This window comes from Mycolicibacterium sphagni (assembly GCF_002250655.1).
GTDB classification, from domain to species: domain Bacteria; phylum Actinomycetota; class Actinomycetes; order Mycobacteriales; family Mycobacteriaceae; genus Mycobacterium; species Mycobacterium sphagni.
In genome coordinates this window covers 57,672-115,342 of record NZ_NOZR01000011.1, presented here as the reverse complement: position 1 = coordinate 115,342, position 57,671 = coordinate 57,672, and the positions used below count along the sequence as shown (strand labels likewise).

The following is a 57,671-nucleotide window of genomic DNA, read 5'->3' as shown; positions in this document are numbered from 1 at the left end:
CTGGGAGATATACCGCGACACCGTGATCGAGCAGTGCGAGCAGGGTGTGGACTATATGACGGTGCACGCCGGCGTTCTGCTGAGCCATATCCCGCTGACCGTCAAGCGCGTCACCGGGATCGTCAGTCGCGGCGGATCCATCATGGCCGCCTGGTGCCTGGCCCACCACCGAGAGTCGTTCCTGTACACCAACTTCGACGAGCTCTGCACCATACTGGCGCGCTACGACGTCACCTTCTCACTGGGCGACGGCCTGCGGCCGGGTTCGATTGCCGATGCCAACGACGCGGCCCAGTTCGCCGAGCTGGCCACCCTGGGTGAACTGACCAAGGTCGCGAAAGCCGCTGGGGTGCAGGTGATGATCGAGGGGCCCGGCCACGTGCCGATGCACAAGATCGTGGAGAACGTCCGCCTCGAGGAGGAGCTGTGCGACGAGGCGCCGTTCTACACTCTCGGACCGTTGGCCACCGATATCGCCCCGGGCTATGACCACATCACGTCGGCGATCGGCGCGGCGATCATCGCCCAGGCCGGCACGGCGATGCTGTGCTACGTCACCCCGAAAGAACACCTCGGGCTGCCGAACCGCAAGGACGTCAAGGACGGCGTGATCGCGTACAAGATCGCCGCCCATGCCGCCGACCTGGGCAAGGGGCACCCGCGAGCACAGGAACGCGACGATGCGCTCTCCCGGGCCCGGTTCGACTTCCGCTGGCACGACCAGTTCGCCCTGTCCCTGGATCCCGACACCGCCCGCGAGTTCCACGACGAGACGCTGCCGGCCGAACCGGCCAAGACCGCACACTTCTGTTCGATGTGCGGACCGAAGTTCTGCTCCATGCGCATCACGCAGGACATTCGCGATGCCATGGCGGCCAAATCCGAGGAGTTCGCCGCACACGGCAACCGGGTGTACATCCCTCTGGAAAACTGACTGCCGTGGATTTCCTCACCCTGACCCCGCCCGGCCAAACCCCGCTGCGGGTCCTGACGATCGCCGGCTCCGATTCCGGTGGCGGCGCAGGCATCCAGGCCGACATGCGGACCTTCGCACTACTGGGTGTGCACTCACTGGTGGCCGTCACCGCCGTTACCGTGCAGAACTCGTTGGGCGTCAAGGGTTTTCACGAGATCCCGACGGATGTAATCGCCGGCCAGATCGAAGCGGTAGCCGGCGACATCGGTGTTCAGGCGGCCAAGACCGGCATGCTGGCCTCCTCGCAGATCATCGAGACCGTCGCGGGCACCTGGCGTGACCTGGGGCTGGCCGGCGCCACCCCGTTCGTCGTCGACCCGGTGTGCGCGTCCATGCACGGCGACCCGCTACTGCATCCCTCGGCGCTGGAGACGTTGCGCACCGAACTCTTCCCGCTGGCCAGCTTGGTCACACCCAACCTCGACGAGGTGCGGCTGCTGGTCGGAATCGAGGTCGTCGACGAGCAGACCCAGCGCGCCGCCGCCAAGGCGCTGCACGCACTGGGCCCGCAGTGGGTACTGGTGAAGGGTGGCCATCTGCGGGGCTCGGCGCACAGTCCCGACCTGCTCTACGACGGCACCGACTTCCACGAGTTCGACGCCCCCCGGGTGGACACCACCCACGACCACGGCGCCGGCGACACACTGGCCGCGGCCACCGCATGCGGCCTGGCGCACGGGTATTCGATGCCCGAGGCCGTGGCGTTCGGCAAAGCCTGGGTCACCGAATGCCTGCGGGCGGCCTACCCGCTGGGCGGTGGCCACGGTCCGGTGTCGGCGCTGTTCCGGTTGCAGGCGTGAGCATCGAGGACATCGCCGGGGTCGCTCACGAGCCGAACGGCACACCGGCGGGCGTCGTGATGTTGACCCACGGGGCCGGCGGCAGCCGGGAGTCGCCGCTGCTGGTCCGCATCTGCGACGAGTGGGCGTCCCATGGCTGGCTGGCGGTGCGCTACAACCTGCCCTACCGGCAACGCCGCCCGAAGGGACCGCCGTCGGGGTCGGCGGCCGGCGACCGCGACGGCATCGTCGAGGCCCTCACCTTGGCCCGCACGCTGGCCGACGGCCCGGTGGTCGCCGGCGGCCACTCCTACGGCGGCAGGCAGACCTCGATGGTCGTCGCCGAACACGCCGGCCTCGTGGCGCTGCTGACGCTGTTCTCGTATCCGCTGCATCCGCCGGGCAAGCCGGAGCGGCTGCGCACCGAGCACTTCGGCGCCATCACCGTGCCCACGGTGTTCACCCACGGCACGTCTGATCCGTTCGGGAGCATCGAGGAAATTCGCGACGCGGCCCGTGCGATCCCCGGGCCTGTCGAGATCGTCGAGGTCACCGGGGCGCGCCACGATCTCGGCTCCAAGTCGCTCGACGTCCCCGCGCTGGCGGTCGACGCGGGACTATCCGCCCTGCCCTAGCCCGCTACCCGCTCGCTACCCCCGCGACGGTCTCGGGCACGAAATCCGGTACGGTGAACGAAATTCGGCTGGCCGGCGGCATCTCGATGCGAATCGGCATTTTGGCTAGACGCCACTACACATTCGTTCTATGCTCTGGACGGAATTTGCGTGGCCCTGTTCCAGCTAATACACATAGCTAACGGTTGTTCCGGGGGGAGAACATATGAATCTGCTTGCTGCGGCAAAGAATACCGACCTTCAAGAGCTTTCCGATGGCCTCGTTCGGTCCAGTATTCGTTCCATCGTGAACCATGGTGAAGGTAGCTATTCAAACCTGATTTGCTGGGCCGGAGCGTCCGCAGTGGCACTCGGTCTAGGCCTGGCGATCGCCTCGACTCCGGCGGTCGCATCTGCCGACACCACCGGTTCGAGCGGCAAAACGAGCAGCACGTCGAAATCGGATTCGTCCACGGCCGGCCCATCGAAGTCGTCGCCGAAGCCGTCGACGACGGCCTCCTCCGCACGCGGCTCCGGCACGGACACCGCCACATCGGTAACCGGCTCGGCGTCGGCGTCGGCATCGGCGCCGAAGACCGTTCCAACGCGCCGTGATTCGAGCACCGGCGCCGCCAAGCGGACGGCGAGCGTCCCCGCCACGGCCGCGGACTCAGCCGCCTCATCGGCCAAGCCGGCAACGGCTGTCGCCGATGTGCAGGTCACTTCAGCCACCACGGCAGTGACCACCACACCGCGCTCCGCCGCGGTGGGTGCGCTGGCCGGATTCGAGTCGATCGTCAGCCTCTTCTTCGGCAATGGCACGGCCGCTCATCCCAACGGCGGGCTGATCATCGGCAACGGTTACTCCTGGACGGCCGGCACCTGCACGGGCGGCGCCGTCTGCAACGGCGGTAAGAGCGGAATCTTCGGCAACGGCGGCAACGGCTTCAACGGCGGCAACGGTGGCGCGGCGGGCTGGTTTGGAACCGGCGGAACCGGCGGCGCGGGCGCGGATGCCGTCTACGCGCAAGACGGAACCCTGGTCAGCGCGGCGACCCGAGGCGGCAACGGCGGCAACGGCGGCCTGCTGGCGGGTAACGGCGGTGCCGGCGGCGCGGGCGGCTGGGATATCAACGGCCCGACAGGTGATGCCATCGCCGGCGACGGCGGTAATGGCGGCAACAGTGGTCTGCTGGGCATCACCGGAGATGGCGGCGCCGGCGGTACTGCCTACTCGGCCGATGGCACAGCGGCCGGCGGCAACGGCGGTGCCGCGGGCAACGGAGTGTTTGGCATTAGTTCCCGTGGCGGCGACGGCGGGATGGCCGTCGCGGACGCCGGAACCGCACTCGGCGGCAGTGGTGGCAGCGGCGGGGCCAACGTGTTCGGCCAGGCCGGCAGCGGTGGCACCGGCGGGGTCGCCGAAGCCGAGAGTGCCGATCCAGACGATGTCGCCGCCGGCGGCGACGGTGGTCGGGGTGGCAGCACTGCCTTCGGCCTCGGCGGGCACGGCGGCGAGGGCGGCGACGGTTCGGCATACAACGCGGCCGGCGCTCTCGGCGGGTATGGCGGAGCCGGCGGCGATGCGGCGTTCGGCGCGGGTGGCAGGGGCGGCCTGGGCGCCGATGGCTACTCCGACGACGGCGATGCCCAGGGCGGCTCCGGAGGTGACGGCGGCCGCGTGCTGATTGGTTTGGGTGGCGACGGCGCCAGCGGTGGCGTCGCGGTCGCCTATAGCAACGGGAATGCCCAGGGCGGCGATGGCGGACTCGGTGGCGGTGGTTTGCTGACAGCGGTCGGCGGTCGTGGTGGCCGTGGCGGCGATGCCGACGCGTTCGGCACCGGGACCGCGATCGCGGGAATTGGTCAATCAGGTGGTGGCGGTGGACTATTCGGCCTGCGAGGCAGAGGTGGCGACGACGGCACCGTCCCGGCGACTGATGGCGACACCACCACCGCGCAGATCGTTGCGGCCGCGAGCGTGCGAGCTGCGGCGGCTGCGGCCGGTGACCCAGTCACCGACGACACGATGCGCGCCTACCTCGAGCAGGTGGCGTCGATCGAGCGAGCCAACGATATTGCGCTCAAAAATTGGCAAGCCCAGGTTGACTACGTCGACCGCCAGTACAAGGCCAACTACGCCAATTACGTCAACCGGTTCAACTACATCAAGAAGCTCAACACGCAGAACTACAACAACTACCTGAAGCGGTATAACGCCTGGGTGAGAAACCGTCAGCGCGGGCCGAGGCCGACCTGGACGAAGTACCCGCCGCCATCGCCGCCGCAGCGTGCTCCGTACCCGCTCGAGCCGGTCCGGAAACCGCTGCCGCCGGCGCCCATCACGAACAACTGACTGGGGCTGACGACCAGCCCGAGTTCGACGACATTGGTCCCGGCGACTCGGGCCCAACGGACGTATATTACTCGTGAGTAAGATACGGTATTCTGACGGCATGCCATCGATGCAGCTCGACGCGATCGTCGTCGGCGCCGGTTTCGCAGGAATCGGTGCGGCAATACAGCTCAAACGCCTGGGGTTCGACAATTTCGCCGTGTTGGACCGCGAGGACGATCTGGGCGGCACCTGGTATGTCAACCACTACCCAGGGCTCACCGTCGACGTCCCGACCACCACGTACTCGTACTACTTCGAACCCAATCCGAACTGGAACCGGCTGTTCTCCACGGGGTCGGAAATCAAGCAGTACGCCGACACTGTCGCCGACAAGTACGACATCCGCCGCCACATTCGCTTCAACGCGACCGTCGAGAGCGCGCGGTGGGACGAGGAAGCCACGCTGTGGAAGGTCACGCTGGCCGACGGCGACATTCTGACGGCGCGCTACCTGATCACCGCGACCGGGTTCCTGTCGCAGCCGTTCACCCCGGAGATCGCCGGCATCCACAGCTTTGAGGGCAAGGTCGTCCACACCGCCGACTGGGACGACAGCTACAACCCGGCCGGCCGGCACATCGGCATCATCGGCACCGGCGCCACCGCCGTCCAGCTCATCCCCGAGCTGGCCAAGGACGCCGCCGACCTCACGGTCTACCAGCGCACCGCGATCTACGTGGTGCCCAAGGTCGACATCAAGTTCTCGGCGCGGTCCAAGCGGCTGTTCGCCCGCTTCCCATTCACCCAGCGCGCCGTCCGCGCAGTCACCGACGCGCTTTACGAGTGGATGATCGCCGTGGGGGTGTTGCGCTACATCCCGCGCATCACCATCGCCGCGGCCGACCTGGCCAAGATGTGGCGATTCGCCACGATCCGGGACAAGGCGCTGCGCGAAAAGCTCACCCCGGACTACGACTTCGGCTGCAAGCGGCCGACGTTCTCCAACAAGTACTACCGCTCGTTCACCAAACCCAACGTGCACCTGCAGACCAACGGTATCGACCACGTCGAGGCCGACGGCATCGTGGCCAACGACGGCACCAAGGCCGTCATCGACACGCTGGTACTGGCAACCGGCTACGACATCTGGGAAGCCAACTTCCCGGCCTTCGAGGTGATCGGCCGCGACGGCCGCAACCTCGGAAAGTGGTGGCGGGAAACCCGATTCCAGGCCTACCAGGGCGTCGCGGTGCCGTATTTCCCGAACTTCCTGAGCCTGGCCAGCCCGTACGCCTTCCTCGGGTTGAACTTCTTCAACTCGATGGAATACCAGATGCGGCACATGGACCGGATCTTCGGCGAGCTGAAGCGCCGCGGGGCAACCACATTCGAGGTCACCGAGGAAGCCAACACCCGCTACCTGGACCGGATGACCGAGCTGCTCGGGTGCACTTTGTTCACCCAAGGAAACTGCGCATCGGCGCGGTCGTACTATTTCAATCCCAGTGGTGAACCGACTCTGCTGCGGCCGATGTCCACGCGTAACGCAGTGCGCGAGGCCTCGACCTACCCGTTGTCCGACTACCACATCAGTTGAAAGCCGAGAGGACGTCGATGTCTGCAGAGCCGTTGATCAAGTTGACCGGGGTCGTCGTGGCCGTCACGGGTCTGTCGCACTTCGTGCGCCCCGAGCTGTTCGAATCGGCCACCAAGTCGGCGTTCCCGGAGAACACCCGGCAGCACACCTACATCGACGGTGGCATCGAGACCGCGATCGGGCTGGCGTTGGTGGCGCCCAAGTCTCGCAAGTTCGCCTTGGCCGGATTGCTGGCCTACGGCGCATACCTGGGCCTCAACGTCGCCCGTAATCGCTGATCCGCGAAGGGATCTCGGGCTGCCTGAACTGACAGGCACCGCTGGCCCGGAACGGTTCCGCCAGCTGCCGTAGGTAGGCCTCGGGATAGTCCGGCTTGGCAGCCATCCCAAGGTCGTCTGTGCTGAACCGGCGTTGCGGGTCGAAGGCGTACGTGCGGTAAAGGTGATCCCAGATCAGGGTGAATAAGCCGAAGTTCACATCCCCCACGCCGGCCCATTTCAGGTGGTGGAATCGGTGGCCTTCGTTGAGGGCGAGCACGGACCGCAACGGTCCGACGCGGTAGTCGACGTTGGCGTGTTGAAGCAGCAGCTGTACCGCCACACAGACCGAGAGCGCCGACGCGACGTGGACCGGGAGCCCCAGCAGGATCAGGGGCAGCACCCCCGCGGCCATTTCGACGGCCTGATGCACGGGATGCTTCATCAGCCCGTTGAGCCCGTAGAACCGCCTGATGCTGTGGTGCACCGCGTGAAACCGCCACAGCCAGCCGATCCGGTGGCTGGCCAAATGGACCGTGGTGATTCCGAAGTCCGCGATCAGAATCGCGAACAACAATTGCGCGACGAACGGCCAGCCGGCCGGCCACAACGAGCGCGACGGCATGATCGCGGCCAACACCGGGATGACCGCGACGCTGGCCAGAATGAACGCTTCGTTGACGACGGCGTGGGCCGAATCCCGCCCGGCGTCGTCGAGCGGAGAGTTCCACTGTCGACGGTAGGGCAATAGTCGCTCAGCGGCGAATGAGCACGCGACGGCAGTCACGATGAGTGCCACTGCCCACAGTTCAGAGGCGCGGACGGCCCCCAAGTATGCAGCGGCACTATTGATTCCGATCAGCATGAAGGGCACATAGCCCCATCGAACAAGCGTCGTCATGGCAACTACCGTTGCTCACGACGGCACCGCGGCGCTTGTATGGATCGATCATGTTCACGCCCAGACGAGCTGCCCGCTGGCCTGAGTGGGTGACAGGCCGAACATCTCGTGGCACACCCGATTGGCGTGCGCGCTATCGGTGAATCCCGCCGCATGGGCGGCGTCGGTCAGTGAGGCGCCCACTCGTAGCGCGTCGATCGCCAATCTGAGCCGCGTCCACCGCACATAGGCGGGGAACGATTGCCCCAACTGATCGCGGAAGAGACGGCTGAGCCGACTTGGTGACAAGGCGACTCCGGTGGCGATCTCCCCGAGCGTCACCGGTTCCGGCAGCCGCTGCGATATCAACTCCACCGCCGCATGTAAACTCCGGTGCAAGTTGTCATGCCCCAGTTCCGTTGCAGCCGAAAGACTTCCCTTCAGTTTCGCGAGAAGCTCTGCTGGAAAAGGAAATTCAGCCTGGGTCCAGTTCTGGAGCACTTCGCCCGCCGCAAACCACCTCCGGACGTCGTCGGTGCCGTCGGCCATCGTGCTGAGCTGCTTGCCGACAACGGTTCGCGGATCAACGAACAACAAGAAGCCCGAACACGGTTCGACTATGCGAATGGAATGGTGGCAGCCGGAGGGAATGATCGCCGCGGTGCCAACACATTGCCGACCCTGCGCGTCAGTGAGTTCGAACGAGCCTGACCAGGCCCGAATCAGTTGGGTAGCCACGTGGTGGTGACCGCACGCATACGCCAGTGACCCGAGATAGCACAGGGCGCCATCGTCGACAGCCAGTGCTCCTGACCAGGGCATCAAGGGAGATGTGTGCGCACACATGCACTCATTGTCCTCCACCCGCAAGGTCACAAATCCGACAAGTTTTACGATGCCGTCAGATTTTGCCCTTACATTGATCGAGCACGGCGACGCGTAGTCGTTGATTGTGAGGATGCCACGCGAAATATGGGTCGGGGAACCGTGCCGGACCGGCGTGAGTGCGGGCGACCATGCCCACGCCGGTCCGCATTTCACTTTCGGGGCTTACCATCCCGGCCGTGAGTAACCTGCAGCGACGCCTCGGCCTCACCGATGCGGTGATCATCGGACTGGGCTCGATGATCGGTGCGGGGATCTTCGTCGCACTGACCCCCGCGGCCGCAGCCGCAGGGTCGTGGTTACTGGTCGGCCTGGCGATCGCCGGTGTGGTCGCCTATTGCAACGCCATGTCCTCGGCGTGGCTGGCCGCCCGCTATCCGCAATCGGGCGGCACATACGTCTACGGCCGGGAGCGCCTGGGCGATTTCTGGGGCTATCTGGCCGGCTGGAGTTTCGTGGTCGGCAAGTCGGCATCCTGTGCCGCCATGGCGCTGACGGTCGGGTTCTATGTGTGGCCGGCATACGCGCACGCCATTGCGGTGGCCGCGGTCGCAGCGTTGACCGCCGTCAACTATCGCGGTATCCAGAAGTCGGCGCTGCTGACCCGCGCCATCGTCGCCGTCGTGCTGGCAGTGCTCGCCGCCGTCGTGGTGGTCGTGGCGCGCTCTGGGCGGGTAGACGCCGCCTACCTGCAGCTGTCCGGCGGCACAGCGCTCGGGGTTCTGCAGGCGGCCGGGCTGCTGTTCTTTGCGTTCGCCGGCTACGCACGGATCGCCACGCTCGGCGAGGAGGTGCGCGACCCATCCCGGACCATCCCGCGGGCGATCCCCGTTGCGCTCGGTCTTGCCCTCGTCGTCTACGCGGCCGTTGCCGTCTCGGTGCTTGCAATACTGGGCCCGGACCGATTGGCAACGGCGGCAGCGCCGTTGGCTGAAGCGGTGCGGGCCGCCGGGGCCGGTGGCCTTGAGCCGGTCGTCCGCGTCGGAGCGACAGTGGCGGCCCTGGGCTCACTGCTGTCGCTGATTCTGGGGGTGTCGCGGACCACGTTGGCGATGGCGCGAGATCACCACCTACCGGCTGGGTTGGCCCTCGTGCATCCGCGCTTCGGTGTGCCGCACCGCGCCGAAGTCGCGGTCGGAGTGGTGGTCGCAGCGCTGGCTGCGGTGGCCGATCTCCGTGGGGTGATTGGGTTTTCGTCGTTCGCGATCCTGGTGTATTACGCGGTCGCCAATGCCTCGGCCTGGACGTTGGGGCGCCACCTGGTCCCCACGATCGGGCTGATCGGGTGCGTGGGACTGGCCGTCGCGTTGCCGCCCCAGGCCGTGGTGTTCGGGGTGGCGTTGCTCATGCTCGGAGCCCTCACTTACGTGGTCAGGCGGTTACGGTAGGTCCGTGATTCCGATGCACTGGACGCCGGTCGAAAGCCGCGCCGACGAGAACTTCGTCGTCGCCCCGCACGAGCGGCTGAGCTGGTCGCGGACGTTGGGGATCGGCGCCCAGCACGTGGTGGCCATGTTCGGCGCCACCTTCCTGGTTCCGGTACTCACCGGCTTCCCGCCCGCCACCACGCTGTTGTTCTCCGGGATCGGCACGCTGCTGTTCCTGGTGATCACCGGCAACCGGCTGCCGAGCTATCTGGGGTCCAGTTTCTCGGTGATCGCCCCGGTGACTGCGGCGGTCGCCTCGCACGGCGCCGGCAGCGCGCTGGGCGGACTGATCGCCGTCGGTGTGCTGCTGATCCTCATCGGCGGCGCAGTACACCTGGCCGGCACCCGCTGGATCGACATCGCGCTGCCCCCGGTCGTCACCGGCGCCATCGTCGCGCTGATCGGATTCAACCTGGCACCGGCCGCCAAGACGAACTTCGTCAAGGGACCGATCGTCGGCATCGTCACGCTGGTGCTGCTGGTGGTGGTGCTGGCATTTTTCCGCGGCATGATCGGGCGGCTTGCGATCTTCGTAGCGGTCGCCGCTGGGTATCTTCTCGCGCTGGCACTCGGCGAGGTGGACACCTCGGGCATCGCCGCGGCAGGCTGGATCGGCCTACCCAGGTTCCAGACGCCAACGCTGAATCTGTCCGTGCTGCCGCTATTTCTGCCCGCGGTGATCGCACTGGTCGCCGAGAACATCGGACATGTCAAGTCAGTGGGGCAGATGACCGGCGTGGACACCGATCCGCTGACCGGCCGGGCGCTGGCCGCCGACGGTATCGCGACCGTGCTGGCGGGCTTTGGCGGCGGCTCGGCCACCACCACCTACGCCGAGAACATCGGCGTGATGGCCGCAACCCGCGTCTATTCCACCGCTGCGTACTGGGTGGCCGGCGTGACGGCCATCGTTCTGGCGTTGTGCCCCAAGGTCGGAGCAACGATCTCGGCGATCCCACCCGGTGTGCTCGGCGGGGCGACCGTCGTGCTCTACGGGCTGGTCGGGGTGCTCGGTGTGCGGATCTGGCTGACCAACCACGTGGACTTCGGACTGCCGATCAACCAGATGACCGCCGCCATCGCGCTGATCATCGGCATCGCCGACTTCACCTGGCAAATCGGCGATCTCACGTTCACCGGTATCGCGCTGGGCTCGATCGCCGCGCTGGTCGTCTACCACGGCATGCGCGCGCTCGGGGTGCTGCGCGGCGCGCGGCCCTAGCCAACTTCCAGTCAGCTCTTACGACGAAGTGATCAGGTGGCGAGTACGGTCGGCGCGCAGCGGAATACCGTTGCGGCCGTCCATGTCCTGGGCGTACAGGCCGACCGAGTAGACGACTCCCCCACCAAGAATGCCCAGCGCGGATTTGTCGACGTGGTCGAGAGTATCAGTGCTCTTGTGATAGTTCGGATCGAACGGAGCATCAGCCATGCCACCCCAGAGTTTCTGCTGATCGGCGGTCTTGTTCTCCTCAGCGCCGGAGAAAAGCCCACCGGAGGGCACCCCAGCCTGGGTGAAGGCGTCATAATCCGACCGGCCGTCGAAAGATGTGTCCTGGGCCGTCTTTCCAGCTGATTGCAGATAGGCGACCAGTGTCCGCTCGATACCCGCCGACCCTTCCGGCACCCGCGGAATCCGGCCGCCTCGCCCCGGCGCCGTGGACTGGTCACCGTCGTAGGTGAAATAGCCGGGGTTGGGAGAGCCAATCATGTCGTAATTGAGGTACAGCGCAATGTCTTTGAGCTGTTCGACGCCGAGTGATTGGATGTACTTCTTCGACCCTACCGTCCCGAGTTCCTCGGCTCCCCAGAAGGCAAACCGCACAGCGTTTTTCACGTCCGGATTGGGACCGAGTTGCACGGCGGTCTCCAGCACCGCCGCCACCCCTGAACCGTTGTCGTTGATACCCGGCCCCTCCGGCACGCTGTCGAGGTGGGCGCCGACCATCACGACGTCACTGGCCGATCCGGTCTTGGTCTGGGCGATCACGTTGCGGGCGGTAATGGATTTGGTGTCGGCTTCCACCTTGAGCGTGACCGGGCCCAGGCTCGCCCGCAGCCGCGCCCCATCGGACTTCGTCACGCCGACCACCGGGAGCCTGAAGTCGGTGGCCTCGCCCAGCGTGGCACCCATCTGCGGCTCGTCGATGTTGTCGGCGATAACGAGCGCGACGGCGCCGAGTGTGGCAGCGATGGTCTGCTTGTCGGCGAAGGGGCAGCTGCCCCGGTCCACCAGCACCACTGCACCCTTCACCGGCAGGCCGTCATAATCGGCCGGGGCGCAGCCGGGTGTCTCATCGGCGGGCGCGGCGACCAGCGGCCCGCTGATCCCCTGCGGCGGGGTGGGCAGACTGAACTCGACGACGCGTGCGGTCACGCCGGCACCGCCGACCTGAAGATCGGTGTGCCCGGGCTGGAAGACCTTGGCCTGGAACTCCGGAGTCTGCACGTCGAAACCCTTCTCGCGCAGCACGCCCGCCACATGGTCGACGCTGGCGTCGAAACCCGGTGTGCCGACGGCCCTGGTGCCGTTGTTGGCGTTGGCGATGTCTTGAAGCTTCTGCAGGTGGGCGACCATGGCGTCGGTGGTCACCTGCTTGCGCAGCCCGTCGGCGAACTGGGCGGCGGGCGAGTGTGCGGTACCTGACTGAGCGGAGTTGGCCGGGTGACTGCATCCCGCCACGGCAAGGATTGCGGCAATCACCCTGGTGGCAAGCAGGTATCTGTGCTTCACCGCGCCCAGGGTAGACGTCGCGGCCGGTGTCCAGGTTCGGGTGGCACGATGTGCTCGATGACCGTGACCGCCCCGCGCCGCCGCCTGGTGACCTCGACCGAGGTTCTGGTGGCGGGACTAGTGGTGTGTGCACTGGTAGGCACGTGGATGCGCGACGCGGTTGTCGGCAGCGCCCGGCTCTCGACCGCAGGCACGGTGTTCGCCGGGGTGTTTCTCCAGGCGGTGCCGTTCCTTGTGCTCGGCGTGGTGATCAGTGGGCTGATCGCGGCGTTCGTCTCTCCCGAGCGACTGGCCCAGCTGTTACCCAAGCGGGCGCCGGCGGCAGTGCTGGTCGCCGGAGTGGCCGGTGCGGCGCTGCCCGGCTGTGAGTGCGGGTCTGTGCCGGTGGCCCGACGCCTGTTCGGCGATGGGACGGCGGGTGCGGCGGCGTTGACCTTCATGCTCAGCGCACCCGCGATCAATCCGGTGGTTCTGGTCGCTACCGCCGTGGCCTTCCCCGGCCAACCCCAGATGGTGGCGGCGCGTTGCGTCGCGTCGCTGGCCACCGCGGTGGTGATGGGGGTTTTGTGGTCCCGGTGGGGCCGGCCCGGCTGGGTGACCCGCAGGCTGCCCCGTTCCGGCGACGACGACCAGTCGCGCTGGACGGTGTTCACCGAGGCCGCCCGGCACGACTTCTTGCAGGCAGGCTCGTATCTGGTGATCGGCGCTGCGGCGGCGGCAACACTGCGAGTTGTGGTGCCGCCGTGGATGTTCGAGCATGTGGCCAGTCACCTGGTGATCGGCGTGGTCACCATGGCGCTGCTGGCGTTCGTGCTGGCGCTGTGCTCGGAGGCCGACGCCTTCGTCGCGGCCAGCCTCACCATGGTGCCGCTGGTGCCGCGGCTGGTGTTCCTGGTGGTCGGTCCGGCGGTTGACGTCAAACTTGTTGCCATGCAAGCAGGTATGTTCGGGCGACGTTTCGCGCTGCGCTTCGCCCCGGTCACGCTGGTGGTCGCCACGGTGCTGGCGACCGCGGTGGGCCTGGTGCTGCTGTGAAGCGCGAAACCGAGAACATGCTGCTGCTGATCGTCGGGATCGCCCTGGTGATGGTGTCGATCACCGGGGCATACACCCGCTACGTCAAGCCGGCCATGCTGCCGTGGCTGTCCATATCGGCGGCCGTGCTCATCGGGCTGGCACTGCTGTCGATCATGCGCGACATCCGCAGTGGCGGTGCCGATCAGGAGCACGAGCACACCGGCCATGTTCACCGCAACGGCATCGTCTGGCTGCTGGTGGTGCCGGTGGTGATGCTGATCTTCGTGGTGCCGCCGGCGTTGAGCGCCACGGCCGCCACGCCCGCCACCGTCACCGGCGCGCGCTCGTTTCCGCCGTTGCCCGGCGGACCCGCGCCGACGGTGTCGCTGCCCGAAGTGCTGATGCGGGTCGCGGTCGGCAAGGTCGGCGGCCTGGACGGCAGGCAGGTCACCACGACCGGTTTCACCATGCGCGACGGCGATCGGGTCGACCTGGCCAAGATCGTCATCGTCTGTTGCGCCGCTGACGCGCAGCTGGCCCGGTTGCACCTGTCCGGTCCGGCGGCATCGGAGGCAGCCTCTTTGCCGGACAATACCTGGCTTCGGGTCGAGGGCACGGTGCCGCCCGGCCAAACCTATTCAGGCACTTCGTCGATACCCACGCTGGACGTGTCGAGTGTGGTGCGGATCGGCCCGCCGGCCAATACCTACGGCTGACGAAACCGCGCCGCGATGAGGTCGGCGACCGCCCGCATGCCTGCGGCGTTGGGGTGAAACGGTTTCGGCCGCCAAGGCAGCAGTGAGCCGGCGCCGACTGTCCACGGGTCAACCGACCAGGCGTGGTGATCGCGGCTGACCTCGGCGGCGTGGACCACCTCACAGCCGGTGGCCTGAGCCGCTTCGAAGGTCTGCTGAGCCAGCCGCTTTGCGACGTAGCGGCCGAGGTCGGCGACATCGTCGGGCAGTGGCGGGGCCGACGTGCCGTGCGGCGGCAACAGGGTCAGGTAGTCCACGAACATGATTCGCGCTCGCGGCGACCGCTCGCGCAGCACCTGGCCGACTTCCCGCAGTGACGCGCCGACCTGATTCAGCGCCTCCTCGCGGGCAGCAGGGTTCTGCAGTTCGCGCAGCCGATCGCCGAGCACCGGGACTGCGCGCAGCACCGCCGGCAGCGTCGCCGCGAACAGCAGCGGGACGTAGCCGACGTCATTGCCGCCGATCGTGACGGTGACCAGGTCCTCCGAGCCGTTCAGGGCGTAGATCTGCGGCGGTGCGCTGTGCTGCCGTTCGCGCAGCACATTAGCGGTGGTGGCCCCGGAGTAGGTGACGTCGACCAAGTCGAGGCCCAGCTGCTCGGCGGCCAGATGTGGGTAGTTGCGGGCCGACCGGCCCGCGGCCAACGGCGAACCCGCTGCCCGCGGCCTGATCCCCGGGCCTGCCGCCATCGAGCTGCCGAGCGCGACATAACGCTGCGCTCCTCCTGGGCTCTCTCCGTTCATGGCCCGACTGCTCATGCGAGGCTCGGGCTCGACGCCTGTGCCCAGAACCGCTTGGGGATACGCCCGGCATGCCGGGCCAGCAGACCAGCCGTCACCGCGGCGGCCATCGCGGCAGCCATCGCCGGCGGATCCGCGGCGCGCGTCACTGCGCTCGCCAAAAGGACTGCATCACAACCCAACTCCATGGCCAGCGCGGCATCACTCGCGGTGCCGATCCCGGCATCCAGGATCACCGGCACACCCGCGGCCCCGACGATCATCTCGATGTTGTGCGGGTTGGAGATTCCCAGCCCGGTGCCGATCGGTGAGCCCAACGGCATCACCGCCGCGCAGCCGGTGTCTTCGAGCCGGCGGGCCAGCACCGGGTCGTCGTTGGTGTAGGGCAGAACCACGAACCCGTCGTCGACCAATTGTTCTGCCGCACGCACCAATTCAATGGCGTCAGGCAGCAGTGTCCGCTCGTCGGCAATCACCTCGAGCTTGACCCAGTCGGTGCCCAGCGCCTCGCGGGCCAGCTGCGCGGTCAGCACCGCTTCGGCCGCGCCCCGGCAACCCGCGGTGTTGGGCAGCGGGGTGATCTCCAGCCGGGCAAGCAAGTCCAGCACGCCGGTGCCGCCCTCGGAATCCACCCGGCGCATTGCCACGGTCGTCATCTCGGTACCCGACGCCACCAGCGCCTCTTCCAGCACCGTCAGATTCGGTGCGCCGCCGGTACCCAGGATCAGCCGTGAGCCGAACGTGCGACCCGCGATCGTCAGCTGCTCAACCACCTTGCACCGCCGTCACGACCTCGACTCGGGCACCCTCCGGCACCGCCGAATTCCATTGCGAGCGAGGCAAAACCGTCCAGTTCACGGCGACTGCGATGCCGCGGTCAGGAAACCCGAGGGCCTCCAGCAACCCCCACACCGTGGTGTCGGCGTCGAATTCCAGTTCCTCGTCGTTGACCATCACCTTCACGCCCGTGCTCCCATCAACTCGGCGGCGATGTGCTCGGCGGTCCACGGCGCCAACAGGAATCCCGACCGGCCGTGTCCGGTGGCCACGAGTGTGCGCCCGTCGAGCCGCCCGACGATCGGCATGTTGTCCGGGGTCATCGGCCGCAGCCCCGCAGCGCATTCGGCCAACTCGTACTCCCCCAGAGCCGGCATCACCTCGCAGGCGTCGTCGAGCAGCTCACGTACGCCGCTCACCGCAGGGGCGGTGTCCCGGCCGTGTTCGTACTGCGTCGCGCCGATCACGACCCCGTCAGCCCTGGGCACCAGGTACACCGAGCGGCCGTGCACCCTGGCCCGAACCACGCGCTGCGGCAGCGGCATACAGCCGCGCCGCCAGCGCAACCGCAGCACCTCACCCTTGACGGGCCGGACCGCAAGCCCGGGCCAGAGCGCCGGAGCGTCGATCCCGTTGGCGATGACGACGGTGTCGACGCCGTCGCGGGCGTCGTCGAGCTGCTCCACCGGCGCCGCCCACCGAACCCCGAGCTGTTCGCAGTGCGCCTCCAGGGCGGCCACCAGCTTGCGATTGTCCACTGCCAGCTCGTCGGGGGCGATGAAACCGTGGCGAATACCTTGGGCTAGAAGCGGTTCGGTATCGCGAGCGGTGGTCGTCACGGCCACCGGGTGGCCCTGTGCCGACAGCCAGTCCGCGACGGTGCGCAGGTCCGCGGCGTCGGCTCGGTCGACGCCGACCACCAGTGATTCGCGTGCGGTCACCACATCGTCGGGCAGGCCGTCGAGAAAACCGCCGTGCCACAGCCGCAGCGACTCCAGGCCCAGCTGCAGCAGTCGTTCCTCGCCCGGCCAGCCTTCGCTGTGCGGGGCCAGCATCCCACCGGCGACCCACGACGCACCTAAGTGGCGGGTCCGGTGCACCCGCACCGACAACCCGTCCAATGCGGCCCGGCGTGCGACTGCCAGACCGATGACGCCGCCCCCGATGACGGCCAGAGATTCCTTCGACATATCCCTTTCGCTTCCTTCGCCGGCATGACCCGGATCAGGTGGTGACGGTCTGGAGGGGTAACGCTCCACTCTCAGCCCCGCTCCCGGGGCTCCCGTGCCAACCCTCCACGCTAGCCGCTACCGTCGCGGTGTGCACGAACCTCACACCAGGCTCGCGACCGCACGGCTCTACCTCTGCACCGATGCCCGCCGCGAGCGCGGCGATTTGGCCGAGTTCGCCGACGCGGCGCTGGCTGGCGGCGTCGACCTCATCCAGCTGCGTGACAAGGGGTCGCCCGGCGAGCAACAGTTCGGTCCTCTGGAGGCGCGCGAGGAGCTGGACGCGCTCGAAGTCCTGGCCGACGCCGCCCGTAGGCACGGCGCGCTCCTGGCGGTCAACGACCGCGCCGATATCGCCCGAGCCGCCGGCGCCGACGTGCTGCACCTGGGCCAGGACGATCTGCCGCTGCCGGTGGCCCGCGACATCGTCGGCCCGCACACCGCGATCGGGCGCTCCACCCACGCGATAACCGAAGCGGCCCGCGCGCTGACCGAGGACGTCGACTACTTCTGTGTCGGCCCGTGCTGGCCGACGCCGACGAAACCGGGCCGGCCGGCGCCCGGCCTCGATCTGGTGCGCGAGGTGGCAGCCATGCAGACCGACAAGCCGTGGTTCGCAATCGGCGGGATCGACGAGCAGCGCCTGCCTGAAGTGCTCGCTGCGGGAGCCGACCGCATCGTGGTGGTGCGTGCGATCACCGGAGCCGACGACCCGCAGGCCGCAGCCACGCGACTGCGTGCCGCACTGACCGCGGGCAGGAGCGACACGATTGGTTCTAGCTGACCTCGGCGGCCGGTGACGTGCACCAGGCGAATACCCCGGATTGGATCTCGACGGTGTGAGGCACCGGCTGGCGGCATTCGTCGTGATCATGCGAGTTGAGCATCGCGGTGATGCGCAGCCGCTCCCAGCTGGCGGCGAAGCCGGGGTGCAGCGGCAGCTCGTCTACTTCGTCCTCGGCCACCCAGCGCAGTTCGGAGCTCTCCCGGTTCGCCACCGTCGTCAGCAATTCGGGGGCGTCGGCAACCACTGTCGTGTAGCTCCAATGCGTTCCGCCGGCACCGACCACCTCCGCCGTCACGACCGTCGCGCGGACACGCACGTGCTCCGCGGTCAGCCCGGCCTCCTCGTTGGCCTCGCGGACCGCGGCCTGCTCGGGGGTTTCATGGCTGTCGCGCGCACCGCCGGGCAGCGCCCAGGTGCCACCCTGGTGACTCCACGGGGCGCGGTGCTGAAGCAACACCGCAGGGGTACCGTCGGGGCGCGGCGCCCGCAACAACAGGCCCGCGGCGCCGTGCCGACCCCAGTACGGCGTGCCGGTATCCGACACCACCCAGCCGTCGCCATCGCCGCGCACGCGTTCAGGATAAGCACGCCACGCCGGAGTAGGTCGGTAGATCCCGCCCCATCCGTCACAACAGCTCTTAGGATTGTCTCAGGAAGCGCGAAGGGGCACCGGGCAAAGGGGAGTGAGGTCCGCGAGAGGTGACCGTTGAGCTGGCACACCCGTCGACCGAGCCATTGGGGCAACGGTCGCCGACCCTGCCCGCTCACCCCCGGTGGTGGTTCCTGCGCACCACGCCGGGACGCATCCTGACCCTCGGGCTGATCCTGGCCACCCTGGGAATCCTCAGCGCGTTCGCGACATCCACGACGATCACCAACCGGCAGACCCAGCTGACCACAGTGCTCAACCACACCGAGCCGCTGTCGTTTGCCGCCGGTCAGCTCTACACCACACTGTCGGTGGCCGACGCGGCCGCGGCGACCGCATTCATCGCCGGCTCCGAACCCCGCGCCGTGCGGCAGCGCTACGAGCAGGCGATCACCGATGCGGCTGTCGCGGTGACCCGGGCCTCCAGCGGGCTCACCGACGAACCCCTGGTGCAGCTGCTCGGCAAGATCAATGCCGAGCTGGCCGTCTACACCGGCCTCATCGAGACGGCGCGGACCAACAACCGGATGGGCAATCCGGTGGGTTCCTCGTACCTGTCGGAGGCCTCCGCGCTGATGCAGCAGCAGATCCTGCCCGACGCGCAGAAGCTGTACGAGGACACCTCCGCGCGCGTCGACACCGAGACCACGGCCTCCACCCGGATCCCGGCGCCGGTGCTGATCGTGGTGGCCGCGACCCTGCTGTTCGGGGTGTTCGGGCACCGCTGGCTGGCCGACCGCACCAAACGCCGGGTCAACGTCGGCCTGATCGCCGGAGGCCTGGCGATCGTGGTGATGATCATCTGGGTGGGTTCGGCGATCATCATCTCCACCGCAGGTAGCCGCGCGGCGAAGAACACCGCGGCCGAGTCCCTCAAAACAGTGACTAACCTGGCTATCACCGCGCAGCAGGCACGTGCCGACGAGACACTGTCGCTGATCCGGCGGGGCGACGAAGACGTCCGCAAACGCTCCTACTACCAACGCGTCGAAGCCATGCACACTCAACTCAACGACTATCTGTCGCGCAACGACGCCATCGCCAAGGGCGACCTCGCGAACGCTGACCAGCTGCTGACGAAGTGGCGGCAGGCCGACGAGCGAATCAACGCCTACATCTCGGTCGGCAACTACCAGGCGGCCACCCAGGTGGCCCTTGGCACTGGCGAGGACGACTCCACTCCAGCGTTCGACAAACTCGACGATGCACTGTCCAGCGGTATCCGGGAGAGTCGCAACCAGCTGCGCAACGACATCCTGTCCGCCCGCCGGGTGCTATCGGGGACCACGGTCGGCGGCGTCGTGCTCTCCGTCGGGGCGGCGTTGGCGGTGGCGTTGGGGTTGTGGCCCAGACTGAGCGAGTACCGGTAATGAGCGCTTGCGCGAAGAACAGACCACGGACGATGGGCGCTTGCGCGAAGAACAGACCACGGACGATGGGCGCTTGCGCGAAGAACAGACGACGGACGATGCGCATACGCCGCTTGCTCTGCATCGCGGTCGCCGCAGCGACCGTGCTCGCCGGCTGCGGCAAAACCGAGTACACCACCACTCCGACAGCACCGACGTTGCCCCCGCCCACACCGGCCGGGATGACCGAACTCGTCCCCGAGCCGCCGCAACCGCCCGACTCAACCGACAACGACTGCGACCGCACGGCCAGCCTGCGGCCCTTCCCCACCAAGGCCGAGGCCGACGCGGCGGTGGCGGCCATTCGCGGCAGGGGCCGGCTCATTGTCGGCCTGGACGTCGGCAGCAACTTGTTCTCCTTCCGCGATCCGATCACCGGGGAGATCACCGGTTTCGACGTCGACATCGCCGGCGAGGTGGCCCGCGACATCTTCGGCACCCCCTCGGCCGTCGAGTACCGCATCCTGTCGTCGGCCGACCGGATCACCGCCCTGCAGAACAATACCGTCGACATCGTGGTCAAAACCATGACGATCACCTGCGACCGCCGCAAGGACGTGAACTTCTCGACCGCGTATTTCACTGCCTACCAACGCATTCTGGCCCCGAGGGAGTCGGCCATCTCGCAGGCCGCCGACCTGTCGGGGCGTCGGGTGTGCGTCGCCAGCGGCACCACATCGCTGGATCGGGTCCGCGAGATCACCCCGCCGCCGATCATCGTGACGGTGGTCAGCTGGGCCGACTGCCTGGTCGCGTTGCAACAGCGTGAGGTCGACGCGGTGAGCACAGACGACTCCATCCTGGCCGGCCTGGTGGCCCAGGATCCCTACTTACACATCATCGGACCGAACATGGCTCAGGAGCCGTATGGGATCGGCATCAACCTGGCCAACACCGGTTTGGTGCGGTTCGTCAACGGCACACTCGAGCGCATCCGCCGCGACGGCACATGGAACACGTTGTACCGCAAGTGGTTGACGGTGCTGGGGCCCGCTCCCGCTCCCCCGACGCCGAGGTATCTGGACTGATGGATACTCCGGATCAGCCAGACGTCGACGTCGGAACGCAGCCGGCAAGTCTCGACGATCTCATCGTGGACTCGATGTCGACGATGCGGCCGATGGCCACGCAGGCGATCTACCGGCCGAATTTCGAGGATGACGACGACGACTCGGTCGGCACCGTACGCACCGAATCGGAGGCCATGCACCACCCCACCGTGGCCCGCAAGCTCTCGCCGACCCGCCGTCTGGGCGGCGGGCTGGTGGAGATCCCCCGCTTTCCCGAGATCGACCCACTGACAGCGCTGATGGTCAATCCCGTTGTCTCCGAATCGAAGCGGTTCTGCTGGAACTGCGGACGGCCGGTGGGACGCTCCTCCAAGGACGGCGAGGCGGCCTCGGAGGGGTGGTGCCCGCATTGTGGCAGTGCCTATTCCTTCGTGCCCCAGCTGGTTCCCGGCGACATGGTGGCCGATCAATACGAGATCAAGGGTTGTTTGGCGCACGGCGGCCTGGGCTGGGTGTACCTGGCGGTCGACCACAACGTGAACGAACGGCCGGTGGTGCTCAAGGGTCTGGTGCACTCCGGGGACGCCGAGGCCCAGGCCATCGCGATGGCCGAACGGCAGTTCCTCGCCGAGGTGGTCCACCCGTCGATCGTGAAGATTTTCAACTTCGTCGAGCATCCCGACTCCCACGGTGAACCGGTCGGTTACATCGTGATGGAGTACGTCGGCGGAAAGTCGCTCAAACTGCCCAAGGGCGACAAACTTCCGGTTTCCGAAGCGATCGCCTACGTGCTGGAGATCCTGCCCGCGCTGGGCTATCTGCATTCGATCGGCTTGTGCTACAACGACCTCAAGCCGGAGAACGTCATGGTGACCGAGGAGCAGCTCAAGCTGATCGACCTCGGCGCTGTGTCGCGGATCAACTCGTTCGGCTACCTGTACGGCACGCCGGGCTATCAGGCACCAGAGATCGTGCGCACCGGCCCGACGGTCGCCAGCGACATCTACACCGTCGGGCGCACCCTGGCCGCACTGACGCTGGATCTGCGAACCCGCAAGGGCCGCTACGTCGATGGGCTGCCCGAAGACGATCCGGTGCTGTTGAAATACGATTCGTTCGCGCGGCTGCTGCGCCGCGCCATCGACCCCGACCCGCGCCGGCGGTTCGCCAGCGCCGAGGAGATGTCGTCGCAGCTGCTCGGTGTGCTACGCGAGGTGGTCGCCGAGGACACCGGCGTGCCGCGGCCTGGTTTGTCGAATGTGTTCACCCGCACTCGCGCTGCGTTCGGGGTGGAATTATTGGTGGCCCATACCGACGTCTATCTGGACGGCCTGGCCCATGCCGAGAAGCTGACTGCAACTGAAATCGTTACCGCACTTCCCGTTCCGCTGGTGGATCCCACCGATATCGCCGCGACGGTACTGTCCGCGACCGTGCTGTCGCAGCCCGTGCAGACACTGGACTCGCTGCGGGCGGCTCGGCACGGCGGGCTGGACTCCGAGGGCGTCGACCTGACCGAATCCGTCGAGCTGCCGCTCATGGAGGTGCGCGCACTGCTCGACCTCGGCGACGTCGCCAAGGCCAACCGCAAGCTGGACGACCTGTCCGAGCGGGTGGGATGGCGCTGGCGACTGATCTGGTTCAAAGCGGTCTCCGAGGTACTCACCGGCGACTATGACTCGGCGACAAAGCATTTCACCGAAGTACTGGACATCTTCCCGGGGGAGCTGGCGCCGAAGCTGGCGTTGGCGGCCACGGCCGAGCTGGCGGCAACGTCCGACGAGCTGCCGTTCTACCGAACGGTATGGCACACCGACAACAACTCGATTTCGGCGGCGTTCGGCCTGGCCAGGGCGCAATCGGTGGAGGGTGACCGCGAAGCGGCGGTCAACACCCTCGACGAAGTTCCAGCCGCGTCAAGGCATTTCACCACCGCGCGGTTGACGAGCGCGGTGACGCTGTTGTCCGGGCGGTCGGCGCACGAGCTCAGCGAGGAACAGATCCGCGACGCCGCGCACCGGGTGGAGGCGCTGCCCGATTCCGAACCGCGGGTGCTGCAGATCCGCGCACTGGTGCTGGGCACGGCGATGGACTGGATGAGCGAGAATACCGCCAGCACGAATCACATCCTCGGCTTCCCGTTCACCGAACACGGCCTGCGTCTGGGTGTCGAGGCCTCGTTGCGCAGCCTGGCCCGCGTGGCCACCAGCCAGGCGCACCGCTATGCACTGGTCGACATGGCCAACAACGTGCGGCCCACCAGCACGTTCTAGGTCCGGAAGCGCTCGCGCAGCTGCGGATCGTTCTCCCACCACAACGTCGACGTGGGACTCTGCGGGGCCTCTTCCAGCTCGGCATCCACCTGCGCGGCACGCCGGCGCTCGTGCGAGCCGAGCTGACGCATCAACACCAGGACGAACGGGATGCTCAGCACATCGCCGGCGATCCACAGTATGCCCGCGCCGATGGACTGGTCGGTCCGCATGCTCGGCCCCCAATTGCGCTGCAGCGCAGCATAGTAATCGGAGGCGATGAGCGGACCGAGCCACAGCACGACGCCCAGCACGCCGTCGGCGAGTGACTCCACAACGCTGATCCCGATGGACACCAGCGGTGAGAATCGGCGCGGCACCGGGTCGGCCTGCAGGCGGGCGTAGAAGTATCCGAAGCCGACGAACACGAGCAGCAGCCGAGTCACCGTCGCCACCGGCCCGGTCATGGACGCGACATACCAGGGCGTCAGGTACAGCAGCCACGGAGTGGCCAGCATGGCGATTGACGTTGCCAGCGGCGAGGACGCCACGCGAATGGGCTTGCTGTCCAGCGCCATCTGTACCACGCGTCCGGCCGAGACTGACGCTGCGGATATCGTCGCCAGCGGACGGCCCAGCGCCAGCAGGAACGGCGCGACGAGCAACAGCAACAGGACCTGTAGTGCGCGGACCCAGAACAGGACGGGCGCATACACCCCGACGGCGCTGAACGTCGCCAGCGCCCAGACCGCAATTCCCAGCATGAACCACCAGACCTGGCCGCGACCGGCAGCAGCGGTTCCCCTGACGTGCTGGTAGCAGCGAAGATAGACCACACTCGCGAGTGCGATCACGACCAGCGCGCTGACGTCCAGCATCCATGACCTCAGGACCACGGCTGCCGAACTTACGCCAATCAGCTTGGAAGTTGCCGTGTGATTGCTGAACCGGTCAGCCGGTCAGCTTCCCCGCGAGTTGGTCGAAGGTGACGATCCAGCCAGTGTGGAAAGACTCGAATTCGGTTGGCGGCAGAAGGGAATGCTCGATGGACATCAACGTCTCGTCGGTGCCCACCGGTTCGAAAGTCACCGTGACAATGCTGGCCTGCGTCGGGTCTTTCCACGTGGAGTTGCTCCAGGTGAACCGCAGCCGACGGGGGCGCTCGATGACCAGGAACTGCCCGCTGATAAGCACCCGGGTGCCCGAGTCGTCGACGTCAAAACGTACGGTTCCCCCCGCCTGAGCGTCGACAGAGACGTCGATGACGCGAACCGGGTGCGGACACATCCACTCCTTGAGCGCTTCAGGATCCAGCCACTCGTCGAAGACCAGCGCCGGCGGGGCGGGCACGACACGCTCGACGACCACGGTCGCCGTGTCGCTCATCGAGTGTGCCCCTTCTTCCGGCGTAGTCGCGCGGCAAGAGCATCAGCGCGCGCCGACCAGAACCGCGTCTGCTCGTCGATCCAATCCTGCGCCGCGGCAAGGCCTTCCGGCCGCAGCGACACCCAGTGTTCGCGGCCCCGCACATCGCGCCGGATGAGCCCGGCCGATTCCAGCACGCCGATGTGCCGCGACACTCCGGCGAACGTCATCGGCAGCGGGGCGGCGAGGTCGGTGATCCGGGCGTCGCCCTGACGCAGCGCCTCGATCAGGTGTCGTCGGGTCGGATCGGCCAGTGCCGCATAGGCGCGGTCCAAAACCTGATCTTCAACCATCTTGTTGACTATAGACCCACCCCGTGGTTCGCTGGCACTCAAATATTCAATCCATTTGTTTAATGTTCGAAGGGAGCGCCGTGACCATCCCCGACATCGTCTCGCCCGCGGAGTGGGAGGCTGCCCGCCAGCAGCTGCTCGCCAAGGAGAAGGAGCTGACCCGAGCCCGGGACGCGCTGGCCGCCAAGCGCCGGCGAATGCCCTGGACGCCCGTCGACAAGGACTACGAGTTCGACGGCCCGGACGGCACGATGAGTCTGCTCGACCTGTTCGGCGGCCGACGCCAGTTGATCGCGTACCGCGCGTTCCTCGATCCAGGAGTGCACGGCTGGCCCGACCACGGCTGTGTCGGATGTTCGTTGATGGCCGATCACATCGGCAACCTGGCGCACCTGAACGCCCGCGACACCACATTGGTCTACGCCTCCCGGGGTGTTCAGGCCGACATCGTCCGGATCAAAGCGAGAATGGGCTGGGACATCCCCTGGTACACCATGCTGCCCGGCCCCGACAGCGCATTCGACGTCGACTTCGGCGTAAGCCAATGGCACGGCACCAATGCCTTCATCCGCAACGGCGATCAGATCTACCGCACCTATTTCATCGACAGCCGCGGTGACGAGATCTTCGTCAACACATGGCATTTCCTCGACATGACCGCGCTGGGACGCCAGGAGATCTGGGAAGACTCGCCGCAAGGCTATCCCCAGAGCAAGCCGTACGAATGGTGGAGCTGGCACGACGACTACCGCGAGCACGTGCCGTCGCGCTGGTTCGGCGACCCCCAACCCGACGACCCGAACGATCCGCGGCCGTCGCGCTAGGGTCCAGGCGACAGGGTGTTATCCCACGTCAGACCGCAGAAAGGCCGGTTGCCGCCACGGACCGGCGCGCAACCCGCAACGGAACCCTGACGGCGACCACTACCATCTGGTTCGTGCGACGAATACTGGCGGCCCTGTCCATCCTGATGACCGTCGGTGTCATCGGTACGGCCTGCGCTGGCCGCACATCGCACTCCACCACAGAGAGCGCGCCGCCGGAGAACTACGGCGATGTCGTCACCAGCGACTCGGCCACAGACCTCGATCCGTCGCTCCAATCCGCCGTCGGGTGGGCGCAACGGTTCACCTACAACTCACGCTCGGGAGTCAACGACAGCACCACGCACGTCACGGGAATCTTGTTGGTCCCCAAGGGAAGCCCCCCTGACGGTGGGTGGCGGATCGTCGCGTATGGCCATCCGGCAACCGGTTCTCTGCCCGGGTGCGGGCCGTCGACCTCGCCGACGCTGATGGATTCCGCGGCCGTGGTCCAACAACTGCTGCAGGCCGGCTACGCCGTGGTGATGTCGGACTACCAGGGACTGGGCAGCCTCGACAAGATTCGGGACCGGCCGGGCCGAGACGCTTACCACCCCTATCTCGACTCGACGACCGTCGGCTACAACATGATCGATTCGGTACGCGCGGCCGGCCATCTGATCGACCGCGCGGTCGGTAAGGCCTCCACATCCTGGCTTGCGCTCGGAATCGGCGAGGGTGGACAGGCAGCCTGGGCCGCCAACGAACTAGCAGCCAACCAGGGCTGGAACCTGACATTGATTGGCGCGGTCGCGATTTCCCCGGTAGCCGATATCAACGGCCTGGCCGACGCGGCGCAGGCGGGCACACTGAACCCAGCACAACAACTCGGCCTGCAGGCATTTCTCAACGGCCTGGAAAATTCCTATGCCGACGACTTCCACGTCGACGACTATCGCAGCGGGATTGTCGCGCAGAAGTGGGATGCGCTACTGGCCTGCGACCCGGCGGGCCTTGAGGAACGCTCATCGATCGCCGGCCAGATCACCCCCGACGACCTGAAGCCGCACTCGGCGGCCGCACTCGCCGCACTCCGCGGCTACCTGAAAAAGGCGAGCCTCCCCCAGGGGCCGACTCAGGCTCCGATGCTGGTCATCTACGGCGACCATGATCCACTGATGCCGACCGCATGGACCGAGGCAGCGCTTGACCGCGCCTGCAAGATGGGTGACGTCATCACCATCCGGCACCTGCCCGACGACGCACCCGACCCGCTGGACATGCCCGCGGCGCTCGACTGGATGAGCCAACGGGTGAATTCCATTCCAGCACCGAATGACTGCGGAGGCCGTGCATCGTGAGCTTGACGCATGGCTGGCTGTTGATCGCCGTCCAAATCATTGCCGGGGCGCTTTTGGTCGCAGCGATCGGGAGGAGATCCACCGGGTGGCTTCGCCTCTGGCTGCCGGTCGCCTTGTTCACCGGCGGGGCGATCGCGGCGTTCGTCTTCTGGTTCATCAATGACCAAGGCTGGTCACAGGATCCGCCCCCGGTGATCTTCTGGATATGGATCGTCGGCACCGGGGTGGCCGTCGTCGTCTTGATCACCGGATGGCGCAACGCAGGATGGCCACGCCGCACTGCGGCTCTGGTTTCCGTTCCGATCTGTCTGCTGTGCGCGGCCTTGGCGGTCAACTGCTGGGTGGCCTACTTCCCCACGGTGCAATCCGTCTGGGACCGTGCCACCGGCAACGAGCCTGCGCGCTGGATCGACATGTCGACTCTGGCCGACATGCAGCACAACGGGGTCGTCCCCACCCACGGTGTCGTCGTCAAAGTGACCACACCCGATACCAACTCCGGCTTTTCGCATCGGCAGGAGTACGTCTACCTGCCACCGGCATGGTTCAAGACCAACCCCCCGCCGCAGCTTCCGGCGGTGATGATGTTCGCCGGCGAGTTCGGCCGTCCCGACGACTGGCTGCGCTCTGCTTTCGCGCTTGAAACACTGGACGATTTCACCGCGCGGCACGGCGGCAATGCTCCGGTGGTCGTCTTCCCTGATGCCGGCGGACAATTCAACAACGACACCGAATGCGTCAACGGGCCACGCGGCAATGCTGCCGATCATCTCATCAAGGATGTTGTGCCCTATGTGATCTCGACCTTCGGCGTGAGTCCGAAACCGACGAACTGGGGAATCGGAGGCTGGTCATCGGGAGGCACGTGCGCACTGATGCTCGCCGTCCAACATCCCGAGATGTTCAGTGCCATCCTCGATATCGACGGTCAGCTCGGGCCCAACGCAGGAACTCACGACCAGACCATCGCGCGGCTGTTCGACGGCGACCTCGACGCGTGGAAAGCCTTCGACCCCCGGTCGGTGATCATTCAGCACGGTCGTTATGACCAGATGGCGGCGTGGTTCGCGGTATCGACGGATACGTCGCCCGAGTACCACAGCGGCGACCACACCGGTCCGCCGCCCAACGCCTCACCGGACTGGGACACCAACTCCGAAGACCATGCGGTGATCGCGCATTCGCTGTGTTCTCTGGTGGGCGGCTACGGCATCGAGTGCTCGGTGGTGAGCACTCATGCGTCGCACGACTTCGCCGGAGCGGCCGATGCATTCGCCGAAGCGCTGCCTTGGCTGGCAGGACGAATCGGCACCCCGGGCGTTCGCCCGATCCCGATGCCCGGAGCCAGCTAGCTTTCCCCCGGTCGCTTCGCTCCTGCCCGCTACGCCGTTTCCCCCGGTCGCTTCGCTCCTGCCCGCTACGCCGTTTCCCCCGGTCGCTTCGCTCCTGCCCGCCGGCGACGGAGCAGGGTCAACCCGACCGCACCGATGAGCACCACGATAAGAGCGGCGCCGATGCCGATCCACAGTTTCAGGTGGCTCACCGGGGCCTGCGCGACGAGGGCGTTGTCGTCCTTGCGGATCGTGAGGTCGGTCGGCGTACCGGTCGCCCCCGCGGCCAGCACATCCCCCGTCAACTGCGACCAGCCATTCGGCAGCTTGTCGATGTAATCGAGCAGCGGGTTCACCAACGCCCACGAATCCGTGGTCGTGATCAGCAGCACCGTGCGGTCCCGCGGCGTATCGGCAAACGCCTGAACCGACCCGAGCCCCTGGCCGATGTCGGCACGAAGCTGGGAAGACAGATCGACGGTGATCGCCGAACCATCCCCGGCCAGTGGCGGATTCAGCGACGTTTTCTTCAGCGTCGCCGCGTTCGCGAGGATCAGCGCGCCCAGTTTGGAGTCGGCCGCTGAGGCGACATCGACCACCTGCGGGGTCAACGCTGCGCTGGTCGCTTGCGCGATGCGGGCCACCACCCGTGCTGCGAAGCTCAACTGGTTGGGGCTGGTGCCGTCCAACGCGACCACGAAATTGGGGCTGAATTCCGATGGGAGAGCGTCGAAGCCACCGGGCGCGGGTCCGCCGCGCCGCACCGTCAGCGTCGAGGCGGGGTCGACCTGGAAGGTGATCGGCGCGATGTACGGCGAGCACGGCAGATGCGGAACGTACGTGATCGCGATGTCCAGGTTCATCCGCTGGACGATCGCTGCCGCGGGCAGCGTGAAGGTGCCGTCCACTCGGCCGCTAGGCCCCAAGGCCGCGGTATAGACAGCCTGGCCGTTGGCGCTCACCACGGCCGTGGCGGTGTCGTCCTTGGAAACCGGGGTGTGGTTGGCCAACAGATGGACCTTCACGTCGTCGACGCGGCCGCCCAGCTGAGCGAGATCGACGCCGACAGACAGGCCGCCGCGGCCCAGGATATCGGCTTTGCCCTGCATGTTCAGCTGGTCGAAGGTCAACGTGTCGCCGGAGTGGGTGCTCCGCGAACCCGCTTGATCGACACGGGCGGCGGGCACCTGGACCAGCGATTGCACGCCGTTGGCCAACAAGGACGCCTGCGCGCTGAGCTGATCGTCACGGCCGGAGACCCGAAGGAAGGCATTCGGTGCGCCCGGGTTGGCGACCTGCAGGCCGGCCGGGCCGCGTTCGACGACGACGGCGCGGGCCAACGGCCCGGCAGGCGGCGGCGCCGCGCCGCGCGGCTGACTCATGGCGGTGATGCTGAGCTGCTGAGGCTGGTAGAGCCGGGCCAGGGCCGCCGTGATGGTCAGCACGGCCTGCTGTTCGGCCTTGTCGGCGTCGGTGGGCGCGTAGATGGTGACCTGTTGCAGCACCGGCGGGAAGAACGTCGCGACGGTAGCCGGCGAGGGGTCGGCACCGGTGAATTCGGTGGCCAGGTTGGTGAGTCGCAGTTGCAGGGAAGGGCCGCAGAGCAGTGCGCCCGCGTTGAACTGGCGCACCGACACCGATACGCCGACCGTCGTCCCCACCGCGTGCGCCGCGGAAATGTTGATGTCGAACGGGATCGGCACTGCGCCAGAGGCCATCGGCGGGAGGTCCACCGCACCCAGGAATGTGCCCTGGTCGTCATCGACCTCCAGGTAACCCGGGCCGAGGTTCACCTGCGGCTGGATGAGTCCGCGCAGTCGCGCCGCCGTCATGCCCGTCGGCAACGGGACTCTGAAGTCCTGCTTGTTGTCGATGTCGGCAAAGTTGATGACCCCGGGCAGACCCAGCGCGGGCCAGGTGAGAACGACCGACGAGGGGCTGTTGGGCGCTTCGCTGTCGGCGCTGAGAGGGTCGGCATGCGCGGCGGCAGGCGTGACGATGGCTATGACCAGAGCCACCGCCAGCAGCCAGGCGGTTGACACAATGTGGAACGCGGGCCGTTGTTCCATGTCACCCACTTTCACATCGTCTCGCCTGTGGTCCGGATGTGCGCCGGTGTTTGGACGATACCGGCGAATAGCGGTGCTTTGTGTAACGACCCGAAACCGTCCGGTCCCTAATTGATGGAGTGGGCCGCCGGTGGGAGCCATGTATCAGATTGCAACCTGAACGTTTGGGGTGTGCGGCACCGATTACCGTTACTATCGCATTCTGATTGGGAGAGGACGGAGCGCCGCGAACGTGTCTGCGAACGTATCGAAGGCGTCAGCGTCCACGTTGCTGACGATATCCGCGCTAGAAACGCGCGCCTGGATCGCAAAACTCACGGCGGGCGCAGCGATAGGTATCTTCGTCGGCGCGGTCATTGGCGGCATTTTCTTCAACACATTGCGGTCACAAGAATCCGCGATGGCATTTATCCGAATAATCCCGCCAGCCGACTTTGCCGCACTCGCGGCAAGCGCGAACCAGGTCACTCCCGACCCGTCGGACAACTCCGAGCAATACGTCGCCGGCGAAGTTAGCTATCTGTCCGGGGACGGGTTCGCCCGGTCCATCGGCCAAAAGCTGGGCAAAACAAAGCCAGCCGAGTTCACGGTCTCCCAAGAGAGCAAGTCCTCGGTGGTGTCCATCGGCAGCAGCGCTCCGTCGGGCGACGAAGCTATCCGCACCGTGCAATCGGTGATCGATCTGTACGGGGAGCAACTGCAGCAGCGCACCGATCAGCAGATGCGGCTCGTCCTTCCGCTGCTGGATCAGTGGGAGCAGTCCAACGCCACGAATCCCCAACGGGTCGGCGACATTCAGAGACTGCGCGAGAACATCCGGGTCCAGGCAGCCAGCGCAAGCACTGTCCAGGTCCTGCAGCCGCCAATGCTCGACCCGGTGAGCTCCCTGCGCTGGGCGATCGGATTGCTTCTCGGCGCGTTCGGCGGCGGCGCGTGCGCCGTGCTGTTCCTGATGGCCCGCAGACGACGGGCCGGCCGCGGCTCTGTGGTCATGACGGTCGCCGACGCCGTCGACGATGTGCTCGTTCCCGCAGTCGATCTGCGCGTGACATCGCCGGGCAACCTGGACAGCCAGCAGAGTGCGCTGGCTCGATCCCTGTATGCGCAATGCCCGTCGGCCGAACCACGCCGCATCGCCGTCGTGGGCGTTTCGTCGTCGTCGGGGTCCGACACCATCGCGTCACTGCTTGAACTGGCCGCTGCCGAACGGGGTCCGGCGACCCTGATCTCGGCGGCAAACGGCGGCCCAACCTCGCTTCCGCAGACCGACGAGGACACCACCCTGATCATCGATACCGGCGCGCTGGGGCTGAGCGCGTTGACACCCGAGGCGATTCGCGCCGCAACCGACATCGTGGTCGTGGCCAGGGTCGACACCGACACGGTCATCCCGGCGATGGCCGCGTGCTCAGCGGCCGCTGCCGGTGACGCGCCGGTGCTGGCGCTGTTCACCCACCGGTCCTGGCACTGGCAGCAATGGACGACCCGGAAAGGGCGGGCCGGCTCCCACGCGCGCCGCCGAACCACCGACGACACGGAGCCGCTCACCAGCGATAGCGGCCAGGTGTGAGCCCGGGCCGGCGGCATGCCTGACTACAGGAAACATACGCAGGCTGCGGTTCAGGTAGCCGCGGGCCTGGCGCTGAATGTGTTTCCCGCGATCTTCATCGCCGTCTACGCCCGAATAGCCCCGATCGACAGTCAGGGATTCCTCGCGCTGTCGCTGACGGTCGGCGTGTACATCGCCCAGTTGTTCAACGCGTTCATCGTCGAGGGACGGCTGGCCACCCCGGACGCCGACCACGACCTGTGCCTGCCGTGGTGGGTGGTGGTGTTCGCCATCGCCTCGGCCGCGCCGCTGATCCTCGGCCCACCTGTGGCCTCACATGCGGTGCTGATGATCAGCTCCACCGGGGTGATGTCGGGTCTGCTCATGTCGAGAACCATCGGCGTCGTCAGCGGCCGTTGGCAGCTGGAAGCCCTTGCCGCAACGGTTTTGATCGTCGCAGGGGGGTTGGCGCTCGTCCTTGCCCAGCACCACAACACCCACAGTGTGCGCGTGCTCGCGGTCGGAGCGATCCTGGCCGTCCTGAGCCGGACCTGGCCCCGCACCCAGGTCGGCGGCTGGGGTATGCCACCGGATTTGCGCCGCTCCAGCTGGGTGACGGGAGAGACCGCCGTCGTCGGCATCCCACAGCCCGCGATCACGTCGATCGTCCTGGGCACAATCGGGCCGGCGGCCTCGGTGGCGTTCCGCGTCATCTCCACGGTGTCGGGGGCGCTCGAACCGATCCTGTCCTACGGCAGATATCGGCTGCTGGCGCACGGGCATCGCGGCGAACTCAAGATCTTCGCGGCACTGTTCTTCCTCGGCCTCATTGCGGTCGCGGCCGCGGCATTCGGCGGTTTCGGCTCCCTGATCTTCGGGCCCGCGTGGACCTACGTCGGCGCAGCCGCATTGCTGTTGGCCTTCGGATGGAAAGTGCTGATGCTGGTTTCGACTGTGCCGTTCGCCGCACTTCGTAAGGCCGGCGAGACGGCACTGGTGTTCTGGATCCGATCTGCCAGCACGGTGATCTACCTGATCCTCAGTATCGGTTTCCTGTTGATCTGGCACAGCAACACCGCGGTGTTCGCCGCCTTCGTGGTTGCCGAAGCGATCACGGCGATTGTGTATCACCTGGCGGCGGTCAAAGGCGCGCCGGAATACTCTGTCGACTTCGCCTTCGCGGGCCGGTCTCGGGGCGGCGATGACAACGACTGAAGCAGCGCCGGCCCGCCAGGGCGAGGGAGTCCTGGCGCCGTTGCGTCTGCAATGGTGGGTCACCCCAGCGGTTTTCATACTCGTGCCCGTCGCGATGTCGTTCCTCGCGTGGACCATCTTCGCGATACTCGGCGAATTCGGTTACATCACGGCCTTCCGGGAGATGCTGACGGGTTTCGCGGTCCCGGCCACCGCCAGTCTCGGTGGCATCGGCCTGCTGCTGTTCTGGTATTGCGCGATGGTCGCGACGTCCACGCTCGGCTGGCGGCTGGGCGCCGATCGATTCATGCCTGTACAGATCGCCGCTCGAACGTCCACCAAAGAGTTCGAGCGGCGCTATTTCTTCCTCGTCCTGGCGACGGCGGCACTAGGAGTCGCGTACTCCTACTACAAGATCGCGAGCCAGAAGTCGATCATCGACGCGCTGGCCAACCAGTCCGGCAACGACTTCACCAAGTCGCTGTCCGGGACCGCCGGCATCGAAACACTAAGGTACGCAGTCATTCTCGCCGCTCCACTGGGGATCCACCTGTGGCGCCAAAAGGTCGTCAAGTGGCCATACATGATCGCCAGTGTTCTGCTCATCATGGGCAACTCGCTGATCGCGTCGCGTTTGTCACTTCTGATGGCCTCTGTGGTGTTCCTCATCATCACGGTTCGATCACGATCCGGTGCACCCAAGACCCGACGGCGGTCCAACCGACTGGTGCAATTCATCGCCATATTGCTCATCGGCTTCCTGGCGCTGGCGGTGCTGAACTTTTTCCGCAACGCGAATTACTACCGCGAGGCGGGGGTCACCAACCCCGCCGCGATGAACCTCTATCAGATGGGCACATACCTCGCAGTCCCTGCCCAGGTGACGCTCGGTGTGGCCGACGCGGTTGCCGGGGGCAGGTACGTCGTGAGCGGCAATCGCATCGACTCGCTCGACGCGGTCCAACCGACGTTCCTGCAGTTCAAGAAGGTCAGCAAGGATGACAGCTGGAAGGACGCGGTTTATTACCACTACTCGGTGAAGTTCGCGTCGAGCTTCTTCACCAACTCGGTGTTCGCCGACACCTACGCCGTCTTCGGGGTGTGGGGGTGGTTCTACACGTTCCTGCTCTACGGTGCGGCCGGCTACGCGTTCGCGCGGATCATGCGTTACGGGCCCGTCGTGGCCGGTTCCGGCGGGGTGCTGGCTTACTGTTTCGCCGAAGTGTGGCGGATCCAGATCGTCAACTACGGCATCGTCATCTTTTTGCTGTTGTTGACCGCCGGATGCGCGGCGCTGGCAATCCGTTGGTCCGCCCGCTCGCAAAAAGCCGATACCATTTCAGTACGGGGGCCTCGGTAGTACGCGCGAGCCGGCAGGAACAGATCATGAAGATGTCCAGGAGACGACTGTTGGGGTGTCTCCCCGCCGTCGCTTTGCTGGCAGCTTCTCCTCTCGCCCAGGCGGGTGCCACCGTCGATGTTCGCGACTTCGGCGCAGTCGGCGACGGCGTCACCGATGATTCGGCGGCGATCCGCAACGCCGCCGCAGCGCTGCGATCGGGAAAAACCTTGTGGTTCCCCAAGGGCAGCTACCGCTTCGCCGAGCAGTACCCCCAATCCGGGGCCGCGGTGGCCATCAACGGCCTGTCGGATTTCGCCGTCGATTTCGAGCCGGGCGCCGAGCTGCTGATGGACAATATCGATCCCGAGCAGGGCGTCGGCACCAGCCACGCCATCCTCATCACCGGCGCTTCATCGCGAATAATGCTGCGCAACATCACTATTCGTTGGGCCAAGCAAAAATCTCGGTCCCACGGTGACGGAATCCGGATTCTCGGCTTCCCAGGCGACGCCGGATCCAAGCCGCCGGACTGGACGGGGTCCAAAGGCACGGTCCACGGCGTCAGGATCGTCAACTGCAGCATCGAATCAAGCCCCCAGGCCGGCGTCATCTTTATCGGCGCATCCGACATCAACGTCAGCAAACTGGTGGTGAAGAACACCCAGGGCGACGGCCTGCATTTCCACGCGTGCCGCAAAGGAGTGATCGACAACTACACCGCGATCAACACCGGTGATGACGGGCTGGCGTTGGTGTCGTACTACACCGACGGATTTTCCTACGACCCCACGTCCGACAACTTCGCATTCTCCAATCTGGGGAATTGGTCTATCGCTGACTTCGACATCACCAATGTCACGGTGCGAGGCGGTCACGCCAACGGCGTGAGACTGGCTGGCGCCAACGGTGTTTCAATCACCGGGCTGAACATCTCCGGCGTGCACACCGGTGCCGGAGTCATCTGCGACTCCTCTGCACCCGGCGTCGATACCGGCTGGCACTACGTGGCGGCCCGCGGGATCGAGCTGAAGCAGGTCGACATTGAAAACTGCGACACGGGCCTGCAACTCCTGGCCCGGCCGAACACGGCCACCGACTCGCGTTTCACCGATTTCGACGTCCACGTCTCCGACGCAGTGATCCGCGACTGCGACAACTGGTCTGTGCGCATGGAGTCCCTCACCGATCAACGCACGACGGGATTGCGTCTGGATTCGGCAACCGTGGTAGCCCAGTCCGACAGGGACGGCAAGGGCGGCGTCAGCCTCGAGAACACCCACAACGTCAGCATCGGGAACCTGTCCATCCAGCACACGCTGCCCGTTGTCATGTTCTATGCCAATAACAGCTCGAGCCTCGAACTCGGCACGATCCACATGACCGTCACCGACTCGGCACAGCCACGAGATGCGTCGACGCCAGGGTTGAACATCCAGAATTCGACGTACACGATCGGTGCCATCGACGTCGATCGGCCGGGCTCCCCGCCCGATTGGACGCCGATTCGGCTGGCCAAAGAGACCGCCACATGCAACATCGGCGCGGCAGGGTCGCCAGCAACGCTCGGAACGGTCGCGGTGCGGCCGGCGTCGATACAGCGCTGGATCACCAGCTGCTGACACAACCGCAATAACGCCCCCGCGTTGACGCACCACGCTACGATTTCGCTCAGAAACGTAGGCACTACGGGGGAGAAAAATGGTTGCCTCGTCATTGCGGATCGCGATGATGATCGAGCTTTACCACCCCAGTGTCGGGGGGCAGGAAGTCTTCTTCCAGGAACTCGGCGAAACTTTGGTGCAGCGCGGACATTCTGTCGATGTGTATTGCATCGGCCACACCGGCGGACTGGCCGGAACCGAAACCATCAACGGGGTCACCATTCACCGCAATCCGAACGGCGGCCGCTACAAGCAGCCGTTGGTGAAGGCGTTGCGTCGCAATTGGACCGACATCGTGAAATTCAGTGCGGGCGTTCGCCGTATCGCGTCGGCACACCAACACGACTTCTACCTTTTGAACCAGTGGCCCCTGATGCACGCACTGGCCTTGCCCAAAGATGTGCGTGCGCGCAGCGCGATCCACTGGTGTGAGATCCGTACCGATCCGATACTCACGGCGTGTCAGACACGGCTGCCGCGCATCGTCGGTTCCAACTTCGCGGTGAGCGAAGCTGTCGCGGTAGTGATCACCGAGCAGTCCGGCCGGCCGTGCGGAGTGTTGCCCAGCGGCATTACGCTCTCCCGGTACCGAAACAGACCGCGTGACGACCGTTCGGGCGTGCTGTACCTGGGCCGGATTGCCCCGCACAAGAATCTGCCGCTGCTGATCGATGCATTCGAGCTCGCGGCCGCCAAGGGTCTGACGGGTGATTTGATGATCGCCGGTGACGGTCCTTCCCGCGCCGACGTCGAGGCCTACGCACAGCGTTCCCCGTTGGCGTCGCGAGTGCGGGTACTCGGCTCAGTCACCGAAGCCCAGAAACTCGAGTTGCTTTCGCAGGCAGCCGTCTTCGGCATGCCCAGTACACGTGAGGGCTTCCCTCGCGTGATCACCGAGTCGATGGCCAGCGGGCTGCCGGTGGTGACACCGGACTTCCCCGGCAATGGCAGCAAAGAGGTAGTGGCACAGTACAAAGCGGGCATCGTCTGTGGAACCACGCCGACGGATTTCGCCGAAGCCCTGCTGGCGACCGAAGCGGATTGGAATGCGTTCTCCCAAGCCGGGGTCGCCGCGGCACAAACGCTTGACTGGTCGCATATCGCGGAAACATTGGAAGCGCGAATTCAGGAGGTTCTTGGGAAATGACGACGCAGACGAGTGGAACTGCGCGCCCGCGCGTCATGGTCACCGGCGGTGCCGGTTTCGTCGGCAGGGAGTTGGTGCGCACCCTGCGCCCCCACGCCGATGTGCAAGTGGCCGACTTGCTTCGGTACGGCACCCCAGACTGGCTGCAAGGCGACCTCGACGGCTTCACCTTCCGGCGCGTCGATATCCGTGATGTCGACGACGTCCGTAGTGCGATCAACGAGTTCGCGCCCGATGTGATCGTTCACCTGGCGGCAATTCACTACATCCCGGAGTGCGACGCCGATCCGGCCAATGCCGTCACGACGAACGTCACCGGCACGGTGAATGTGTTGTCCTCCTGCCCGCGCGGCACCCGCTTCGTCTTCGCCAGCAGTGGCGCGGTCTACAAGCCCGACGAGGAGCCGCATCGCGAGCTGACGTCCACGGTGGAACCGGTGGACATCTACGGCCTCACCAAAGCCCACGGCGAAGCCTATGTGCACCTCATCGCCGCCGACCGGGACCTGTCCTGCGCCATCGTTCGGCTCTTCAACGTCATCGGCCCCGGCGAGACCAACCCGCATCTGCTGCCCGAGGTCATCGCGCAGCTGCGCAAGGGCCCGGAAACGATCGAGCTGGGCAACACCTGGCCCAAGCGCGACTACATCGACGCGCGTGATGCCGCAGGCGGGTTCGCGGCGGCCGCGCTGGGTAAGAATGCCGAAGGCGTTCGCGTTGAGATCGTGAATCTTGGCAGCGGTAAACAACATTCGGTTGACGAGATCCTGTCGACTCTGCGGTCCACAGTGGGTCTGACATTCGAGGTGCGCCAAGATCCCAAGCGGGTGCGCGCCGTCGACCGCCCGTATCTCGGTGCCGACATCTCCAGGATCAAGGAGACCTTCGGTTGGAGTCCCGCACACTCACTGCAGGACACGTTGACGCGACTGTGGGAGAGCCCGGAGTTCGTTCCCGGGCTCGAAGACCGTTTGATCACCCGTCCGGGTAACTGATGTCAGCGCCGCCGGCAGGCGGATCCGTCGACCTACTGTTCGACGCCCGCCATATTCGGCAGAGCGGCATCGGCACCTATATCGCCACCCTGCTCCCCCATCTGGAGGAGACGCTGGCTCGGCGCGGCCGCTCACTGGCGGTGCTGGCCAATGAGCAGACCGCACCGTCGCTCAGCGGGAGCACAATGGTGGTGCTGGCCGAGCCGGACGGGGCACCGATGTATGGCGTCGCCGAGCAGAAGGCATGGCGACACGCCCTGCAGACGGTCCGGCCCCGGGCGATGTGGGTGCCGCACTACCCATTTCCGCTCGCATTGCTGGAGCCGCGCTATCGACCGGTTCTGGCCTTCGTCACTGTCCACGATGTATTGCACCTGCAGAAAGAGGAGATCAGCGGCCACAGCCGGCTGCGCCAGGCATATGCCCGCGCGATGCTGAACCTCGACGGCCGAAGGGCCCGAAGGATATTCTCGCCGTCGCAGGCGACTGCGACGGCACTGGTACAGGCCGTACCGTCGGCCAAGGTCACCGTCACGCCAATCCCGGTCGACGAAAGCTGGCTTGCCCCAGTTGATCCCACACTGTCTCCGGTACAGGGTCGATACATCCTCTACGTCGGCAATGCCAAGTACCACAAGAATCTGCCCCTGCTGCTGGACGCCTACGCCGATGTCGGCGAGTCGATACCCCAGAATCTGGTGATCGCCGGCGGCGGCGAAGCGGTGCGAGCCACCGACGGTCGGGTCGGCGAGCTGGCCGCAAAAGACAAGGACCGGGTACAGGTCTTGGGGCGCTTGGACTTCGAAGCGCTGCGTGCCCTCGTTGCCGGCGCCGACCTACTGATCATGCCGTCGCTGTTCGAGGGCGCCGGACTCCCGCCGATCGAGGCGATGGCGACGGGCACTGGAGTGCTGTGTTCGGGGATCCCGGTCCTCCGCGAAACCTGCGGGGAAGGTGCTGACTACTTCGACCCCTACGACCCCGCCGAGCTAACATCGCTTCTGCGCCACTACTGCGCAGACGACGACGCCCTGGCTGCGCTGGCGGCCAAGGGACACGCCTACGTCCTGACCAGACAGGCACATATCTCCAACGCTGCGTCGGCGGAGCTGGTCTGCGACGAGCTGGACAAGTCCTAGATCACGGTCAGACAGGCCCGCGCGATCGCCAATTCTTCGTTGGTGGGAATCACCAGCACGGTCGTCGGCGACTTGTCGGCGGAGATCCGGCGGGCACCGCGGGCGGGGCTCTCGTTGAGGTGCTCGTCGAGCTCGATGCCCAACGGCGCCAGCGCGGTCAACGCATCACGCCGCACGCGCGCATCGTTCTCGCCCACTCCGGCGGTGAAGGTCACCACGTCGGTATGTCCCATGATCGCCAGATAGGCACCGATGTACTTGCGCAGCCGGTGGATGTAGACGTCATAGGCTAATTGCGCTGCCTCGTCACCGGATTCGATCCGCTGGTGCACCACCCGAAAGTCGATCTCCCCGCTCAACCCGTACATCCCGGAACGCCGGTTGAGCATGGCTTCGATCTCCTCGACGCCCAAGCCGGCGGTACGCCACAGGTACACCAACACGCCGGGATCGACGTCACCGGAGCGGGTGCCCATGACCAGACCCTCCATCGGAGTGAGTCCCATGGAGGTATCGACCGGCCGTCCGCCGGCAATGGCCGACGCCGAGGCGCCGTTGCCCAGGTGCAGCACGATCTGGTTGAGCGACTCGATCGGAGTCTCGAGAAACTGTGCGGCTTGCTGGCTGACGTACTGGTGTGAGGTGCCGTGAAACCCGTAACGGCGGATATGCCAGCGGCTGGCCAGGTCCCGGTCGATCGCATACGTGGCGGAAGCGGCCGGCAGGTCGTGGAAGAAGGCGGTGTCGAACACCGCGACGTGCGGGACGTCCGGCAAAGCTCGACGCGCGACCTCGATTCCCAGCACCGCGGGCGGATTGTGCAGCGGTGCAAGGGGTGCGAGTTCTGTCAGCTTCACGATCAGCGCATCGTCGACGATGGTGGGCCGGTACAGGTCCTGGCCGCCGTGCACCACCCGGTGCCCGACGGCGACGAGCCCCAGATCGTCCAGGTGCTGACCGGCCTCGGCGAACAGGTCGAACGCGGTGCGTAGAGCGGCCTCGTGGTCGGCGATCCCACCGTCACGGCGAATCTCTTCGTTGCCCGACGTCAGCGTCGCGGTCGACGCCGCCTCACCAATCCGTTCGACAATCCCGTGGGCGAGGGATACTCCGGTATCCGGTTGCAGTAGTTGGTATTTGAGCGACGATGAACCGGAGTTGAGGACCAGCACCGTGCCGGACATCACTGGCCCTGCGCCTGGATCGCGGTGATCGCCACCGTGTTGACGATATCGTCGACGAGCGCGCCGCGGGACAGGTCGTTGACCGGCTTGTTGAGTCCCTGCAGTACTGGGCCGATGGCGATGGCACCCGCGCTGCGCTGGACCGCCTTGTAGGTGTTGTTTCCGGTGTTGAGGTCCGGGAAGATCAGCACCGTCGCGCGGCCCGCCACCTTCGAGCCGGGCATCTTGGCAGCGGCCACGGTCGCGTCGACGGCGGCGTCGTACTGAATCGGCCCTTCCACCAGCAACTCCGGATCCCGTTCACGCACCAATTCGGTTGCAGTCCTTACTTTTTCGACTCCGATACCACTACCCGAGTCGCCGGTGGAATAGGACAGCATCGCGACCCGCGGATCGATGCCGAACTGGGCGGCGGTACGCGCGGAGCTGATCGCTATATCGGCGAGCTGCTCGGCGGTGGGATCGGGCACGATCGCGCAATCACCGTAGGCCAGGACCCGGTCGGACAGACACATCAGGAAGATGCTCGACACCGTGGAGACGTCGGGCTGGGTCTTGATGATCTCGAAGGCGGGCCGCACCGTGTGCGCCGTGGTGTGCGTCGCACCCGACACCATGCCGTCGACAATGCCGTTGTGCACCAACATTGTTCCGAAGTAGGAGACGTCGTGCATGGTCTCGCGGGCCTGTTCTAATGTCACGCCCTTCTTCTTGCGAAGGTCGGCGTACTGGGCGGCGAACTGGTCGCACAGCTCGCTGGTTCGTGGGTTGAGCACGGTTGCCGGGGCCAGGTCAACGCCCAGTTCGGCTGCGCGGGAACGAACTTGGGTCTCATCACCCAGGATGGTCAGGTCGGCGACACCGCGTAGCAAGAGCCGCCCGGCCGCGTGCAGGATGCGGTCATCGTCCCCCTCGGGCAGCACGATGCGCTTGCGATCCGCCCTCGCCCGCTCCATCAGCTGGTAGGTGAACATCTGCGGTGTGGTCACCGTGGGGATCGGCAGACTGAGCCGATCCTGCAGGTCGTCGATGTCGACGTAGCGCTCCATCAGCGCGATCGCGGTGTCGATCTTGCGCTGCGAGGTGGCGGTGACCCGTCCGCGCGTCCCCGCCAGCGCGCTGGCGGTCTCGAAAGTGCCGAGGTCGGTGGCGACGATCGGCAGCCGCAGGCCCAGCCCGTTCACCAGCTGGGCGATGGAGCGGTGCAGCGGCAGTCCGCCGTTGAGAATGATCGCCGACAGGGACGGGAATCCCTCCGCGGCATGCGCGCTGGTGACCGCCAACACTACGTCGGATCGATCACCAGGCGTGACCACGGTGACGCCCTCGGTCAGCCGTTCCAGGCAGTGTTCGGCGGTCATGCCAGCCACGAGCACCCCCATAGCCTCGCGGCCCAGGAGCGATCGGTCGCCGTGCACCAGGACACCGTCGACCGCATCACTGAGATCGGCCACGGTCGGGGCCACCAGGAGGGGCTCCTCCGGAATCACGTAGACCCGCGGCCCCAGGTTCGCGCACGCCTGGGCCACCGCGTCGAGCTCGGCCGGGTCGGCCCGGTTGGCCACCACCGCCGCGGTGTGCGCGTGCTGGGCGGCCAGCTCAGCCAGGCACAGCTCGATTACCTGGGCGACTTCCTTGGGAGTGCGGTCGCGGGCGCGCACCGACAGCAACACCGGCGCGCCGAGGTTGGCCGCGATACGCGCGTTGACGCTGAGCTCGGTGGGCGTGGCGACGTCCGTGTAGTCCGAGCCGACAATCACGACCGCATCGCAGCGCGCGGCCACTTCGTGGTAGCGGTCGACGATGTCGGCGATCGCGGCGTCGGGATCATCGTGCAGTCGCTGGTAGGTGACGCCGACGCATTCCTCGTAGGTCAAGCCCGCATTGCTGTGGGCCAGCAACAACTCCAGGATGTAATCCCGGTTCTCCCGGCGAGTGATCGGGCGGAACACCCCGGCCCTCGGCACCATCGCCGTCAGACGGTGCAGGATGCCGAGTGCGACGGTGGATTTTCCGGTGTCACCCTCGGGCGAGGCGATGTAGATCGACGTGGTGGGGGCGGCGCTCACCACTACAGCTTGTCGTAACGGGAGTGGATACGACAGCCGGAAACCCGAGGGTATGACGCTCTTCGCCTCCTGTTCGCGGATACGTGGCGGGATAGCCGACCCGAAATCTAAAAGATCCTCACAGACTTGCAAATATGGCAAATTGCTGAAAGTAAGACCCTGCGTCGTCAGAGCGGCGATTAATTTGTATGCTGCACATGGCGCATAGTGCCGTGATCATGCGACGTCGGGTTTGAACCTCACCTCGCACGGACCACGCCAAGGGGATTTGGCAAACTATTTGGGGCAAAGGAATCAGGGTGACTCGGCACGCAAATCTGACTGACGAGCGCGTTGTGCATGAACCCATCCGCTACCACACGACGGGTCGTCACCACTTCCGCCACGTTGGTGGCCACGGCACCGTCGCCCTGGTCGAACCCGCTACGGCGCCCATCCCGCTGTTCACCGAGCCGCTGTTCACCGAGCCGTTGCCCGCGCTTGTCGTCGCACCCGATGTCGCTCGCGTCGCCCGCCCATCGCTGGTCGGACAACTGACGCTGAAGCGGTCCATCCCATCGTGGGTCCTCGTCGTTCTCGTCGCTGCCACCTGCGCAATCAGCGCCGCACCGACGTTAGTCAGCACCGCATTCGTCATCGCGGAGGGAGCACCCACCGCATACCTGGCCCTGATGCCGGTATGGGCGCTGATGATCGCCATGACCACCGACCGCAGCCATCGGCGCCACGACGTATCGGACTCCGACGTCGATCGCATCCTTGCGACGCTGATCGCCACCATTGCCATCACGAGTTGCCAGCTGATCCTCGGGCGGATTGGGGCGATCGGCGAGTTCTGGCACGCCCACCTCCTCTCGGTCATCGCCTGGGTGGTGGCGCTCTCGATCCTGAAGTTCGGATCGCGATCGGCCGCCCGCATCCGCGTGGCGTGGGGATTTCTCGTTCTGTGCTTCCCGCCGTTCTTCCTGCTGACCGGGCAGGCACTGGGCGGCTCCGTGCTGGTATACGGCGCACTGACGGCGTTCTACGGCGCGGTCGCGATGTTCCTGACTCTTCGGGACACCCGAGTCAAGTGGCTCGTCGCACCGGCATTCTTCGCTCTCGCGTTCGCCGGGACCTACTTTCTCCAGCACGCTTCGGCGCCTGTTGCCTACCTGGCTCCATCGGCCGCACTGACCGGGCTGACCGTCGCTCTGTTCGTGCGCTCACCGCGCCACCACGGCGGCGCGGTAGTACCGAAGCACTCATTGCTGACCGTCGCCATCGTGGTCGCGCTCGCCGCGATCGTCGGCGCACTCCCCCAACACCTGATCAGCCACACCCCCCGCGCGGATCTCATCTGGGTACGGAGCGACTGGGTCAAGCTGCTGAACAAGACCTCGCTGTCGGTGGGCAAGCCGCAGGTGTTCGCCTGGGGGCCACAGGTGATGGGTGAAGGCGGCTCCGTCGTTCGTTATCGGTTGGGTTCTGGGAAGGACGTCGCCTTCCTCGATGTCTTCTCGACTCACGACTACGGCCGGCTGACCGAGTACTGTTGCGGCCTCTGGTACGCCAGCGCTCCGCCGCCGGATGTCCAGCGCCCCTTCATCAGTGACGGGTCCACGATCAGGCAGACCGCCCAGATGGGCAACCAGTATTCGCCGCCGGAGAAGCCAGGTGACCCGGCATGGGTTGCCCATCAATGGCTTTGGCGTTACCAGTCGGCTTCCGGCCCCGTCTATCAAGCCATTTACCTGTTGGCGTCACGCGACGAGAAGGCACCGGAAAACGTGGCCACACCAAGCGCGCCGAGTGTTCACACCGGAATCCTGGCGCCGATGGCAGCGCTCATCCAGGACCACGCAGCGCTGCACAACCCCACGCACTACGACTCAAAGACTTTGGACGTCATGAGCCGGCAGATCATCGGCGCCGCACAGGTGAAGCCGGCCCAATGAGCATTCAGAATGTGCCGACCCAGCTGGACGCGGAGTTCTCCGCGGAGCGCCTTTTCACTCGACCGCAGAAGATCCTCGGCATCGTCGCCGCCGCCGCCGTCGTAGCGTTCGCGATCTACAACTGGTCGGACACCGTGGCGGTGCTGTTGACGATCTCGACCCTCTACTTCCTGCTCTCCACCGTCGACCGGGCCTATCTGGTGTTCCGCGGGCTACAGGGCGGACGCCGTTCGCGCGTCAGCCTCGAACAGGCCTATTCGATTCCTGACGAGGACCTCCCCGTCTACACGGTGTTGCTTCCGGCGTACCGCGAACCCGACATCGTCGAGACGCTTCTCGAAGGGGTCAGTCAAATCGACTACCCCGCAGACAAACTCGATGTCTACCTCATTCTCGAAGAGGACGACGAGGACACCATCTCGGCCTTCGATGCCCAGAGAGTGCACAACATCAACCTGGTCGTCGTACCGCCCAGCCATCCCAGGACCAAACCCAAAGCCTGCAACTATGCGATGGAGCTTCCGTCCGAGCGCAGCGAGTACGTGACGATCTTCGATGCCGACGACATACCCGACCCACTCCAGCTCCGAAAAGCCGTCTACACGTTCGTCAACTCACCTGACGATGTCGCGGCTCTGCAGGGCACCCTGAGCTATTACAACGCGAACCAGAACATCCTCACCCGATGGTTTTCCATCGAGTACGACCAATGGTTCTCCTATGTGCTACCCGCCATGAGTGAGGCCAACTGCGTGATCCCGCTGGGGGGGTCGTCCAACCACATCAAGACCGCAGCGCTGTGGGAGGTCGGGGGCTGGGACCCCTACAACGTCACCGAAGACGCCGATCTGGGGATCCGGTTCGCACGCGCCGGCTACCGCACGCTGATGCTGGACTCCGTCACCGCCGAAGAGGCCAACGCCGACGCCCTGAACTGGCTGCGCCAACGGTCCCGGTGGTATAAGGGCTACCTTCAGACGTTCGTCGTTCACATCCGTCACCCGATCAAGCTCTACCGCGAATTAGGCCTGATACCACTTCTGCGAATGGCCAACATCACCGCGGGTATGCCCATCGCCTGCATGGTCAACGTGGCCTTCTGGGCTCTGATCGTGTTGTGGTACGCCGGCCGTCCGGCGTTCTTCGACAACATCTTCCCTAATTCCACCTATTACCTGTCACTTTTGCTGTTCACAGCGGGTAATGCGATCGCGGTGACACTGGCTTTGCTCACGACACGCGCATCCGGTAAACCGCAATGGCTCGTTGCTGCGCTACTTATACCTGGATACTGGCTGCTGCAGGCAATCGGCGCCATCAAGTCGGGTGTGCAACTCGTGTACAACCCGTCTTACTGGGAGAAGACCGAGCATGGGTTGGCGAGGAAGGCTACACATTGATCCGGCGACAGATCCTTTGGGTCGTCAGCGCGTTGTGCATCATTGCCCTCCAAATACCTCTACACACCCCGTCTGCCAAGGCAGATCCGGATGTCCAGGTATCGTCCGAACCGGCTGGCGACGCCCCGCCGCAGACAGCTACCGTCACGCTTGGCTGGCGACAACTCGGAATGAGTTCGGCTCTCTATTTCGGAGCCGCGAACACCACCCAGACCGCGAATATCCCCACGCCAGACGGCCTTGCCCCCGTGACGCTGACCGGAATCCTGCACTCCGCCACCAACATCCCTCAGGGCTATATCGAGGCGGAAACCGCCGACGGGCAATACCTCGGCACGGTGCCCGTCCCTGACCTCACCGCAGGCCGCACGTCAGCGCCGTTCAGCATCGACGTCAGCAGCGTGCCGGTGCTCCGCAATCAAGCGCAGGTGAACATGGTCCTGCGGATGACGGCGGGAGACACCGTCTGCGGGCCTCCGCCGACCTTGGTGATCAGCGACTTCTCCGTGACGTTCAGCGGCGAAATCGCCAGACCCGTGTCCCTTCAGCAGTTCTTGCCGAAGATCGCCCCCAACATCGACATCTACGTCGATCCGCAGCCGACCGCCTCCGAGAAGGCCACGACGCTGAGCCTGGTCACTGCGCTCACCCACCACTACCAGCCGGCGACGGTACACATCAAACTCCGGCAGCTCGCCCGCACTGAGCCCGCGCCCCCGCCGGATGGTGACAATCTGACCCGCGCCATCGTGATTCGCGATCTGAAGGACGTCGACGACCCCGGTGTTCGCCTGGTGACCGACGCGGAGCACCCGTATGTCGTCGTCTCCGGGAAGGGCCCGACCCTCGAACAGCAGGTGGCGCTGTTCCGTGACCAGCTACTGGTCGTGGCACAGAGCGACAGCGTCACGGTGAAAACCGAGAAAGTCGCTGCGACCCAAGGCGCCCGGACAGCCACGTTCGGGCAGCTCAACGCCTCGGGCAGTGCGGACGTCCTTGGTGTCGCGACGATCTCGCTGAACCTCGGTACGTCGACATTCACCTTGTCCAAGCCCGGGATGATCGACATCCATCTGTTGGCCAACTACACACCGGTCGACGACAACGAAAAGGGCACCATGATCGCGGCGGCCGGCGGCATCGTGTTGAACACGGCGCGGCTCGACAGGTCGGGACGGGTGGACACCAACTTCAGCATCCCCGCGGAGATCGCCGCGCGGAACACCGGACTCGTGCTCACCGTCTCCTACGAGCCGGGCGCGGGCGGGTGCACACCGCGAACGGTTCCGATGAACTTCCAGGTCGATCCGACCTCGACGGCAACGGTCAAGTCCGGCGGCGCCGTATCGATGGGTGGATTCTCCTCTCTGCCACAGGCATTCATCCCCACCTTCCAGATAGCGACCGACGGCACCGACCCCGACGAGCTGGCGCATGCCGCCACGATCGTCGGACTCATTCAGCAGACCTCGGCGATCGAGCTGCGGCCGGCTCTGGTTAGCCTCGACCAAGCCAGCGGCAGCAACTCGAGCGCCTTGATCATCGCCAATGCTCAAGCGGTACATCAACATAACCTCAACCCGCCGATCGATACCGACGGTGACGTCTCCAGTATCGATGTGCCATCGGACGTCTCGGCCTCCATCAAAACCGGATTGGCCAGCGTGCAAAGCTTCGCGCAGAACAACAGAACGATTGTTTTGGTCACCGCATCGGCCGGTTGGGACATGACCAAGCCGCTGTTCGACTATCTCAACGGGCTGCCGGGTGGCTGGCGCGACCTCGGCGGTGATGTGCTGGTCGCCGGTCAGGTCGCGAGTCCGCAAACGCTGACCGTTCGAGCCTCCGGTCCGGTACCGCTGGCCGACAACCCGGGCAGCTCATGGGTGAAGTGGGCATGGCTGAGCGGCGCCGTCGTAGGCATCGCGGTCATCGTCTCCGGATTCTTCCTGCTGATTCGGCGCCGATCCCCGAAGGCGCAAGATTGACCGCTGTCGTCGAGATAGCGCCGCCGGTCGCCGCTGTTCCGCCGGCGCCGTGCACGCATCGGCGCCGGCGGAACGTCGTATGGCCGGTGACGTTCTACACGATCTTTTTCGTGCTCTATGCCCTGGTCGGATACTTCCTTTTCCGCATCGGGTACGTCAACCCCGACGCCAGCGCCCGCGTGGGCAATGCCGGTTACACGATGATGAGCCGCTATCCCCATCTCGGCGCGGTGGGATTCGTGTGGAATCCGTTGCCCAGCTTCGTCGAGATACCGCTCTTCAGGCTCACGTACTGGAACTCGTTCATCAGGTCGACCGGCTACGTGGGAGCCATCCAGAGCGCACTGTTCATGGCGGGCGCGGTATTCCAGATCCGCGGGATCGCGCTCGATCGCCAGGTGAGCACCCTGGCCCGCTGGCTTGCCATCGCGGCCTTCGCGTTTCATCCGATGGTCGTCTTCTACGGTGGCTGCGGGATGAGCGAGGGCGCTGAGCTTTTCCTCCTACTATGGGCATGCCGGCACCTGCTGAGATGGCTGCAGAGCTCCGCGCCGATCAATCTCGTCATGTGTGGCGTGGCTCTCGCCCTGTGCTATCTGACCCGCATCGAAGCAACTGTCGCGCTGGCCGCCACGGGCGTACTGGTGTTCGCGGTGTCCGTGGTGCGGAACCGGCCCGCGTGGGGCTGGCGCGGCGGAATTCAGCTGGGAATCCATGACGCGGTGGTGGTTTCGTTCCTGCCCCTGTTCGCGATCTTCAGCTGGTCGCTATCCAGTTGGCTGCTGGTCGGCAGCCTGTTCGACTCGTACACCTCGCAGTACGGCAACGCTGCTCAGGTCGCGGCGTCCGGGATCGGGACCCTCACCCAAGCCGTCGGATTCGAAGGAACCAGCCTCAACATCGCAGCGCAGCTGTTGGGCATGCAACCACTCGTGGTCGTGGTCGTGGCCATGGTCCTGACTCGTGCGGTCCAGAAACGCTGCATCGACGTTCTGGCTCCGCTGGCGATGTTCGGCGCCATTCTGGTCTTCCAGATTTACGCCATCTACACCGCCGCCACGTTCGGCTGGTTCCGCTTCTTCATGACGGCTATTCCGCTGGCTGTGGTGGCGTTGCTCATCACGACGACGCCTGGTCACCCGCAAGACCGGCCGGCGCGTGTGCACGCACGGCGCTCACCGGTCTGGCTGGTGCCCATGCTGGTCTTCGTGCTGATCAGCTCCGTTCCGTCGGCGTGGGCGGCGATGATGAATCCCGCCATCGGAAAAGAAGAATTCGGCGTGCGCGCGGTGATCTGGCCGGACCGCTACTCCAAAGCGGAGCACTGGGCGTTCTGGGGCGGGGAGCTCAGCCGCAACACCGCCGCGTGGTTCGACAATCAGAATCTTCCCGACGGCTCGGTGCTGGTCGATACCTTCTCGCTGGCCAAGACCTGGCTGGCCTCGAATCACCCCAAGCAGTTCACGATCCGCAGCGACTACGACTTCTTCGACAAGGTCAACTCGCCGCTGGACAGCGGCGTCCACTACCTCCTGGTGCCCAAGCCCGCCGGACTCGGGAAACTGGACGCGATCAACCTGCGGTATCCCACGATGTGGAGCGACGGCGCCGGGTTGGCCACCCTGGCCCTCAGCGTGGTCAATCCGCAAGGGTTCGAACAGTTCCGCATCTACAAGATCAACGGAGCCGGCTGAGTCGATCTCAGCCGAGCTTGCGCAAACGCGGCTCCAGATCCTTCTCGAACAGTTCGAGGAACCGGCGCTGATCGTGGCCGGGCGCGTGGAACACCAAGTGGTTCAGACCCCAGTCGACGTAGTCCTTCACCTTGGCGACGGCCTCGTCAGGATCCGAGGAGACGATCCAGCGTTTGGCGACCTGCTCGATGGGCAGCTCGTCGGCAGCCTTTTCCATCTCGAGGGGGTCGTGGATGTTGGTCTTCTGCTCGGCGGTCAATGACAGCGGCGCCCAGAATCGGGTGTTCTCCAGTGCCAGTTCGGGATCGGTGTCGTAGGAGATCTTGATCTCGATCATCCGGTCGATGTCGTCGGGGTTCTTGCCGGCCGCCTCGGCACCCTCACGCATCGCGGGGATGAGCTTGTCCTTGTAGAGCTCCTCGCCCTTGCCAGAGGTGCAGATGAAGCCGTCACCGGCGCGGCCGGCGTACTTGGCCACCTGGGGTCCGCCCGCGGCGATGTAGATCGGGATGCCGCCCTCGGGTACGTCGTAGATCGAGGCGCCCTTAGTCTTGTAGTACTCACCTTCGAAATCGACGCGGTCGCCGAGCCAGAGTTCGCGCATCAGCCGGACGGATTCACGCAGTCGCGCGTAGCGCTCTTTGAAGTCGGGCCACTCACCTTCGTAGCCGGTGGCGATCTCGTTCAGCGACTCACCGGTGCCGACACCGAGGAAGATCCGGTCCGGATACAGACACCCCATCGTCGCGAACGCCTGGGCGATGACCGCCGGGTTGTACCGGAAGGTGGGGGTCAGCACCGACGTGCCCAGGATCAGCCGTTTGGTGCGCTCACCCACCGCGGTCATCCAGGCGAGCGAGAACGGCGCGTGGCCACCCTCGTGACGCCACGGCTGAAAATGGTCACTGACCGTCGCGCTGTCCATCCCGTGCGCCTCGGCCAGCACCGCCAGCTCGACCAACTCACGCGGCGCGAACTGCTCCGCCGACGCCTTGTATCCCAGTTTCAGTTCAGCCACGCTCTCGTTTCTACTCCTCTCGGCGGCACCGTGAGCGGCCGAGGTCCCAGTCGCGCACGGGCTCTAAACTCGCGACATGGCCGTGGCCCTGAGCGCGATCACCGAACACGTCCACATGGCGCAGACACCGCTGGTCAACTGGACGGTGGTGACCGACGAGGCCGGCGTCATGCTGATCGACGCCGGCTACCCCGGTAATCGCGACGATGTCCTGGCATCGCTGGCCGAACTCGGATTCGGGCCCGCCGACGTCGCGGCGATCCTGTTGACCCATTCCCACGTCGACCATTTCGGCTCTGCTATCTGGTTCGCCAAGACGCATGGCACTCCGGTCTACTGCCATGCCAACGAGGTGGGTCACGCCAAACGTGAGTACCTCCAGCAGGCCTCACCGGTCGACCTGATGCTGCACGCCTGGCAGCCGCGCTGGGTGAAGTGGTCGCTGGACATCGTGCGCAAGGGCGCGCTGGTGCACGAGGGCATCCCGTCGGCAACTGCGCTCACCGAGGACGCGGCCGAGCGCCTGCCCTGCCGGCCGCTGGCCATACCGACTCCCGGCCACACCGGCGGGCACTGCTCCTACATCGTCGACGGGGTTCTGGTCAGCGGCGACGCGCTGGTGACCGGCCATCCGCTGGCCCCCCGCACGGGCCCGCAGCTACTTCACCGGGTGTTCAACCACGACGAGCCGGGCTGTGTGCGCAGTCTGGCCGCGCTGGCGATGCTGAAAACCGATGTCCTGATTCCTGGACACGGGGACGCGTGGATCGGGCCGATCCGCGAGGCCGTGCGTCAGGCCACGCCCCGCTGAGTCGCGCCGCCCGGTGCGTCGAGCCCCAGGTTCTCCCGCAGGGTGGCGCCGCTGTACGCGGTGCGAAACGCACCACGCTCCTGCAGCAGCGGCACCACGGTGTCGATGAACTCGTCCAGCCCGTGCGGCGTCAGATGCGGGACCAGGATGAAGCCGTCGCAGGCGTCGGACTGTACGTGCCGGTCGATCTCGGTCGCGATGTGGTCCGCGGTGCCGACGAACTGTTGCCGGCTGGTGACGGCGATGACGAGTTCCCGAATGGACAGCTTGTCGGCCTCGGCCCGCTCACGCCAGGCCGCGGCGAGCGCCTTGGGGTCGCCGTGGCGGACGCGGCCCTGCGTGACGGTCGGGTCGTCGGCAGGCTCGACATCGGGCAGCGGACCGTCCGGGTCGTAGCCCGAAAGGTCGCGCTGCCATACCTGTTCGAGCATCGCGATCGCGGTCTGCGGGGTGACTTGCTGGTGGCGGATGAACCGTGCCTTCTCCTCGGCGTCGGCGGCGCTATCGCCGAGGACGAACGTCGCGGCGGGAAAGACCTTGAGGTGCTCCGGATTTCGGCCGTGTACCACCGCGCGGGCTTTGACGTCGGCGTAGTAGCGCTGGCCGGCATCCAACGTACCGTGCCCGGTGAACAGGGCATCGGCGTGTTTGGCGCCGAAGTCGCGGCCTTCGTCGGAGTCGCCGGCTTGTAGGAGGATCGGGTGGCCCTGCGGTCCGGCGGGCAGGGTGGCCACGCCGGAGACGTCGAACTGTGCACCATGGTGCGACACCGTCTGGATCCGGTCGGGGTCGACGTAGACCCCGCTATCGGGATCGGCGATCACCGCGCCGGGGGCCCAGCTGTCCCAGAATTCCCGGGCGACGGTGATGAACTCCTCCGCGCGCCGGTAGCGGTCGGCGTGGTCGAGAAAGCCCCCGCGCCTGAAGTTTTCGCCTGTGAACGCATCCGATGAGGTCACCATGTTCCACGCGGCGCGGCCATCGGAAAGATGGTCGAGGCTGGCGAACTGCCGTGACACCTCGAACGGTTCGTTGAACGTGGTGTTGATGGTGCCGGCCAGGCCGATGTGCTCGGTGACCGCGGCGAGGCCCGCGAGCACGGTGAAGGTGTCCGGGCGGCCGACCACGTCCAGGTCGTGGATCCGACCGCGGTGCTCACGCAGCCGCAGCCCTTCGGCGAGGAAGAAGAAGTCGAACAACCCCTGCTCGGCTTTACGGGCGAGATGGACGAACGAGTCGAAATCGATCTGACTGCCCGAATCCGGATCCGACCACACGGTGGTGTTGTTCACCCCGGGGAAGTGTGCGGCCAGATGAACCGGCTTGCGTTGCTGACCTTCTCGTATCATGCGGCACCACTCCAACGCTTGGCCAGTAGTTCGTATGAGCGCAGGCGATCAGCGTGCCGGTGGGTGGCGGTTGTCACCACCAGCTCGTCGGCGCCGGTGACCCGCTGCAGGGCCGTCAGTTTGTCGGCCACCTCGTCGGCGTCACCGACGAACTGGGTGGCGATCCGGTCCTCGACGACGGCGCGCTGATCGTCGGCCAGCGGCTCGACGGTATCGGGATCCGGATACGGAACCGCGCCGCCCTCCGCGCGAATGGAGTACACCCACCGCCCGAACGGCGTGGCGAGGTGCCGCGCGGTGGCGGAGTCGTCGGCGACGAGAACGTCAGCCGAGACCACCACGTGCGGCTCCGACAGATGCGCCGACGGGACGAACGCGGCCCGGTAAGCATGGACAGCATCGAGCGCCGAACTCGGAGTGATGTGGTAGCTCGCCACGAACGGCAGCCCGCGCGCCCCGGCCACCTCGGCGCTCTGGCCCTTACTGCTGCCGAAGATCCACGGCGTCAGCCCCGACGCCTCGCCGGGCACCGCGTGCACCGGGTATCCGTCCACGGTGTAGCTGCCACCGAGCAGCGCCAGGATGTCTGCGACCTGCTGGCCAAAGTCCGGCGGCACGGCCTCTGGTTGGGTGAGAACCGTTGCCAGCGCTCGCATCCGCGGGCTGGACAGCAGCGTCCGTGTGTCGAACGCGGACGGCACCACGACCCCGTCGACCTCACGCCACGGTACGTCCGGTCGCGGCGGCAGCTCGCCGCGCTCGACCTCCTTGCGCCGCTGCCCGGAGCGGCCCAGCCCCAGGTCGATGCGCCCGGGGTGGAACTGCTCGAGCATGCCGAAGCTCTCCACCACCGCCAGTGCCGTGGTGTAGCCCAGCTGGACGGCCGCGGCGCCGACTCTGATCCGTTCGGTGGCGGCGGCGATCTGGCCGATCAGCACGGCCGGCGCCGAGCTCGCGACCGCGACGAAGTGGTGCTCGGCCACCCAATAGCGTTGGTAGCCCCACTGTTCGGCATGTTGGGCGAGATCCACGGTGTTACGCAGCGCGGAGGCGGCATCACAGCCGGCGCTGATGGGTGACAGGTCGAGGATGGACAGCGGAACGGTCACGGGGCACCTGCCGAGGCATATCGGTTGGCGGCGGCCGGCAATCCGAACCGTTCCCGCAGCGTCTCGCCCGTGCGGTAGCCGGTGCGGAATCGCCCCGCCCGCTGCAACAGTGGAACCACCTCGTCGACGATGATCGGGAGGTCGATGGTGTTGACGGCCGGTCGCAGCCGGAATCCGGCCAGGCCCAGATCGTGCCAGCCCAGCAGCAAATCGACGAGCTGCGCTGGGGTACCCGCGAAAATCAGTGCATCAGAGCGGAACTCGCTGTCTGTGCCGAAGCTGACCACCAGATCGGCGATCACCTTCCGGTCTGCGGCGACCTGGCTGAGGATACCCCTGGCCGATGCCTCGTCACTTGGTGTTACGAAGACGAGATCGGCTCCGGTACTGGCGAATTCATAAACCGGCTCGATGTGAGCGAGGGCGGCGACCACCGGTTGCCCCTGCGGTGGCCGCGGGGTGATCGACGGACCCTTAACCGAGAAGTGCGATCCGGCGAAATCGATGTAGTGCAGCTTGTCGCGATCGACATAGCGGCCGGTGGCGACGTCACGGATGACGGCGTCGTCCTCCCAGCTGTCCCACAACCGCCGCACGACTTCGACGAAATCGGTTGCTTCGCTGAATAATTCGCTGGAATCGGGGGCTGTTCGCCGGCCGAACGCGGCGGCCTCGTGCGCGCTCGAACTGACCCGGGCCTGCCAGCCGCCACGACCGTGGGAGATGAAGTCCAGTGTCGCGATGGCTTTGGAGACATGGAAGGGCTCAGTGTGGGTCACCGTGGCCACCGGGATGAGCCCGATGCTGTTGGTCAGAGGGGCAATCGTGGCGGCGACCAGGACGGCGTCGGCACGCCCGGCCAGCCGGCGCGGATCGATCTCCGCCCGGCGTCCGGGCTGGGCAGCGAGGCTGTCGTCAACAGTCAGAAAGTCCAGCAGGCCACGCTCAGCGGTGGCGGCAAGCCGGGCCCAGTGTCGGCCCGAGGTCACCGCGGCGGCACTCGGGTCCGCGGCCAGCGTGTGCCGCCACGCCTGCGGATGCCAGCCATAGCCGTCGAGCGCGACGCCGAGATGCAGTGGATTGTGCGCCATCACATAACTGTCTAACGCCCGGTGGCAGAACGCATTCCGGAATGAGGGGTTGTGCTCAGCCTGATTTCAAATTCGCCCAGCTAGGGGCGTCAGAACGTTTTGACGAAGGCGATCGGAAACACGTCACCCTTGCTCGGCAGCGGCTCGGCAAGCCGTGTGTAGCCGGTGCTGCCGTAGAGCGCCTCGGCCTCTGGCTGGCGGTTACCGGTGGTCAGGTAGACCGGTGGTAGCCGCGGTCGGCGATCTCGGCCTCGAGCGCGGCCAGCAGCATCGTGGCGTAGCCACGGCGCCGGCTTCCACTGTCGGTCCAGACCCGCTTGAGTTCGGCGGTGTCGTCGTCCAAACGGCAGAACGCCCCGCCGGTGACCGGCCTACCGTCGAGCAGCCCGATCAGCATTCCGCCGTCAGGTGGGCTGAACGTCCCGGCCGGATGACTTCGCAGCCACCGCGCGACCCCCGACTCGGTGCCCTCGTAGCGGTCGGCGTACTCGACGGCCAGCTCGGCCAGCAGCGGTTGCGCCAGCTCATCGTCCTGATCGACGGGGACGAAACGCAGGGCACACATGACTTCGAGTCTGCATTGTCGGCTTCGAGTCTGCGGTCACGGCGCGCATTCCTGGAGGATTTCGCCCTGGACGCAGGCTCGAAGCCGTCAGCGCAGAGTCAAGACAGCTGATCCGCTTCGCCCAAAAGTTGACACCTGTAAAGTTTCCGTTCATGGACAACATCCGAGGCAAGACCGTCGCCATCACCGGTGCTGCTCGGGGCATCGGTTTCGCCACCGCCAAGGCGCTGCTGCAGCGCGGTGCACGCGTGGTGATCGGCGACCGTGACGTGGCGCTTGAGGAGTCCGCTGTCGCCAGGCTGAGCAAGCTCGGTCCGGTTTCGGGCTACCCGCTCGACGTCAGCGACCCCGAATCGTTCGCGACCTTCCTGGACAAGGCCCGCGCCGACGGTGGCGGCCACATCGACGTCCTGATCAACAACGCAGGCGTCATGCCCGTCGGCCCGTTCCTCGACCATTCCGAGCAGGCGGTGCGCACTGCCGTCGAGGTCAACCTCTACGGCGTGATCACCGGCTGCCGGCTGGTGCTGCCCGAGATGGTGAAGCGTCACGCCGGCCACATCGTCAACATCGCCTCGATGGCCGGCATGCTGGCCGTGCCCGGCCAGGCGCTGTATGCCGGAACCAAGTTCGCCGTCGTCGGGCTGTCGACCGGCCTGGCCGATGAGTACGCGCCGCAGGGCGTCCACATCAGTTGTGTCATGCCGACATTCACCAACACCGAACTGATCTCCGGTACGCGCACTACCGCGGCCACCAAACCGGTGCAGCCCGAGGACATCGCCGCCGCGGTGATCAAGGCACTCGACAAGCCGACAACCGCGATCTCGGTGCCCAACTATTCGCGCTTCCTGGCCGCCGCGGTGATGTTCCTGCCGCCGGGCGGACGGCGCTGGCTGTCCAACAAGATGGGCACCGACCGGGTCTTCCTCGACTTCGACGCTGGCGCCCGCTCGGCCTACGAGAAGCGCGCGCAAACCGCCACAGGCGTGGTGGAGACCCCCGAAAAGGGCTAGAGCTTATGGCCGGACTCCTCAACGCGGCTCGTACCTCGCCGCTTGATCGTCGTCCGTCTAGCTGAGCACCGGGACCGCGTTCCCGGGCCGGTAGGTTTCGACCGTCTCGATATGAGCGAGCAGAGTCTCCGGCTCGACGGCGTAGAGCTTGCCGTCGTCCTCACCACCGGTGCCGACGAGTACCGCCATGACCCGCTCGGGGAAATCGTCGTCTTCGCCTGCCGCCGTAATCCAGATTCGGGTGACCGGCTCGCGGCCCTCGTCGACCACGGCGGCCGCCGACGGCTCGTAGAACCAACTGATCAACGTCTCGGTGGAGAACTCGGCATCGAACGTCCAGCCGCGAGCCGTCAGCCACTCGTCGAAGGTCTCAACCGCCTGCGCGAGTTGAACATCCACGTCGTCGAGGTTGTCCTTCACCTCGTCGGGAATCCAGCGCACATCGCGGGTCGCCTGCCGCTTCTTGCGGCGAGCCTTCTTGGCGTCGGAGTTGCGTGACACCGCTAGCCCAGTGCGCGATCCAGGTCGGCGATCAAGTCTTCGGTACCTTCCAGCCCGACCGAGATCCGCACCACCCCGTCGCCCAGCCCGATCGCGGCCCGGCCCTCCGGCCCCATCGCGCGGTGCGTGGTGGTCGCCGGGTGGGTGATCAACGACTTGGCGTCACCGAGGTTGTTCGAGATGTCGATCACCTGCAGCTTGTCGAGCACCTCGAAGGCCCGTTCCTTGCCGCCCTCGAGTTCAAAGGTCACGACGGTGCCGCCGCCGCGCATCTGCCGCTTGGCCAGGTCGAACTGCGGATGTGATTCCAGGAACGGGTATTTCACCCAGTTCACGCCGCGCTGGGTTTCCAGGAACTCGGCGATGCGCTGCGCGGAGCGGTTCGAATAATCCACCCGCACCGCCATGGTCTCCAGGCCCTTGAGCAACACCCAGGCGTTGAACGCGGACAGCGCAGGCCCGGTGTGCCGCATCAGTTTCTGCACCGGACCGTCGATGTACTCCTTGTCACCCAGGAT

The 57,671-nt window shown here is 66.0% G+C and carries 51 protein-coding genes, 1 pseudogene and 1 riboswitch (2 of these 53 cut by a window edge); of the genes and pseudogenes, 30 read left to right on the top strand and 22 right to left on the bottom strand.

The features are described 5' to 3' along the window. The 3 genes in view from thiC to CG716_RS14950 are tightly spaced (at most 5 nt apart) and all read left to right on the top strand, a layout consistent with a single transcriptional unit that may run on beyond the window. Window positions 1–934, top strand: partial view of a phosphomethylpyrimidine synthase ThiC gene (gene thiC / locus CG716_RS14960; RefSeq protein ID WP_094480881.1) — the 3' portion only. Its footprint begins 641 nt before the window's first position; 934 of the gene's 1,575 nt are visible here — the last part of the coding sequence; its start codon lies beyond the left edge, outside the window; its stop codon occupies window positions 932–934. Between the two features lie 5 nt (window positions 935–939). Continuing rightward, a complete protein-coding gene (gene thiD / locus CG716_RS14955; protein ID WP_094480879.1) occupies window positions 940–1,776 on the top strand; it encodes a bifunctional hydroxymethylpyrimidine kinase/phosphomethylpyrimidine kinase in 837 nt (278 codons plus the stop codon). Further along, window positions 1,773–2,390, top strand: coding sequence for an alpha/beta hydrolase family protein (locus tag CG716_RS14950; RefSeq protein WP_094480877.1), 618 nt, complete (start codon window positions 1,773–1,775; stop codon window positions 2,388–2,390). Before thiD ends, CG716_RS14950 begins: the two co-directional genes overlap by 4 nt. Before the next feature lie 306 nt (window positions 2,391–2,696). On the opposite strand, the gene CG716_RS14945 is transcribed toward CG716_RS14950, so the two are convergent. After that, window positions 2,697–3,119: a hypothetical protein gene (locus CG716_RS14945; protein ID WP_165774158.1), complete on the bottom strand. Its 423-nt coding sequence runs from the start codon at window positions 3,117–3,119 to the stop codon at window positions 2,697–2,699. Between CG716_RS14945 and CG716_RS31125 the strand changes: the two genes are divergently transcribed. The 3 genes from CG716_RS31125 (at window position 3,109) to CG716_RS14930 (ending at window position 6,582) form a co-directional block, all read left to right on the top strand. Then, complete coding sequence (locus tag CG716_RS31125) at window positions 3,109–4,725, top strand: hypothetical protein (RefSeq protein ID WP_165774157.1); 1,617 nt, start codon at window positions 3,109–3,111, stop codon at window positions 4,723–4,725. The genes CG716_RS14945 and CG716_RS31125 overlap by 11 nt on opposite strands. 100 nt (window positions 4,726–4,825) lie before the next feature. Beyond that, window positions 4,826–6,304: a flavin-containing monooxygenase gene (locus tag CG716_RS14935; RefSeq protein ID WP_094480871.1), complete on the top strand. Its 1,479-nt coding sequence runs from the start codon at window positions 4,826–4,828 to the stop codon at window positions 6,302–6,304. Window positions 6,305–6,321: 17 nt separating this feature from the next. After that, window positions 6,322–6,582 (top strand): DoxX-related protein, encoded by a 261-nt coding sequence (locus tag CG716_RS14930; RefSeq protein WP_094480869.1) that lies wholly within the window; start codon window positions 6,322–6,324, stop codon window positions 6,580–6,582. Here CG716_RS14930 and CG716_RS14925 read toward each other — a convergent pair. Beyond that, entirely contained in the window at window positions 6,560–7,462 is a 903-nt protein-coding gene (locus tag CG716_RS14925; RefSeq protein ID WP_094480867.1) for a sterol desaturase family protein, read from the bottom strand. The genes CG716_RS14930 and CG716_RS14925 overlap by 23 nt on opposite strands. A 54-nt stretch (window positions 7,463–7,516) precedes the next feature. Continuing rightward, complete coding sequence (locus CG716_RS14920) at window positions 7,517–8,179, bottom strand: helix-turn-helix domain-containing protein (RefSeq protein ID WP_234817858.1); 663 nt, start codon at window positions 8,177–8,179, stop codon at window positions 7,517–7,519. A 278-nt stretch (window positions 8,180–8,457) separates the two neighbouring features. Between CG716_RS14920 and CG716_RS14915 the strand changes: the two genes are divergently transcribed. Both CG716_RS14915 and CG716_RS14910 read left to right on the top strand, forming a co-directional pair. After that, window positions 8,458–9,714 carry an APC family permease gene (locus CG716_RS14915; RefSeq protein ID WP_094480863.1) on the top strand — a complete coding sequence of 419 codons (1,257 nt, stop codon included), beginning with the start codon at window positions 8,458–8,460 and terminating at the stop codon, window positions 9,712–9,714. Window positions 9,715–9,727: 13 nt separating this feature from the next. After that, window positions 9,728–10,975 carry a uracil-xanthine permease family protein gene (locus tag CG716_RS14910; RefSeq protein WP_165774162.1) on the top strand — a complete coding sequence of 416 codons (1,248 nt, stop codon included), beginning with the start codon at window positions 9,728–9,730 and terminating at the stop codon, window positions 10,973–10,975. 18 nt (window positions 10,976–10,993) lie between these two features. Here CG716_RS14910 and CG716_RS14905 read toward each other — a convergent pair whose 3' ends face one another. After that, entirely contained in the window at window positions 10,994–12,436 is a 1,443-nt protein-coding gene (locus CG716_RS14905) for a M28 family metallopeptidase (RefSeq protein WP_234817861.1), read from the bottom strand. A gap of 108 nt (window positions 12,437–12,544) precedes the next feature. Here CG716_RS14905 and CG716_RS14900 point away from each other — a divergent pair, with 108 nt between their 5' ends. Further along, window positions 12,545–13,522, top strand: coding sequence for a permease (locus CG716_RS14900; protein WP_094480859.1), 978 nt, complete (start codon window positions 12,545–12,547; stop codon window positions 13,520–13,522). After that, on the top strand, window positions 13,519–14,220 hold the full coding sequence (locus tag CG716_RS14895) for a TIGR03943 family putative permease subunit (RefSeq protein ID WP_094480857.1): 702 nt from the start codon (window positions 13,519–13,521) through the stop codon (window positions 14,218–14,220). Before CG716_RS14900 ends, CG716_RS14895 begins: the two co-directional genes overlap by 4 nt. On the opposite strand, the gene CG716_RS14890 is transcribed toward CG716_RS14895, so the two are convergent. The 4 genes from CG716_RS14890 to thiO all read right to left on the bottom strand — a co-directional run bounded on the left by CG716_RS14890 (window position 14,211) and on the right by thiO (window position 16,966). Next, window positions 14,211–15,002, bottom strand: a complete 792-nt coding sequence (locus CG716_RS14890) for an SGNH/GDSL hydrolase family protein (RefSeq protein ID WP_094480855.1) — start codon at window positions 15,000–15,002, stop codon at window positions 14,211–14,213. The two genes, CG716_RS14895 and CG716_RS14890, sit on opposite strands and share 10 nt — an antisense overlap. An 11-nt stretch (window positions 15,003–15,013) precedes the next feature. Continuing rightward, a complete protein-coding gene (thiG, locus tag CG716_RS14885) occupies window positions 15,014–15,772 on the bottom strand; it encodes a thiazole synthase (RefSeq protein WP_094480853.1) in 759 nt (252 codons plus the stop codon). Next, a complete protein-coding gene (thiS, locus tag CG716_RS14880) occupies window positions 15,765–15,962 on the bottom strand; it encodes a sulfur carrier protein ThiS (RefSeq protein WP_094480851.1) in 198 nt (65 codons plus the stop codon). The genes thiG and thiS overlap by 8 nt, the downstream gene beginning before the upstream one ends. Next, window positions 15,959–16,966, bottom strand: coding sequence for a glycine oxidase ThiO (gene thiO, locus CG716_RS14875; RefSeq protein WP_094480849.1), 1,008 nt, complete (start codon window positions 16,964–16,966; stop codon window positions 15,959–15,961). Before thiO ends, thiS begins: the two co-directional genes overlap by 4 nt. Then, a riboswitch (TPP riboswitch) is annotated at window positions 16,961–17,072 on the bottom strand. Its footprint overlaps the gene before it by 6 nt. 24 nt (window positions 17,073–17,096) lie before the next feature. On the opposite strand from thiO, the gene thiE reads away from it, so the two are divergent. Beyond that, window positions 17,097–17,789 (top strand): thiamine phosphate synthase, encoded by a 693-nt coding sequence (gene thiE, locus CG716_RS14870; protein ID WP_094480847.1) that lies wholly within the window; start codon window positions 17,097–17,099, stop codon window positions 17,787–17,789. Here the strand turns inward: thiE and CG716_RS14865 are convergent. After that, on the bottom strand, window positions 17,782–18,363 hold the full coding sequence (locus CG716_RS14865; protein WP_165774156.1) for an NUDIX hydrolase: 582 nt from the start codon (window positions 18,361–18,363) through the stop codon (window positions 17,782–17,784). The genes thiE and CG716_RS14865 overlap by 8 nt on opposite strands. 128 nt (window positions 18,364–18,491) lie before the next feature. Here CG716_RS14865 and glnX point away from each other — a divergent pair, with 128 nt between their 5' ends. The 3 genes from glnX (at window position 18,492) to CG716_RS14850 (ending at window position 23,133) form a co-directional block, all read left to right on the top strand. Then, complete coding sequence (gene glnX, locus CG716_RS14860; protein ID WP_094480843.1) at window positions 18,492–19,811, top strand: protein kinase G-activating protein GlnX; 1,320 nt, start codon at window positions 18,492–18,494, stop codon at window positions 19,809–19,811. Between the two features lie 98 nt (window positions 19,812–19,909). Then, window positions 19,910–20,878, top strand: a complete 969-nt coding sequence (locus CG716_RS14855; protein WP_094480841.1) for a glutamate ABC transporter substrate-binding protein — start codon at window positions 19,910–19,912, stop codon at window positions 20,876–20,878. Further along, window positions 20,878–23,133, top strand: a complete 2,256-nt coding sequence (locus CG716_RS14850) for a serine/threonine-protein kinase PknG (protein ID WP_094480839.1) — start codon at window positions 20,878–20,880, stop codon at window positions 23,131–23,133. Before CG716_RS14855 ends, CG716_RS14850 begins: the two co-directional genes overlap by 1 nt. Here the strand turns inward: CG716_RS14850 and CG716_RS14845 are convergent. The 3 genes from CG716_RS14845 to CG716_RS14835 all read right to left on the bottom strand — a co-directional run bounded on the left by CG716_RS14845 (window position 23,130) and on the right by CG716_RS14835 (window position 24,830). Then, entirely contained in the window at window positions 23,130–23,990 is an 861-nt protein-coding gene (locus CG716_RS14845; RefSeq protein WP_094480837.1) for a cytochrome c oxidase assembly protein, read from the bottom strand. The genes CG716_RS14850 and CG716_RS14845 overlap by 4 nt on opposite strands. 73 nt (window positions 23,991–24,063) lie before the next feature. After that, on the bottom strand, window positions 24,064–24,498 hold the full coding sequence (locus tag CG716_RS14840; RefSeq protein ID WP_094480835.1) for an SRPBCC family protein: 435 nt from the start codon (window positions 24,496–24,498) through the stop codon (window positions 24,064–24,066). Continuing rightward, on the bottom strand, window positions 24,495–24,830 hold the full coding sequence (locus CG716_RS14835; RefSeq protein ID WP_094480833.1) for an ArsR/SmtB family transcription factor: 336 nt from the start codon (window positions 24,828–24,830) through the stop codon (window positions 24,495–24,497). The genes CG716_RS14840 and CG716_RS14835 overlap by 4 nt, the downstream gene beginning before the upstream one ends. An 80-nt stretch (window positions 24,831–24,910) precedes the next feature. On the opposite strand from CG716_RS14835, the gene CG716_RS14830 reads away from it, so the two are divergent. The 3 genes from CG716_RS14830 to CG716_RS14820 all read left to right on the top strand — a co-directional run bounded on the left by CG716_RS14830 (window position 24,911) and on the right by CG716_RS14820 (window position 28,346). Continuing rightward, complete coding sequence (locus CG716_RS14830) at window positions 24,911–25,654, top strand: DUF899 domain-containing protein (protein WP_094480990.1); 744 nt, start codon at window positions 24,911–24,913, stop codon at window positions 25,652–25,654. Window positions 25,655–25,767: 113 nt separating this feature from the next. Further along, complete coding sequence (locus CG716_RS14825) at window positions 25,768–26,994, top strand: lipase family protein (RefSeq protein WP_165774155.1); 1,227 nt, start codon at window positions 25,768–25,770, stop codon at window positions 26,992–26,994. Next, complete coding sequence (locus CG716_RS14820; RefSeq protein WP_234817857.1) at window positions 26,991–28,346, top strand: alpha/beta hydrolase-fold protein; 1,356 nt, start codon at window positions 26,991–26,993, stop codon at window positions 28,344–28,346. Before CG716_RS14825 ends, CG716_RS14820 begins: the two co-directional genes overlap by 4 nt. A 65-nt stretch (window positions 28,347–28,411) precedes the next feature. Here the strand turns inward: CG716_RS14820 and CG716_RS14815 are convergent, their stop codons facing one another. Next, window positions 28,412–30,394 carry a hypothetical protein gene (locus CG716_RS14815; RefSeq protein WP_094480827.1) on the bottom strand — a complete coding sequence of 661 codons (1,983 nt, stop codon included), beginning with the start codon at window positions 30,392–30,394 and terminating at the stop codon, window positions 28,412–28,414. Between the two features lie 400 nt (window positions 30,395–30,794). Between CG716_RS14815 and CG716_RS14810 the strand changes: the two genes are divergently transcribed. The 7 genes from CG716_RS14810 (at window position 30,795) to CG716_RS14780 (ending at window position 39,421) form a co-directional block, all read left to right on the top strand. Continuing rightward, entirely contained in the window at window positions 30,795–31,964 is a 1,170-nt protein-coding gene (locus tag CG716_RS14810; RefSeq protein ID WP_133066946.1) for a hypothetical protein, read from the top strand. A 15-nt stretch (window positions 31,965–31,979) separates the two neighbouring features. Next, on the top strand, window positions 31,980–33,158 hold the full coding sequence (locus CG716_RS14805) for a hypothetical protein (protein ID WP_094480823.1): 1,179 nt from the start codon (window positions 31,980–31,982) through the stop codon (window positions 33,156–33,158). Continuing rightward, complete coding sequence (locus CG716_RS14800) at window positions 33,145–34,497, top strand: O-antigen polymerase (RefSeq protein ID WP_207760688.1); 1,353 nt, start codon at window positions 33,145–33,147, stop codon at window positions 34,495–34,497. Before CG716_RS14805 ends, CG716_RS14800 begins: the two co-directional genes overlap by 14 nt. A gap of 26 nt (window positions 34,498–34,523) precedes the next feature. After that, window positions 34,524–36,098, top strand: a complete 1,575-nt coding sequence (locus tag CG716_RS14795) for a glycosyl hydrolase family 28-related protein (protein ID WP_165774154.1) — start codon at window positions 34,524–34,526, stop codon at window positions 36,096–36,098. Window positions 36,099–36,177: 79 nt separating this feature from the next. After that, complete coding sequence (locus tag CG716_RS14790) at window positions 36,178–37,287, top strand: glycosyltransferase family 4 protein (RefSeq protein ID WP_234817856.1); 1,110 nt, start codon at window positions 36,178–36,180, stop codon at window positions 37,285–37,287. Continuing rightward, a complete protein-coding gene (locus tag CG716_RS14785; protein ID WP_094480819.1) occupies window positions 37,284–38,282 on the top strand; it encodes an NAD-dependent epimerase/dehydratase family protein in 999 nt (332 codons plus the stop codon). Before CG716_RS14790 ends, CG716_RS14785 begins: the two co-directional genes overlap by 4 nt. Then, window positions 38,282–39,421, top strand: coding sequence for a glycosyltransferase family 4 protein (locus CG716_RS14780; protein ID WP_094480817.1), 1,140 nt, complete (start codon window positions 38,282–38,284; stop codon window positions 39,419–39,421). The genes CG716_RS14785 and CG716_RS14780 overlap by 1 nt, the downstream gene beginning before the upstream one ends. On the opposite strand, the gene CG716_RS14775 is transcribed toward CG716_RS14780, so the two are convergent. Continuing rightward, window positions 39,418–40,605, bottom strand: a complete 1,188-nt coding sequence (locus CG716_RS14775; protein WP_094480815.1) for an acetate kinase — start codon at window positions 40,603–40,605, stop codon at window positions 39,418–39,420. The two genes, CG716_RS14780 and CG716_RS14775, sit on opposite strands and share 4 nt — an antisense overlap. Further along, window positions 40,605–42,674 carry a phosphate acetyltransferase gene (pta, locus tag CG716_RS14770; protein ID WP_207760687.1) on the bottom strand — a complete coding sequence of 690 codons (2,070 nt, stop codon included), beginning with the start codon at window positions 42,672–42,674 and terminating at the stop codon, window positions 40,605–40,607. Before pta ends, CG716_RS14775 begins: the two co-directional genes overlap by 1 nt. 335 nt (window positions 42,675–43,009) lie before the next feature. Here pta and CG716_RS14765 point away from each other — a divergent pair, with 335 nt between their 5' ends. The 4 genes from CG716_RS14765 to CG716_RS14750 all read left to right on the top strand — a co-directional run bounded on the left by CG716_RS14765 (window position 43,010) and on the right by CG716_RS14750 (window position 49,693). Further along, complete coding sequence (locus tag CG716_RS14765) at window positions 43,010–44,611, top strand: hypothetical protein (RefSeq protein ID WP_133066945.1); 1,602 nt, start codon at window positions 43,010–43,012, stop codon at window positions 44,609–44,611. Continuing rightward, window positions 44,608–46,011 (top strand): glycosyltransferase, encoded by a 1,404-nt coding sequence (locus CG716_RS14760; protein ID WP_094480809.1) that lies wholly within the window; start codon window positions 44,608–44,610, stop codon window positions 46,009–46,011. Before CG716_RS14765 ends, CG716_RS14760 begins: the two co-directional genes overlap by 4 nt. A 170-nt stretch (window positions 46,012–46,181) precedes the next feature. Further along, window positions 46,182–47,999: a hypothetical protein gene (locus CG716_RS14755; RefSeq protein WP_094480807.1), complete on the top strand. Its 1,818-nt coding sequence runs from the start codon at window positions 46,182–46,184 to the stop codon at window positions 47,997–47,999. Then, complete coding sequence (locus tag CG716_RS14750; RefSeq protein ID WP_133066944.1) at window positions 47,996–49,693, top strand: glycosyltransferase family protein; 1,698 nt, start codon at window positions 47,996–47,998, stop codon at window positions 49,691–49,693. The genes CG716_RS14755 and CG716_RS14750 overlap by 4 nt, the downstream gene beginning before the upstream one ends. 7 nt (window positions 49,694–49,700) lie before the next feature. Here CG716_RS14750 and fgd read toward each other — a convergent pair whose 3' ends face one another. After that, window positions 49,701–50,711: a glucose-6-phosphate dehydrogenase (coenzyme-F420) gene (gene fgd / locus CG716_RS14745; RefSeq protein ID WP_094480803.1), complete on the bottom strand. Its 1,011-nt coding sequence runs from the start codon at window positions 50,709–50,711 to the stop codon at window positions 49,701–49,703. A gap of 76 nt (window positions 50,712–50,787) precedes the next feature. On the opposite strand from fgd, the gene CG716_RS14740 reads away from it, so the two are divergent. Continuing rightward, complete coding sequence (locus tag CG716_RS14740; protein WP_094480801.1) at window positions 50,788–51,522, top strand: MBL fold metallo-hydrolase; 735 nt, start codon at window positions 50,788–50,790, stop codon at window positions 51,520–51,522. On the opposite strand, the gene CG716_RS14735 is transcribed toward CG716_RS14740, so the two are convergent. The 4 genes and pseudogenes from CG716_RS14735 to CG716_RS14720 all read right to left on the bottom strand — a co-directional run bounded on the left by CG716_RS14735 (window position 51,504) and on the right by CG716_RS14720 (window position 55,636). Further along, complete coding sequence (locus CG716_RS14735) at window positions 51,504–52,871, bottom strand: NtaA/DmoA family FMN-dependent monooxygenase (RefSeq protein ID WP_094480799.1); 1,368 nt, start codon at window positions 52,869–52,871, stop codon at window positions 51,504–51,506. The genes CG716_RS14740 and CG716_RS14735 overlap by 19 nt on opposite strands. Then, on the bottom strand, window positions 52,868–53,980 hold the full coding sequence (locus tag CG716_RS14730) for an LLM class flavin-dependent oxidoreductase (RefSeq protein ID WP_094480797.1): 1,113 nt from the start codon (window positions 53,978–53,980) through the stop codon (window positions 52,868–52,870). The genes CG716_RS14735 and CG716_RS14730 overlap by 4 nt, the downstream gene beginning before the upstream one ends. Continuing rightward, complete coding sequence (locus CG716_RS14725; protein ID WP_094480795.1) at window positions 53,977–55,071, bottom strand: LLM class flavin-dependent oxidoreductase; 1,095 nt, start codon at window positions 55,069–55,071, stop codon at window positions 53,977–53,979. Before CG716_RS14725 ends, CG716_RS14730 begins: the two co-directional genes overlap by 4 nt. 89 nt (window positions 55,072–55,160) lie before the next feature. Then, window positions 55,161–55,636 (bottom strand): annotated as a pseudogene (locus tag CG716_RS14720) (GNAT family N-acetyltransferase). 152 nt (window positions 55,637–55,788) lie between these two features. On the opposite strand from CG716_RS14720, the gene CG716_RS14715 reads away from it, so the two are divergent. Next, window positions 55,789–56,652, top strand: coding sequence for an SDR family oxidoreductase (locus tag CG716_RS14715; RefSeq protein ID WP_094480793.1), 864 nt, complete (start codon window positions 55,789–55,791; stop codon window positions 56,650–56,652). Between the two features lie 57 nt (window positions 56,653–56,709). On the opposite strand, the gene CG716_RS14710 is transcribed toward CG716_RS14715, so the two are convergent. Beyond that, on the bottom strand, window positions 56,710–57,153 hold the full coding sequence (locus CG716_RS14710) for a hypothetical protein (RefSeq protein WP_094480791.1): 444 nt from the start codon (window positions 57,151–57,153) through the stop codon (window positions 56,710–56,712). 2 nt (window positions 57,154–57,155) lie between these two features. Next, window positions 57,156–57,671 carry the 3' end of an O-succinylhomoserine sulfhydrylase gene (locus CG716_RS14705; RefSeq protein ID WP_094480789.1) on the bottom strand. It continues 705 nt past the right edge of the window, so only the last 516 of its 1,221 coding nucleotides appear in the window; its start codon lies beyond the right edge, outside the window — the gene reads right to left on this strand; its stop codon occupies window positions 57,156–57,158.

Coding starts and splice junctions, on each gene's coding strand:
- CG716_RS14935 (WP_094480871.1), top strand. CDS start 4,826: ATGCCATCGATGCAGCTCGACGCGATCGTCGTCGGCGCCGGTTTCGCA.
- CG716_RS14930 (WP_094480869.1), top strand. CDS start 6,322: ATGTCTGCAGAGCCGTTGATCAAGTTGACCGGGGTCGTCGTGGCCGTC.
- CG716_RS14925 (WP_094480867.1), bottom strand. CDS start 7,462: ATGACGACGCTTGTTCGATGGGGCTATGTGCCCTTCATGCTGATCGGA.
- CG716_RS14915 (WP_094480863.1), top strand. CDS start 8,458: ATGCCCACGCCGGTCCGCATTTCACTTTCGGGGCTTACCATCCCGGCC.
- CG716_RS14910 (WP_165774162.1), top strand. CDS start 9,728: ATGCACTGGACGCCGGTCGAAAGCCGCGCCGACGAGAACTTCGTCGTC.
- CG716_RS14900 (WP_094480859.1), top strand. CDS start 12,545: ATGACCGTGACCGCCCCGCGCCGCCGCCTGGTGACCTCGACCGAGGTT.
- CG716_RS14890 (WP_094480855.1), bottom strand. CDS start 15,002: ATGAACGGAGAGAGCCCAGGAGGAGCGCAGCGTTATGTCGCGCTCGGC.
- thiO (WP_094480849.1), bottom strand. CDS start 16,966: ATGTCGAAGGAATCTCTGGCCGTCATCGGGGGCGGCGTCATCGGTCTG.
- CG716_RS14855 (WP_094480841.1), top strand. CDS start 19,910: ATGCGCATACGCCGCTTGCTCTGCATCGCGGTCGCCGCAGCGACCGTG.
- CG716_RS14850 (WP_094480839.1), top strand. CDS start 20,878: ATGGATACTCCGGATCAGCCAGACGTCGACGTCGGAACGCAGCCGGCA.
- CG716_RS14845 (WP_094480837.1), bottom strand. CDS start 23,990: ATGCTGGACGTCAGCGCGCTGGTCGTGATCGCACTCGCGAGTGTGGTC.
- CG716_RS14840 (WP_094480835.1), bottom strand. CDS start 24,498: ATGAGCGACACGGCGACCGTGGTCGTCGAGCGTGTCGTGCCCGCCCCG.
- CG716_RS14835 (WP_094480833.1), bottom strand. CDS start 24,830: ATGGTTGAAGATCAGGTTTTGGACCGCGCCTATGCGGCACTGGCCGAT.
- CG716_RS14815 (WP_094480827.1), bottom strand. CDS start 30,394: ATGGAACAACGGCCCGCGTTCCACATTGTGTCAACCGCCTGGCTGCTG.
- CG716_RS14810 (WP_133066946.1), top strand. CDS start 30,795: ATGGCATTTATCCGAATAATCCCGCCAGCCGACTTTGCCGCACTCGCG.
- CG716_RS14805 (WP_094480823.1), top strand. CDS start 31,980: ATGCCTGACTACAGGAAACATACGCAGGCTGCGGTTCAGGTAGCCGCG.
- CG716_RS14800 (WP_207760688.1), top strand. CDS start 33,145: ATGACAACGACTGAAGCAGCGCCGGCCCGCCAGGGCGAGGGAGTCCTG.
- CG716_RS14795 (WP_165774154.1), top strand. CDS start 34,524: ATGAAGATGTCCAGGAGACGACTGTTGGGGTGTCTCCCCGCCGTCGCT.
- CG716_RS14790 (WP_234817856.1), top strand. CDS start 36,178: ATGGTTGCCTCGTCATTGCGGATCGCGATGATGATCGAGCTTTACCAC.
- CG716_RS14785 (WP_094480819.1), top strand. CDS start 37,284: ATGACGACGCAGACGAGTGGAACTGCGCGCCCGCGCGTCATGGTCACC.
- CG716_RS14780 (WP_094480817.1), top strand. CDS start 38,282: ATGTCAGCGCCGCCGGCAGGCGGATCCGTCGACCTACTGTTCGACGCC.
- CG716_RS14775 (WP_094480815.1), bottom strand. CDS start 40,605: ATGTCCGGCACGGTGCTGGTCCTCAACTCCGGTTCATCGTCGCTCAAA.
- CG716_RS14760 (WP_094480809.1), top strand. CDS start 44,608: ATGAGCATTCAGAATGTGCCGACCCAGCTGGACGCGGAGTTCTCCGCG.
- CG716_RS14755 (WP_094480807.1), top strand. CDS start 46,182: ATGAGTTCGGCTCTCTATTTCGGAGCCGCGAACACCACCCAGACCGCG.
- CG716_RS14740 (WP_094480801.1), top strand. CDS start 50,788: ATGGCCGTGGCCCTGAGCGCGATCACCGAACACGTCCACATGGCGCAG.
- CG716_RS14735 (WP_094480799.1), bottom strand. CDS start 52,871: ATGATACGAGAAGGTCAGCAACGCAAGCCGGTTCATCTGGCCGCACAC.
- CG716_RS14725 (WP_094480795.1), bottom strand. CDS start 55,071: ATGGCGCACAATCCACTGCATCTCGGCGTCGCGCTCGACGGCTATGGC.
- CG716_RS14715 (WP_094480793.1), top strand. CDS start 55,789: ATGGACAACATCCGAGGCAAGACCGTCGCCATCACCGGTGCTGCTCGG.